Here is a 55,058-nt window from a genome sequence, read left to right as displayed (position 1 = left end):
GCTGAGGCCGCCGCACGGGCGCGGTCACCGCGCGGCGGTGCGGCTCGTCGCCGTGGACTCGAGCGCCACGCCGCCCGGGACGAACACGCTGAAGACCACCGGATGCCACGTGTCCGACACCGTCACGCGTGCCGACACGCCGTCCGGCGTCCACGCCCGCACGAGCCGCGCCGCGCGTCCGTGCGCGTCGACGATCGACGCCGCCTGCGCACGCACTCCCCCGTCGTGCAGCACCGCCCGGGGCACACCGTCCCGGAGCACGAGGTCGAACCCGTCCGCCGCCGCGAGGGCCGCGGCGTCCGCGATCGAGTCCACCCGCTTCTGGGCGAGGTAGAGGCTCGTGGCGTTCAGGCACACGAGCACGACGGCGATCGTGATGAGGGCGTACCCGAGTGTCAGCAGCATGACCGAGCCCCCTTCGTCCCGCCTGCACGCGCGGACGCGCCCCGGTCGGTCTGCGCGACCCGTCACGAGGCACCCCAGAACCGAGAGACCTTCTGCATCGCCGTGGCCTCCACGGGCAGCGAGACGATGCGCTCCAGCCCGAAGACCGGAGGCACGAGTGGCAGCGCGACCCGCGTTCGTACGTTCACACGCACCGTCGCCCCCGCGGCGGGGCAGGGCGCGGCGGGCTCGCAGGAGGTCGAGAGGACGACGGCGGAGGCATCCATTCCGTACTCCCTCGCGGTCGTCGCGAGCACCGCTCCCGCGCGGGCGTCGGCGGAGCGAATGCCGTCGGCCTGCGCGATCGCCCGGGCGACGTGCCGGGCGGCGGATTCGGCTCCGAGCGCATGCGCCTGCAGGGTTGCGGCGGCGAGCACCAGGTACACCAGCGGCACGAGCACGAGAAGGCCCACGGCGATGAACTCCAGCGGCGCAGACCCCGCGTCCGAGGAATCAGTCGAAGCTCTCGAGCGGCGCATGCGCCTGCACCTCCATGCCGGCAGCCGGGCCCAGCAGCCCCACGAGCGGCAGGCGCGCCCGGACGGTCACCCGCACGGTCGGGTACCCGAGCTCGCCGCTGCGCTGCGCGCTCACCTCCTGCGCGAACGACTCGCCGACCGCCCGCCCGATCAGCTCGCGCGTGCGCTGCGCGCCCTCGGCGGGTGACGCATCCGCGAGCGCGCCGCGGTGCGCGCCCTCGGCCGCCGCGTCGTGAACGACGTTGCGGACGTACACGGCCACGCCCAGCTGGATCACCCCGAGCGTCAGGAAGGTCAGCAGCAGCCCTACCAGGACGAACTCGACGGCCGCGGCCCCGGCATCCTCTGACGTGCGCACGGAAGGCGGGGCGATGGCCATGAGGGCGGTCAAAACCCCGCCACGCGGGAGATGGCCTGTTCGAACAGGGCGCCCAGGGCCGGCCCCGCGAGCGCCCAGATCACGACGACGAGCCCGGCGGTCATCAGCGTGATCAGCACCCAGCCGGGCACGTCGCCGCGCTCTTCGGATGCCGCGGCGCGCACCCGCGCCTCGAGCAGCCGCAGGGTGCGCGTCAGCCGCGACGGGTGGACGCGGGGAGCGGGTTCGGTCATGAGGGTTCCTTTCTGAACGGGGCGACCCGACCGGCGGGCATCAGCCGACGCCGAGCCTGAGCAGCACCACACCCGGGAAGACGGCGTAGATGACGGACAGGGGAAGGATGAGGAAGACGAGAGGGAAGAGCATGGCGATCTCCGCGCGGCCCGCCCGCTCGATCAGCGCACGCCGGAAGTCCTCGCGCGCATCGTGCGCCTGCGCATGGAGCACCTCCGCCACCGGCGCGCCGCGCTCCAGCGCCGCCACGAGCTGGTCGGTAGCACGCGTCAGCGGGGGCAGCGACGCCCGTTCGGTCAGGGCCCGCAGCGCGGTGGTGAGCGAGGAGCCGGTGTCGACATCGAACACGACACGCCGAAGTTCGGCGCTGAGCTCACCGGAGCCGGATGCCGCGACGCGGCGCAGCGCATCGCGGAGACCCTCGCCCGCCGACAGCGACAGGCTCAGCAGCTCCAGCACCGTCGGCAGCTCCTCCCTCATGCGCTGACCGCGACGCCGCGCGGCGCGCTGCAGCTCGGCATCGCACAGGACGACGGCGATCATCGCGGTCACGGCGGGGAGCACGGCGAGCCCGGGGAATCCGCGTCCCATCAGCGCAAGCGCCACCCAGGCAGCGGCTCCCACGAGCAGCCCTGCCAGCCCCCATGCGAGGCGCCGCGCACGGAACTCCGACACGCTCCGCTCCCTGCCCGCCTGCCCGAGGCGCCGGGCGAGCACGGCGGGATCCCCCAACGCGGCGCCCCCGCGGTCGGAGAGTGCCCGAAGCAGGCCGCGGAGCGTGGGAGGCGCGTCGCCGGGCCACCCGCCGGCGCTCTCCCACGGCGTCGTCCCGAGCGGATCGCCGACGTCCCGGATGTAGCGCGCGACTCGTATCTGCAACGCGGGCGCACGCCAGCGCGGCACCGCCGCGACGATGCACCACAGGCCTGCGCCGAGCGCCGCTCCGAGCGGCAGCGCCCAGACCGCGGAAGTCTGGATGCCGAGGGTCACGCGAACCACCTCGCCTGCTCGGGCAGGCGGCCCAGCCGCAGCATGAGCCGGTACGCGACCACCGACACCGCCGCGCCGCCCAGCACGAGCAGGATCCCCTCGGGGCTCGAGTACGCGCGGGCCCCCTCGGGCCGGGAGGCCAGCAGGACGAGCACGACCCACGGTGCGATCACCCCCAGCGCGGCGGCGGCACGCACCCAGGACTGCCGGGCATCCACCTCGGCGCGCAGCGCGGCCTCCTCCCTCACCGACGACGCAAGGGCGCGCAACACCGTGCCGAGCTTCGTCCCGCCCACCTGTCGGGCCATCCGCAGCGTCTCGATGATCCGATCCGCGACCGGATCGGCGAGTGCCGTCTTGAGACGCACGAGGCTCGAGTCGCCGTTGCCCGAGGCCGCCATGTCGAGCGCGAAGCGGGCGAATGCGGGGCGGAGCACCTCCGGGCCTGTCGCCTGGAGCGCGGAGACGGCGTCGGTCACCGAAAGCCCGGCCCGCACGCCCGCGACGATGTGCTCGCAGACATCGGGCCACACGGCCCATCGCCGGCGCCGCCGCGCCGCGCGCCGGGCGCGCAGCCACGCGTACGGCGCGACCGCCCCCGCGCACCCCGCCGTGACCGCGACGATCGCCACCCCAAGCACGGCGGCGGCGAGGACTCCCGACAGCGCGCCGACCGCCAGTGACGCGGCCACCAGCACCCGCACGCGCACATGCGCGAACCCTGCCTCGTCCAGTAGGCGCCCGAGCCGCCCTCGACCGGCGCCGTGGCGATCCGACCGGCGGGGCCACAGCCACGGTGCTGTCACGAGGAGCGCACCGGCAGCGAGCAGGCCGCCCCACACGGCCGTCATACGACCACCTCGATCTCCGTCCGGCCGTCGCGGATCTCGCCCGTCGGGCGGACGATCTCGGTCACCCGCCGGGAGCCGCCCGGCAGCCGCGTGCAGTGCACGACCAGATCCAGTGCACGGGCGATCGCCGGCCGCGTGAAGGAGGCGTCGATGTTCCTGCCCGCCAGGAGCGGGAGCGCGGCGAGCTTGTCGATGGCGTCGGCCGCGGAGTTGGCATGGATCGAAGCGAGACAGGGCAGGCCCGTGTTCAGGGCGAGGACGAGGTCGAGGGCCTCGGCATCCCGCACCTCGCCGACGACGAGCCGGTCCGGTCGCATCCGCAGCGCCTCTTTGATGAGCCGACGGAGCGTCACCTCGCCCGTTCCTTCGAGGTTCGCCACCCGTCCCTGCAGCGCGACGAGGTCGGGCGCGTCGACGGCCAGCTCGAACGTGTCCTCGACGGTGACGATGCGCCGGTGCGGCGCGCAGGCGGCCAGCAGGGCGCCGAGCAGGGTCGTCTTGCCCGCGTGCGTCGGCCCGGAGACGAGGATGCTGGCGTCCGCCGCGACGGCGTCGTGAAGGATCTCGGCGTGCGCGGGGTCGAGCGATCCGAGAGCCACGAGCGCATCCAGGTCACGCGATGCCGCGGGGAACTTCCGGATGTTCACCGCCCAGTGGCGACGCGTGATGTCGGGGATCACGACGTGCAGGCGCGAGCCGTCCGGTAGCGACGCGTCCGCGAAGGGCTGGCTCAGGTCGACCCGTCGTCCGCTCGCGTGCAGCATCCGCTCGACGAGGTCGCGCACGCGCGCGTCGTCCAGTCGGATCGGCAGCCTCTCGGACACGCCGTCGCGCGCGGCGAAGACATCGCGCGGAGAGTTGATCCAGATCTCCTCGATACCCGGATCATCGAGGTAGCGCTGCAGCTCGCCGAATCCTCCGATACCCGCCAGCAGCTCCCGGACGAGCTCGTGCTCGTCCGCCACCGGCTCCCACCCCCGGGCATGCGCGATGTCGTTGTGACGACGCACCTCGGCCCGCGCGATCGCGGCGGCCGCTTCCGGCTCCTGTGCCGGATCGACCGACTCCCCCCGCAGCCGGTCCCGTGTGCGCTCCCGCAGCACGACCCCGGAGGGCGAGGCGAGCAGGGCACGAGCAGACACGAGGTCATCCTGCCCAAACCTCGGCCCGGGCCTCGCAAGTTATCCACAGCCGCCGAACCCGGACGGGGCGGGAGGCTCCCGTTAGAATGAGCGCACCCGCGGGAGTGGTGAAATTGGCAGACACGCAGGATTTAGGTTCCTGTGCCTCCGGGCGTGTGGGTTCAAGTCCCACCTTCCGCACGCGGCCGCCGACGACGGCACCCGCATCACATAGCCACCCGCCCAGCACCGACGGGAACACCACGTGCAGCCTGCAGCCCTCATCCCCTGGCTCGACCCCGCCGCCATCATCGAGTGGGCGGGGCCCTGGGCCCTCGTCGTGGTCTGCTTCATCGTCTTCGCCGAGACGGGGCTGCTGGTCGGTTTCCTGCTGCCGGGCGACACGCTCCTCATCATCGCCGGGCTGCTTTCGCACTCCACCTCCATCGCTCCCAACGGCGTCTTCGGGCTCAGCGCCTGGTGGGTCGCGCTCCTCATCGGCCTCTCCGCGTTCGTCGGCGGCGAAGTCGGATACCTCATCGGGCACAAGGCCGGCCCGGCGGTGTTCGAACGCAAGGAATCCGGCCTGTTCAGCGTCAAGAACGTCGAGCGCACCAACGCGTTCTTCGAGCGCTTCGGCGGGCTGACGATCATCCTCGCCCGGTTCGTGCCGATCGTGCGCACCTTCGCACCCGTCGCCGCCGGTGTCGGCCACATGCACAAGGGCAAGTACACCCTCTACAACCTCATCGGCGCCGTGCTCTGGGGCTTCGGCCTGACGATGTTCGGCTACCTCATCGGGTACATCCCCGGCGTACGAGACATCGTCACCGAGTACATCGACGTGATCCTGCTCGTCGCCGTCGGCGGCACCGCGGTCGTGACGCTGTGGCACTACCTCTCCGAGCGCCGCAAGGCGCGCCGCGCCGCCGAGGCCGGAGAGGACGTCGTGACCGACGACGCCGAGGCCCGCGAGCTCGTGCTCGACCCCGAGGTGTTCGACAAGGCCCCCGAGGTCGGCGACGAGGGCAAGGGTCCCACGACGACCGACCGCTGACCCCTCCCGCCGGTCACGGCGGGCGCGGGCTCACGACGCCTTCGACGCCTTCTTCTTGGGCTTGTCGGCCTTGGCCGACTTCCCGGACGACGAGTCGGATGCCGCGGCACCCTTACCCTCGCCCCGGGCCGCGCGGGAGCGCTCCACGCTCGCGCGCAGCGCCTCCATGAGGTCGATCACCTCGCCGCCCTTCTCGCCCTCCTCCTGCTCCCCGAAGGTCTCGGAGGTGTCGAGCGCATCGCCCCGCTCGAGCTTCGCCTCGATGAGCGTCCGCAGCTCGCGCTGGTACTCGTCGATGAACTGCCCGGGGTCGAAGTCGTCGGCGAAGCTGTCGACGAGGCTCGCCGAGAGCTCGAGCTCCTTCGCCGAGATCTTCACGGGCTCCTCGAGCGCCGAGAACGCGACCTCGCGCACCTCGTCGGCCCACAGCAGCGTCTGCAGCACGAGCACGTCGCCGCGCACGCGCAGCGCCGCGAGGCGCGTCTTCTGGCGGAGCGTGAAACGCACGATGGCGGTGCGGTCGGTCTGCTCGAGCGTCTTGCGCAGCAGCACGTAGGCCTTCGGCGACGCCGAATCGGGTTCGAGGTAGTACGAGCGGTCGAGGATGATGGGATCGACCTGCTCGGAGGGCACGAACTCCACGACCTCGATCTCGCGGCTGCGCTCGGAGGGCAGCGCGTCGAAGTCCTCCTTGCCGAGCACGACCGTGCGCTCGCCGTCGTCGTAGGCGCGGTCGATGTCGGCGTACGGAACCACCTCGCCGTCGATCTCGCAGATGCGCTGGTAGCGGATGCGTCCGCCGTCCTTGCTGTGCACCTGATGCAGCGAGACGTCGTGATCCTCGGTCGCGGCGTAGACCTTGACCGGCACGTTGACGAGTCCGAACGCGATGGCGCCCTTCCAGATGGCTCTCACTCCACCAGTCAACCGCTTCCTTCCCCGCAAATCGAGCCCGACGGCATCCACCCCGCCTCGACGCCGGGGTGCACGGGGGCCGCGCCGGCACGTCCGGCTGGGCTGCGGCCGGGTAGCGTGAGGGCGTGGCGGGCGAGCAGAGCGTGCGGATCAGCGGCCGCCGCCTGCGTGTGACGAACCTCGAGAAGGTGCTGTACCCCGAGACGGGGACGACCAAGGCCGAGGTCATCGGCTACTACTCGCGCATCGCCGGATGGATGATCCAGCACCTGACCGGGCGGCCGGTCACGCGGAAGCGCTGGCCCGACGGCGTGGGCACGGCGGCGGAGCCGCTCGAGGCCTTCTTCGCCAAGGACCTCGAGCCCGGCGCCCCCGACTGGCTCCCCCGGCAGAGCATCGCGCACTCGGGCGGCCCGAAGGACTACCCGCTCGTGACGGATGTCGCGGCGCTCGTCTATCTCGCGCAGGTGGCGAGCCTCGAGCTCCACGTGCCGCAGTGGCGCTTCCGCCCCGACGGCGCACGCGCGAACCCCGACCGGCTCGTGCTGGACCTCGACCCCGGCCCCGGCGTCGGGCTCGCGGAGTGCGCGGAAGTGGCGCGGGTGTGCCGCGACATCCTCGCGGGGATGGGCATGGCGGCGCATCCCGTCACGAGCGGCAGCAAGGGCATCCACCTCTACGCGGCCCTTCCCGGCGAGCAGACGAGCGACCAGATCACGGCGTTCGCGAAGGAGCTCGCCCGCGCGGTCGAGGCGGATCATCCCGACCTCGTCGTGAGCGCCATGAGCAAGGCCCTCCGACCCGGCCGGGTCTTCATCGACTGGAGCCAGAACAACGGCTCCAAGACGACCATCGCGCCGTACTCGCTGCGGGGACGGCCGGAGCCGACCGTGGCGGCGCCGCGCACGTGGGCGGAGCTGGAGGATGCGGACCTTCGCCACCTGCTCTTCTCCGAGGTGCTCGAGCGCGCCGAGGCCGACGGCGATCCGCTCGCGGCGCTCGGTGCACCCGGCCTCGGTACCTGTGGTCCCCTCGCCGCCTACATCGCCAAGCGCGACGCCGGCCGCACCCCCGAGCCCGTGCCCGCCGAGCCGACGGGCCGGCCCGCCCGGCCGGAGGAGCGGCCCCGCTTCGTCATCCAGGAGCACCACGCGTCGCGCCTGCACTGGGACCTGCGCCTCGAGCGGGATGGCGTGCTCGCCAGCTGGGCCGTCCCGCGGGGCGTGCCTCCCACGAGCGCCCGCAATAACCTCGCGGTGCAGACCGAGGACCACCCGATGGAGTACGCCTCATTCTCCGGCGTCATCCCCGCGGGGCAGTACGGCGCGGGCACGATGACGATCTGGGACGAGGGCCGGTACGACCTCGAGAAGTGGCGCGACGACGAGGTGATCGCCACGCTCGAGGGGCGCCCCGGTGGCCCGCTCGGCACCGTGCGCCTCGCCCTCATCCGCACCGACGGCGCCGGCGAGAAGTCGACGTGGCTGCTGCACCGCATGAAGACGGATGCCGCGGGCCGCGCCCAGCCCGACGGCGCTCCCGTCGAACCCGCCGACCACGCGGGACTCGGTGCGACCGCCGAGCCGTCCGTCCCGGGACCCGAGCCGCCGTCCGCTCCGGATCCCGAGTCGCCGCCCGGTCCTACCCCCGGCCCGCCTCCGCCGGACGCCGGCCGCCATGCGCCGATGCTCGCGACATCCGCGACTCCCGGCATCGCGAGGGCCACCGCGCGGCGCACCGCCGCGGCCGCCGGCACGGCACCCTGGGTCGAGTTCAAGTGGGACGGCATCCGCGCCATCGGCGTGTGGAACGGGTCGTCGCTGCGCCTGCTGACGCGCACCGGCACCGACGTCACCGCGCGCTATCCGGAGGTGACGGCCGCGGCACCCGCCGTGTTCGGGTCGGTGCCGTTCGTCGTCGACGGCGAGCTCGTGGCCCTGGACGAGGCCGGTCGCCCGAGCTTCCCCCTCCTGCAGAACCGCATGAACCTCGCGCGAGACGCCGACATCGCACGCGAGACGTCGCGAACCCCCGTCACCTACTACCTCTTCGACGTCATCGAGCGGGACGGCGCCGACACCGCGGCTCTTCCTCTTCACCGTCGACGCGAACTGCTCGAGGGATCGCTCAGCCCCGGCGAGACGGTGCGCATCCCGCCGGTCGTGGACGACGTCGATGCCGCTCTGCACACGGCGCGCGAGTTCGCGCTCGAGGGCATCGTGGTGAAGGATCCCGCCGCGCCGTATCGCCGCGGCATCCGCACCGAGGCCTGGCTGAAGGTCAAGCTGACCCGCACGCAGGACGTCGTCGTCGGCGGCATCCGTCCGGGGAAGGGCGGGCGGCGCGGCTCGATCGGCTCCCTGCTGGTCGGCGTGCAGGACGAGCGCGGGCTGCACTACGCCGGGCGGGTGGGCACCGGGTTCTCGGAGCGCGCCCTCGCGCAGCTGGCGGGCACGCTCGAGCCGCTGCGCACCGATCGGTGCCCCTTCGCCGACGTGCCCGCCGCCGACGCCTCCGATGCGCACTGGGTGCAGCCGGTCGTCGTCGGCGAGGTGGAGTTCGCCGAGTGGACACCGGGCGGCATCCTGCGCCACGCCCGGTGGAGGGGCGTGCGCGCCGACGTCCCCGCCGACGAGGTCGTGCGCGAGGACTGACCCGCGGCTCGCCGCCGACCCCCCGGGTCACCGGGGCAGCGCCTCCAGCAGCGGCGCGAGTGCGGCGAAGGCCCGGGCGCGATGCGACTGCGCGTTCTTCTCCGCCGCCGAGAGCTCGGCCGCCGTTCGTTCCGCGCCGCCCTCCTGCCCGTCGGGCACGAAGACCGGGTCGTAACCGAAACCACCGTCGCCGGAGGGAGCGAGCGCGACGCGCCCCGGCCACACTCCCTCGACGACGTGCTCGCTCGCCTCCTCGTCGCCGTCCGCCGACGGGACGACGAGCGCGATCGTGGAGACGAAGCGCGCCCCGCGGTACGGATCGGCAATGTCCGAGAGCTGGTCGAGCAGCAGGGCGAGGTTGGCCTCGGCATCCTTCCGGTGGCCCGCCCAGTACGCCGAGAACACGCCCGGCGATCCGCCCAGCACGTCGACGCAGATGCCGGAGTCGTCGGCCAGCGCCGGCAGTCCGGTGTGGGATGCCGCGGCGCGCGCCTTGATCAACGCGTTCGCGGCGAAGGTCGTGCCGTCCTCGACGGGCTCGGGCCCGTCGTAGCCGACGACCTCGAGGTCGGGACGGGTCGCCGCCACGATCGCGGCGAACTCCGCGACCTTGTGCGCATTGTGCGTGGCGAGCACGACGCGCCGCCGGGGGCCGGCGCCGGGATCGGCGTGCGTCATCGTCGTCACTCGCCCGCGTCGGGCTGGAGGGCCGCCAGCTGCGCCACCCGCAGGTCGGCGCACCCGGCCACGCCGAGATCCAGCAGGGCGTCGAGCTCGCGCTTGTCGAAGGGCGCGCCCTCCGCGGTTCCCTGCACCTCTACGAACAGGCCGCGCCCCGTCACGACGACGTTCATGTCGGTCTCGGCGCGCACGTCCTCGACGTAGGCGAGGTCGAGCATCGGCTCGCCGTCGATGATGCCGACGGAGACCGCCGCGACCGAGTCGACCAGCACCGACGAGCGCTGCGCGATGAACTTCTTCTCGCGGCCCCACTCGATCGCGTCCGCCAGCGCGACATAGGCGCCGGTGATGGCCGCCGTGCGGGTTCCCCCGTCAGCCTGCAGCACATCGCAGTCGATGACGATCGTGTTCTCACCGAGCGCCTTCGTGTCGACGACCGAGCGCAGGGCACGCCCGATCAGGCGCGAGATCTCGTGGGTTCGGCCGCCGATCCTGCCCTTGACGCTCTCGCGGTCGTTCCGGCTGTTCGTGGCGCGCGGCAGCATCGCATACTCCGCCGTCACCCAGCCCTTGCCCTTGCCGGTGAGCCAGCGCGGCACCCCGTTCGTGAACGACGCCGTGCACAGCACCTTCGTGCCGCCGAAGCTGATGAGGGCCGATCCCTCCGCGTGAGCGCTCCAGCCACGCTCGATCGTCACGGGCCGCAGCTGGTCGGGGGTGCGGCCGTCGGCGCGCGTGGTGTCGGTCATCTCGTGGGGATCCCTCTCGTGGTTCTCGGATGTCTCGTGGTCGTCGTGCCCGGACGTGCGGGTCACGCCGGGTGGGGCAGGTCGATCGCCCCGGTCTGCACGAGGCGCACGCTCTGCACCTCGCGGCCCAGCAGGCGATTCGCGAGGTCGATGAAGGCGCCCGCGGAATCCCCGGTCGCCTCGTAGACGTGCGATGGGGCGCCCGAGTCGTCGGTGAGGAGGTCTCGGGTGACGAGCTCGCGGTACACGTCGTTCGCCGTCTCCACGTCGCTCGAGACGAGCGAGACCGCCGGCCCCATCACGTAGCTGATGGCGCCCTTGAGGAAGGGGTAGTGGGTGCAGCCGAGCACGAGGGTGTCGATGTCGGCCTCCCGCAACGGGGCGAGATACTCCTCCGCGACCCTCAGCAGCTCGGGCGACCCGGTGACCCCCGCCTCGACGAACTCCACGAAGCGGGGGCACGCGCGGGCGAAGACCGTGAGCCGCTCGTCGACGCCGAGCATGTCCTGGTACACGCCCGACCCGATCGTCCCCTGCGTGCCGATGACGCCGATGCGCCCGTTGCGGGTCGTCGATATCGCGGTGCGCACGGCGGGGCCGATGACCTCCACCACGGGCACGTCGTAGCGCTCGCGCGCGTCGCGCAGTACGGCGGCCGATGCCGTGTTGCACGCGATCACGAGCATCTTCACGCCCTGCGCGACGAGCGTGTCGAGCACCTCGAGCGAGTAGCGCCGCACATCGGCGATCGGCTTCGGGCCATACGGCGAGTGCAGCGTGTCGCCGATGTACACGAGCGATTCGCGGGGCAGCTGATCGCCGATCGCCCGGGCGACGGTGAGTCCGCCGACCCCCGAGTCGAAGATCCCGATCGGCGCGCCGTTCATGGTCATCAACCCTACCCGCGGTCGCATCGGCATCCCGGCCTCGCGAGCGCCGTAGAGTGACCGACATGACGGCCGCCACCGCCCTGCTCACGGACCGCTACGAGCTCACGATGCTCGACGCCGCGCTGAAGGACGGCACCGCGCAGCGACGCTGCGTCTTCGAGCTCTTCGCCCGGCGCCTGCCCGGTGGCCGCCGGTACGGGGTCGTGGCGGGCACCGGCCGCCTGCTCTCCCTCCTGCGGGACTTCCGATTCGGCGACGACGAGCTCCGCTTCCTCCGCGACGAGAGGATCGTGGATGCCGCGACCCTGTCCTTCCTCGCCGGCTACCGCTTCCGCGGCGACATCAGCGGGTACCGCGAGGGCGAGCTGTACTTCCCCGGCTCCCCCGTCCTCACGGTCGAGGGCACCTTCGCCGATGCCGTCGTGCTGGAGACCCTCGCCCTCAGCGTGCTCAACCACGATTCCGCCGTCGCGACGGCGGCCGCCCGCATGAGCGTCGCCGCGGGCGAGCGCCCCCTCGCCGAGATGGGGTCCCGGCGAGCCGGCGAGCGATCCGCCGTCGCAGCCGCGCGGGCGGCGTACATCGCGGGGTTCGGCGCGACGAGCAACCTCGAGGCGGGACGCACATGGGGCATCCCCACGATGGGCACCGCGGCGCACGCGTGGACGCTCCTGCACGACGACGAGGAGTCGGCGTTCCGGTCGCAGGTCGCGGCGCTCGGCGCGGGCACGACCCTCCTCGTCGACACGTATGACATCGCGCGCGGCGTGGAGACCGCGGTCCGGGTCGCGGGCCCGGGCCTCGGCGGCGTCCGCATCGACTCCGGCGACCTGCCCGCCATGGCCGCCGCGGTGCGCGCACAGCTCGACGCGCTCGGCGCCAGCGGCACGCGCATCACCGTCACGAGCGACCTCGACGAGTACGCGATCGCCGCACTCGCGGCGTCCCCCGTCGACGCCTACGGTGTCGGCACCTCCGTCGTGACGGGTTCGGGACACCCCACGGCGGGCATGGTCTACAAGCTCGTAGCGAGGGAGGACGCGAGCGGCGGCTGGGTCGCCGTGTCCAAGGCATCCGCCGCCAAGGCGTCCGCGGGCGGACGCAAGGCGGCGTTCCGGGTGCGGGAGGGCGCCCACGCCGTGCAGGAGCTCGTCACCGTGTCGGACGGCACCCGGTCGCGTGACGACGCCTCACGGCATCCGGATGCGCGTGCGCTGCAGGTGCCCCTCGTCGTGGCAGGCGAGGCCGACTCCGCCCATCTCGGGGCCGAGGGAACGCGGTCCGCGCGCGCCCATCACGCCACCGCTCGCGCCGAGCTTCCCGTGCAGGCGCTCGCGCTGAGCAAGTCCGACCCGGCCCTGCCGACGGTCTTCCTGGAGCGCTGAGCCCGGCGGTCAGGTCAGCAGCGACTCGTAGATCTCTTTGCAGGTCGGGCAGACCGGGAACTTCTCCGGGTCGCGTCCGGGGGTCCACTTTTTCCCGCAGAGGGCGCGCACCGGCTTGCCCGTCATGGCCGACTCGAGGATCTTGTCCTTCTTGACGTAGTGAGAGAAGCGCTCGTGGTCGCCGGGCTCGACGCTCTCCTCGCGGATGAGCTCTTCGAGCTCACGGTCGAGGGTCGCGATGCCCCCTTCGTCGGGGGTTCCGGTGGGCGTGCTCATGAATCGAGAGTCTAGCGGCGGGCCCGCGGGACGGGGGCGGATCAGACCATCTCGGCGTGCTCGAGCAGGCGCGTGCCCCTCCGCGCGAAGATCGCTCCGCCCGCGAAGATGCCGGCCACGAGCAGCACGAGCCCGGCCCCGAGGCCGAGCGCCAGCGCCGCGTCTGCCGCGCCGGCGTCGCCCGACAGCGCGCGAACGCCCCACCACAGCGACGGTGCCGCGGCGGCAAGGGCGCCCAGCAGGACGAGCGCCTGCGACCACACCCCGGAGGACCCGGCGCGCTGCGGCTGCCGGAAGGGGCTGTCGCCCGGCCGGGTGACGGCATACGGCGCGAGCGCCGACGCGATGCTCGACAGACCGAGCCCGCCGAGGAAGAGGGCGGCGGACACCCCGAGCAGGGCGGGAAGCAGGTCGGCCTGGCCCGACAGCGTCGACGCGAGCACCGTCCCGACCACGAGGACGGGTGTGCCGAAGAGGAGGATCGGCACGAGCCGGCCCGCACGATCCGCCGCGCCGCGCACGCCCGCCGCGACGTGCATCCATATCGCCGTGTGGTCGTAGGCGACGTCGTCGTGCGGCAGCCATCCGAGGAAGAGCGCGGCGAGCGGAACGGGGATGAGCGCGACCAGTTCGGCCGGAACCCCCGCGACCAGCGGAGGCAGCGTCACGAGCAGCGCCGCCACGGGGACGATCGCGATGTTCGTGAGATAGCGCCGGTCGTGGAGCCAATAGATCATGCTGCGCGCGCCGATCGCGCCCGCGGGGTTTCCCGGCATCACGCCGAACCAGCCGAGGCCGGCCCGGCGCGGCACGGGGCGCTTCGCGGGAGCCCGCAGCAGGCCGATGGTCACCGCGGCCCACGCCGCGAGGATGACGACGAGGGTGATCACCGCGACCGCCCAGGCGTCGCCGCCGCCGGAGAGGAGCGCCCACGGTGCGGCGAGCGGGGACACGACGAGGGCGGATGCCGCGGCATCCACTGCGCCCGTGGGCGGCACGCCGGTGAGGGCGCCGACCGCCGCCGCAGCGGGGGCGGCGGCGAGCAGCACGGCGACCACGACGACGAGGCTGGGCCGCCGCCGTCGCGGGAGCTGGGCGGCGAGGGCGAAGCCGAGCCTCGCTGCACCCACCGCCGTCGCGAGAGCGATGAGAACGGCGAGGACCGCCGTCACGACCCCGAGGCCCGCGGATGCCGCGATGCCCGCCGCCGCGATCGCCGTCGCGACCACGGGGACACTCAGGAACGACGCCCCGAAGACGGCCGCCGCGAGTGGCAACGGCGCGACTCCGATGACGGCGAAGCGGCGGGGGTCGAGGGGGTCTTCCGCTCTCGTGAGAACGGGCATGAGGAAGAAGGACGCCGTCACCGCCGTCCCGAGGAGCACCGCGAAGGTCGCCAGTGCGCCGCTCTCGCGGGAGAGCGCGACCGCGAGCGGCCAGATCAGGACGGCGCCGAGGCCGAGAAGCACGCCGCCGAGGACCGAGCGCACGGCCGCCCGCCGATCGCCGCGCGCCGACGCCAGCAGCAGGGAGATCCTCAGTCGGAGAAGTTGTGCAGCCACTCCAGGCCCTCCGCGTCGTCGAGCCCGCCGGTGAGTTCGATGAAACGCTGCTCCATCGTGAGGTCGCCGCGCACGTCATCGACGGTGCCCTTCGCGAGGACCCTGCCATCGACGATCACCGCGACACGCGTGCAGACCCGTTCCACCAGACCCATGCCGTGACTGGAGAGCACGACCGTTCCGCCGTGCTCGACGTAGCTGCGAAGGATGTCCAGGATGATCTCGGACGACTCGGGGTCGACGGCCTCGAACGGCTCGTCGAGGATCAGCACGCGCGGCGAGTGGATCATCGCGCCGGCCAGCATGATCTTCTTGACCATCCCCGCCGAATAATCCGACACCGAGCGCGCCAGCGCATCGCGAAGGTCGAAGACGCGCGCGAGGTCGGCGATCCGGTCGTTCACGACCGCGGGACGCAGCCCCCGGAGCACACCGTAGTAGTACAGCAGCTGACGGCCGCTGAGGCGGTCGAAGGTTCGCAGCCGGTCGGGCAGCACCCCGAGCTTCGCCTTCGCGGCGCGGGGGTCGGCCGCGGCATCCACGCCCGCGATCTCGACGGTGCCCTCGTCCGCTCGCAGCAGGCCCGCCATGATCGACAAGGACGTGGTCTTGCCCGCCCCGTTCGGGCCGACGAGCCCGAAGAAGCTGCCCGCGGGAACGGTGAGATCGATGGCGTCGAGCACGGTGTGCCCGCCGAATCGCTTGGTCACCGCCGTCATCGCGATGGCGGGGCTGTCGGAGTCCGCATCCGCGGTCGCCACCCCATCTGCGGCTGCCTCCGCCGCCACATCCGCGTCCGTCGCGGCGGTGGCGTCTACGGCTGAGACGTCCGCGACCGGCGCCTCGTCGGAACCCTCGGCTTTCGTCTCGGGCTCAGGCCCGGTGGCCGCATCCTCGCGCCCCGCGCGGGGCTGCCGCGCAATCGCCACCGTGTCCGGGACGGGCTCGGCAGCTGTTTCGGCCTCGACATCCTCGCCTTCGCCCTCCGCCACCACCGCGGTGTCCGGCCCGATGACCGGCGCAGCCGTCCCCGACGGCTCTTCATCGGCGTCGGCTCGACCCGCGTCGTCCTTCTCGCCCGCGCCCGCCGTGATGCCTTCGGCCGCGAGCGCCTCGCCCCGGACCGCGGCCGACATCAGCCGGGCCGCCTCCGCGGCACTCAACGGCGGAAGCGGCGGAATCGCCGACACCACGCCCGTGCTCTCGTCGTCAGGCCGGGAGGGCGCGGACTCACTCGCTTCGGGCGCGGCAAGCTCCGTCTTCTTCGGCACCGCCGCCGCACGCGGCTTCCTGGGCGCCGCGCCGGACCCGGACTTCCCGGGCGCGGCACCGGACCCGGGCGTGCGGGACGCCGCCGCGGCACGCGGCTTCCTCGGCGCCGCCGCGGCACCCGGCTTCTCCGGGCTCGCCCCGGCACCCGACTTCTCCGGCGTCGCCCGGCCGCTCGCGGTCGTCGCACGGGGCGCACGGGGCGCCCGGGGCGCACGCGGCGCGGCGGGCTTCTTCTCGCCCGTCGTCGTTCGCGTGGGGCGCTTGCGGGGCGGCGTCGACTTCTCTGCGCTCGATCCGGCATCGTCTACGGACGCGTCCGGTGCGGGTGCCGACGCGTCGGGCTCGTCGGACGGATCACGCGGGTCTGAGCTCGAGGCGGTCACCGTCCCAACGTATCAACCCCGTCGGGTTCGCACCGGCGCGGCGGGCACCCTCGGCACTCCGCGCCTGGCGACCGCAGCGCATGATGACGCAGTTGTCACGATGGCGCAACGGAGGCGGCATATTCTGCCCCTTCCCAGGGGGCTTCGATACCATGCAGGAGGCACAACGGGGTGTCGCGTCGATGAATCGACGTTGAACACACGAACCGACACGGTTCATGAGCGGTCACACCACACACAGCGCACACTCCCAGGAGCACCATGACTCACCAGATCGTGATCCTCGCCGCGGGCATGGGCTCGCGGCTGGGTCGGAGCCTGCCCAAGCCCCTCACCGCGCTCAGCGACGGCCGCAGCATCATGCGTCAGCAGCACGACAACATCCGCGCCGCCTTCGGCGACGATGCGCGCATCACGACCGTCGTGGGATATCGCGCCGAGACCATCGTCGAAGCGTTCCCCGACGTCGACTACGTCTACAACGACCGCTACGACCAGACGAACACGTCGAAGTCGCTGCTGCGAGCCCTCAAGGCGACGGGTCGGGGCGGCGTGCTCTGGATGAACGGCGACGTCGTCTTCGACCCCCGTGTGCTCGGCCGCGCCGTCGACCTCATCGAGCGCGAGCAGTCGTTCGTCACCGTCAACACCGCGAAGGTGAGCGACGAAGAGGTCAAGTACACGGTCGATGACCGCGGTCTGATCAGCGCGCTGTCGAAGACCGTTCGCGGCGGGATCGGTGAAGCCGTCGGCATCAACTACATCGCCTCGGCCGACAAGAAGACCCTCATCCAGCAGCTGGGCCGCGTCGACGACCAGGACTACTTCGAGCGCGGTCTCGAGTTCGCCATCATCGAGAACGGTCTGCGCCTGCAGCCCCTCGACATCTCCGATCTGTACGCGGTCGAGGTCGACTTCGCGGAAGACCTGGAGCGGGCGAACCAGTACGTCTGATGAATGCCGCCGAGATCCGTCGACACCCATGAGTGACGAGATCCACCGCATCCACTCGCTGCCCCACGGAGCGGCGTGGGAGGGCGGTATGCCCCCGGTCGGCTCCGCCGAGCATCCGCTCATGATCCGTGCGCTGGATCGGGTGCTCGCGATACAGCGACCCGTCGTCGTGGCGCACATCCGCAGCATCCGGCTCCGGCACCCCGGCGCCGGCCCGGCTCAGATCATCACGATGCTGGAGCGTCGCTATCTCGCCGCCGTCACGACGGGCGGCGCGGCGGTCGGCGCGACCGCCGTCGTGCCCGGCATCGGAACGGGCATCACGTTGGCGCTGTCCGGTGTCGAGACGGTCGGCTTCCTCGAGTCGACGACCCTCTTCGCGCAGTCCGTCGCCGAGGTGCACGGCATCGCCGTCTCGGACCCCGACCGGGCGCGCGCGCTCGTGCTCACCCTCATGCTCGGCAAGGAGGGCGTGGACCTCGTCGCGCAGCTCGCCGGACAGGCGTCTGGCCGTGGCGCGAGCCGCTCGGCGTACTGGGGCGAGATGGTCACGAAGACCCTGCCGCGTGCGGCCATGGGGCCCCTCGTCGATCGCCTCAAGGGGGCGTTCATCCGCCAGTTCGCGGCGCGCGGCGGCGCGTCGTGGCTCGGCAAGGCCCTTCCCTTCGGCGTGGGTGCCGCGGTCGGAGCGGCGGGAAACCACATCCTGGGCCGGCGCGTGCTCACGGGTTCACGCCGGGCGTTCGGTGCTCCGCCGATCGCCCTGCCCGAAGACCTCGAGCCGCGCCCGGGGGCCCAGCGCGCAGAGCGCGCCGCCCTGTCGTCCCTCCGCCGCGCCGGCGGCGCGATGTCGGGGGGCGCAACGGCGGCGGCGCGCGGCATCGGGCGGGCGGGACGCCGGGTGGGCGGCGTCGCGGAAACGCTGCGTCGGAGCCCACGCGCGATCGCACCACCCGACGACGAGGACTGACCAGCCCGCGGCGACTCGCCGCCCCTGCTAGGAGATCGTCGTCTCGTCGAGGTCGGCTTCCTCGGGCTCCTCATCGTCGCCGCGACGCACGGCGCCCTCGTGCCACGAATCCCACTCCCGCATGAGGGATTCGATCGCCGCATGGAACTTCGCCGTGGCCGCCCCGGGAGCAGGGTCACCGAAGTAGCGCCGCACCCACTCCGCGAGTCGACGTGTGCTCTCGGGATCCGCGACGACCCGCTCGAGCTCGTCGGTCACGCGCCCCGCGGCCTCCGCGGTAAGCCACTCGCAGTCCGAGAGGTAGCCGTGCGTGTCGATCAGGGCCTCCTCGTCGACAGGCCGCGTGATCAGCAGGGGCCTGCCGGCGGCGAGCCGGTCGTAGACCATCGCCGAGATGTCGACGATCGCGACGTCGGCCACGGAGAGCTGCCATCCGAGCTCGGGTCCGTCGTCGAACACGTGCTGAGCGCGCGGGTCGGCCGCATTCGCGGCCCGGAGCGCGGCGATGATGCGACGATTCGCTTCGCCGTACTCGCTGTCGACGACGCCGCTGCGCGGGTGCGGGCGGTAGATCACACGGTGCCTGCCCGACGCGAGAAGGGGCGCGACGAGCGCCTCGCCGTGGCTGCGGATGGAGCCGTAGTGGGCCGAGGGCCGATCACCCTCCCAGGTGGGCGCGTAGAGCACCACCGTTCGGTCATCGGGCGTGTAGGGGGGCGTACCCGAGTAATGGTCGGCCTGGGGCCGTCCGATCTCGATCGCGCGGCGGTCGAAGTCGTAGTCCCAGAGCACGCGCTCGAGCCGTTCGCGGGCCGCCTGCCCCGCGATGAAGGCGAAGTCGTAGGCCTTGTACTGATTCGTGGTCATGTACATCTTGTCGGACTCGCCATGGTTGATGAACACGTGCCACCGGCGTCCGTAGCGGAACATCTGGAAGTTACGCGTGTTCTGGTTGACGTAGAACACCACGCGGATGTCCTGGCTCTGGATGGCCCGCTCGAGGTCTCGCACCGTCGGCACGAACGCGACCGGCAGGGCATCGTCGGCCAGCAGGGCCCGCGCACCCGTCGCGGAGCGCGCCAGGACGACGACGGGCCAGCGCGCGGCCAGCTCCTGGAGCGGCTTGTACCACTGCCGCATCTGGTACATGTTCACCTCGCCGTCGGCGAAGTACACGGCGATCCGATAGCGGTTCGACGGATGCGGAGGCGTGTGCGCGAGGGTCTGACGGACGCTGCGCACGGCCGACCGCGCCGCCACCGCCTTCCTCAGCAGCGCAGCCGCCTTGCGTGCGTCCGACACGATTCCCATCCCTCCACCCTACCGACGGCCATCTCCGCTCCCGTGGGATGATCGATCGATGCATGAGCCCGGGACGACACGGCGGCCGCCGCGACGACGCGACGCACCCGTCGTGCCTCCGGGCGCGGGCGTGTCGTACGTCATGCCCGTTCTGAACGAGCGGAACTACCTCGAAGCCGCCGTGCGCACCGTGCTGACGCAACAGCTCGACGGCCCCGCCGAGGCGATCCTGGCGCTCGGGCCATCGACGGACGGCACCACCGAGCTGGCGAGGACGCTCGCGGCCGCAGACCCCCGGATCACCCTCGTGGACAACCCGGAAGCGGACATTCCGCGCGGCCTGAACCTCGCGATCGCCGCCAGCCGTTACCCGACGATCGTCCGCGTCGACGCCCACTCCGAGCTGGCCCCGGACTACACCCGCCGTGCCCTGCGCACGCTGGAGCGCACGCGAGCCGCCAACGTCGGCGGAGTCATGCGTGCGGACGGCCGTACGCCCTTCCAACGGGCTGTCGCCCGCGCCTACAACTCGCCCATCGGTCTCGGCGGAGGCGCCTATCACGGCGGTACGCGAGAGGGCGAGGCCGAATCTGCCTACCTCGGAGTGATGCGCAGAGCGGTGCTCGACGAGGTCGGCCTGTTCGACGAGTCGATCCGGCGCGGCGAGGACTGGGAGCTGAACCTCCGCATCCGGGCGGCCGGCTACACGGTGTGGTTCGACCCGACGCTCGCCGTGACGTATTGGCCTCGCGAGAGCTGGGCGCGCCTGGCCCGTCAGTTCCGTGCCACCGGATCGTGGCGCGGCGAGCTGGTACGGCGGTACGGCCGGCGCAACTCGCTCCGTTTCTTCGCTCCCCCCGCGCTGGTCGTCACGATCGCGCTCTCGCTGGTCGTCGCGACTCTTCAGGCAACACGTGTCCTGTCGGGATGGCTCGCGCTGGCCGCGAGCATCGCGTACCTGCCACTCGCCGCGTACGCCGCCCTGGTGACCGTCGTGGCGGTCGGTCCCGGCGGGGGGCGGGGCCTGCGCGACAAGCTCTGGACCCTCGCGGTGCTGCCCACGATGCACATCGCGTGGGGCGCCGGCTTCCTGCTCGGGCTCGCCCGGGGGGCTCACGACACGATCGACACGTCGCGCATCGGCGACCGGAACACTCCGCTCCCCTGACCCGCCGCCGCTTCCGTGTCGACGGCACGCAGCAGGAACCGTCAGCCGCGGAGGAGACCCTGATCGCGGAGACGCGCGACGACCCGCTCGGCGGCGCGTCCGTCGTCGCGGGAGTTGAACACCGCACGCCACGCGTCGTATCGCGCGGCGAAGACCTCGGTGACAGCGGGATCCGTCAGAGCGTCGACGAGTTCGCCGTGCGTGCTGACGACCGGTCCCGGTGCGCGCTCGGCGAGATCGAAGTAGAAGCCCCTCAGCCGCCCGCGGTAGTGGTCCAGATCGGGAGCGAAGAAGTAGATCGGCTTGCCGGTGACCGAGTAGTCGAACATCACGGACGAGTAGTCCGTGATGAGCGCATCGGACGCGAGGACGAGGCGTGAGACATCGGGATACCCGGTGACGTCGATGACGCGAGGACCCGCCACGTCGCTGCCGGGCAGGAGCGTGCGGGAATGCCCGCGCACGAGGACGACGGCATCGGCATCCTCTGCCAGCCGCTGCGGGTCCAGGAAGTCGACGATCAGCTCGCGGTCGTCGCGCCACGTCGGGGCGTAGAGAAGTACGCGCTCCCCGTCGCCGATCCCGAGCCCGCGCCTGACCGCGGCGGCCGGCCCCCTCGCGCCGGAACCGCCCGGCCCGTGGGTCGTCAGGACGTCGTTGCGCGGGTAGCCCTCCACCCAGATGGGACGCCGGAGGAACGCGTAGGCCTTCCGCAGGATCCGCGCCGCATAGGGATTCTGCGCGAGCAGGATGCTCCACCGCCGGGATTCCCTCACCACGGCGGCCATCCGCCGGGGATCGAACCCGGGGCGGTGCAACGCGAGTCGCTTGAGCGGCGTCCCGTGCCACGTCTGCAGCACGTGCTGCCCGGGACGGGCCCGGAAGCCGTGCCGCAACCAGTCGTTGACCACCAGCAGCCGGGACGTCGCCCGCGCCCGCCACCACGACGCGGAGCCTTCCACCAGCGCCGTGGCGCCCTCGGGGACGGCCACGGAGAGGTCGACCACGCTCCAGTAGCGCGGTACGTGCGGCGCCACGCGCGCGATCTCCCGGTCCAGCGCGAGGGGGTTGCACGACGCATTGCGACCGTAGAAGCTCTCGAAGAACACGGCATCCTCGAGCGGTTCCCCCTCGGCCGCGCGGCGCGCCGCGACGGCCGCCGGGCCCTGGGGGGCGAGCTCGTCCGGATCCTGGGGCGGACCCACCTCCACCACCCCGCTGCCGCCGTCGAAGGACGCGCGCAGCATCTCGAAGCCCTGGGTCTCCAGCGAGTCGCGGGGCGCCTCCGCACCGTCCACCACGAGGCGGTACCGTCCCGAGGGCACGGGAAGCGACGGGTTGCCCCACCGGCGCGTGTGCAGCACCAGACGCGCCCGCCACGTCTTGCCGCCTCCGGTCAGCACCGCGTCGATGCGCGCGCGTGCGCCCTCGAGGGTCACGGCGGAGGGTCGCTCCCCCGCACCCGTCAGCTCCAGCGAGGGGACACCGTCCCGAGTGGTGAACGAGACGGTCGTCATGGTGTCCTCTCCGCAGCGGCGGGACGCGTCGTGGCGAGCGGTTCCCGTCTCAGGATGGCACGGTGGACGCGCTCGGCGTTCCGACCGTCTCGGTAGGCGTGCACCTTTTCGCTGAGCTCCGCCGACCGGCGCGCGCGACGCTCCCATTCGGCGCTGTCGACGAGCAGCGCGCGCAACTGGTCGGCGGTCTCGTCCCAATCGCGTGCGTAGTCCGTGCCCGCGACATCCTCGTACCTGCCGTAGAAGCCGCGGTCGCGTGCGTATTCGCGGACGTCGGGCGCCAGGTACACGACGGGGAGCCCGAGCAGCCCCGCGTCGAACGCGAGAGAGGAGTAGTCGGTCACCAGCGCGTCGAATGCCGGCAGCACCGGCGTCACATCCCTCACCACGTCGGCACCGAGCGCCCGGATCCGCGGCGAGGGGACGGCGGGGCGGTACTCCCCCGCCCCCAGCGGGTGGGAGCGGATGCAGAGCACCGCGTCCCGCTCGTCGAGAAGGCGGGAAAGGCGCGACCATTGGTCCGGCGAGGGTATCGCGGGGTCCGGCGCGCCGTCGCGCCAGGTGGGCGCGTACAGCACGAGACGTGTCGCCGGGGTCGGGAGGTCGCCGATCGCGGCCCGGAGCGTCGCCGCCGCGGCGCGACGGCGCTCGGAGACGTCGCCCCGTGAGAGCACGTCCGTGCGCGGCTCCCCGGTCACCGGAACCTGCGCATCCGTGAGGGTGAACGCCGACTCGAGGCGACCGCGCACGAGGTGGGATGCCGCGGGAAGGAGGTCTATCTGGGACGTCGTGGCGCGGTAGAGCGCGCCGATCAGGCGGCGGAGGGCCCGGGAGTCGGGCAGCAGGGAGCTTCGCACCGTGGCGGGCGAATCGGCGCCGATGCGCTTGAGGGGAATGCCGTGCCACAGCTGCACGACGAACGCTCCTCCCACCGCATACCGGTTGACGTCACCGAAGCCGTGGGTGACGACGATGACGCGCGCCCGCGCGGTCGCCCAGAACCCGCGCAGGGAGACCGCGGGAACGTGCGGGATGCCGAGGGCGTCCGCCTCCGCCGCGTCGCGCGCGGAGCCGGTCAGCCAGATCGAGCTCCGCGTCTGCGGGGCGGCGACGCGCCAGAGAGCGAGCGCCCCATCCGCGACGCCGACGCCGCAGCCGAAGACCCAGCGCCCACGCGCACGCGGGATGACGAGGGTTGCGAGATGGCCCAACACGTAGAGCGGGATGCGGACGAGCTTGGCGACGTTTCCCGCGCCGAACGAGAATGGCGCCACGATCCCTCCTCTCCGGGCGAGCCTATCGCGCGATGGCGTCTCCTCGCGGAGCACGACGAAGCGCCCCGCGAGGTGTGCGGGGCGCTTCGTCGTGCGTCGTCGTGTCAGTCGAGCGCGCCGAGTGTCGCCTCGACGGTCTTCTCGGCGCCATCCCGGACGAAGGTGACGGTCACCTCGGCACCGGCCGCCTCGGCCCGGACGAGCGCCGTCAGATCGATCGAATCGGCCACCGGGACGCCGTTGAGCGCCGTCACGATGTCGCCGGCCCGCAGACCCGCCTGCTCGGCCGCGCCGCCTTCGGTCACGGAGTCGACGTAGGCCCCGGAGATCTCGGCGTCCTCCACCGCCGCGGCGGACAGGACGGTCGCCCCGAGGAGGCCGTGCGTGGCCTCGCCGTCCTCGATGATCTCGTCGGTGACACGCTGGACGATGTTCGACGGGATCGAGAAGCCGACGCCGATCGATCCCGAGCCGGACGACGAACCCGCCGTGGCGATGGCGACGTTGATCCCGATCAGAGCGCCGTCGCTGTCGACGAGGGCGCCCCCGGAGTTGCCGGGATTGATCGCCGCGTCGGTCTGGATGACCGAGATCTTGATCGTTTCGCCCGCTCCGGAGCGCTGCTGCTGGCCGGGGATGTCGAACTGGAACGGGCTCTGCGACTGCCCGTCCTCCTCGTCCTCCTCGGCATCGCCGCGGGACTCGGGCACGGCGGCGGAGGCGATTTCGATGCTGCGGTTCAGGGCGCTCACGATGCCCGTCGTGACGGTGTTCGACAGGCCCAGGGGTGCGCCGACGGCCACCGTCTGATCGCCCACGTTCAGCTCGCTGGAATCGGCGAACTCGATCGGCTGCAGGCCCTCGGCATCCACGAGCTTGATCACCGCGAGGTCGTACATCGGGTCGATCCCCACGACCTCCGCGTCGAAGATGCGACCGTCCGAGGTCGTGACGCGAATCGTCGGGTCGCCCGCAGCACCGTCGAGGGTGATGACGTGCGTGTTGGTGACGACGTAGCCGTCCTCGCTGAGGATGGCACCGGAGCCGCTTCCGCCCGAGCTGCCGTTGGACACCTCGATCGTCACGACGCTCGGAAGGACCTTGGCGGCGATCGCCGTCGCCTCCGTCACGTCTTCCGTGTTGTTGATCGTGACGGCACCTCCCCCGGTGGCCACGGTCGTCGCGGGCTGGTTCCACAGCTGCGATCCGGCATACGCGCCGCCGAGCCCGGCGGCGCCGCCGACGAGCGCGGCGGCCACGATGAGTCCCGCGACCTTCGCTGCGCCCGAGGCGCGTCGCGGCGGCGCGGCGGCGGGGCCGAACGAACCGGAGAGGGGAACGGTGGGCTGGGTGGGGTTCGTCGCGGCCTGAGGCGGCAGCGGCGGACGCTCGGGGTAGGCGGTGCCGGAGTAGGGCGCAGCCGGAGCGGTCGGGGCCGCGTTCGCGTGCGCCGAGGCAGGCACTCGCTCCGCGTCTGTGGCGCCGGCGCCCTGCTCCTCGTGCGCGGCGGGCTGTGTCGTGTCGTGGTGATTGTCGTCGTCGGGGCGGACGCCCAAGTTCTCGCTCATCGATGCTCCTTCGTCCAAAGCCCTCTCACCATCCCGCGCGATCCTGTGGGATTCTTATGACGCCGCCCCATTTCGGCTATGCGTACGCGTTGGCCTGGCCTTGAGCGCGGCCCGACGGACCGGAAAGGCGGGCGATGTGACCACGCTACCGGGGGCCTGGCGCCGTGCGGCCGGCGGGGCGGGATTGCTCTCCTCCGACGGTGTCGTGGCGCCCACGATCTTCGCCGAGATGAGCGCGCTCGCGGCGAGCACGGGTGCGATCAACCTCGGACAGGGGTACCCGGACGAGGACGGGCCGGCCGAGGTCCTCGAGGCCGCGCGCCAGGCGATCGCAGACGGGGCGAACCAGTATCCGCCGGGCCGCGGCATCCCCCGGCTGCGTGAGGCAGTGGCCGACCACCAGCGCCGGTTCTACGGCGTCCACCTCGACCCCGAGCGCGAGGTGATCATCACCGCCGGCGCGACGGAGGCCCTCGCGGCGACGGTGCTGGCGCTCGTGGACTCCCCGGACGACGAGGTCGTCGTCTTCGAGCCGTACTACGACGCCTATGCGGCGCTCGTCGCTCTCGCGGGGGCCCGCCTGGTTCCCGTCCCCCTCGAGTGGCCGCTGTTCCAGCCCGACCTCGATCGGCTCGAGTCGGCAGTCACGGATCGCACGCGTCTCATCATCGTCAACGACCCGCACAACCCCACGGGGGCGGTCTTCGACGCCGAAGTGCGCGAGCGCATCGTCGCGCTGGCCGAGCGCCATGACGCCATCGTGGTCACCGACGAGGTCTACGAACACCTCCGGTTCGGCACCCCCCACGTGCCGATCGCGACGCTGCCCGGAGCGCGGGAGCGCACCCTCGCGATCTCTTCGGCCGGCAAGACCTTCTCGGTGACCGGCTGGAAGATCGGGTGGCTGTCGGGCCCGGAGCCGCTCGTGACCGCCGTCCTCGCCGTGAAGCAGTTCCTGACCTACGTGAACGGCTCTCCCTTCCAGCCCGCCGTCGCCGCGGGCCTCCGGCTGCCAGACGCGTTCTTCACGGGGATCGCCGACGAGATGCGTCGAAAGCGCGACCTGCTCGGCTCGGGCCTCCGGCTGGCCGGGTTCGACGTCGGCGTGCCCTCGGGCTCGTATTTCACCGTCGCCGACGCGGCGCCGCTCGGTGTCACCGACGCCGTCGCGTTCTGCCGGGCGCTCCCCGAGCGGACAGGGGTCGTCGCCATCCCCCTGACGGCGTTCGTGTCGCCGGAGCACCGGGGCCGTTACGCCACGATGGTGCGCTTCGCCGCGTGCAAGCGCCCCGGGGTCCTCCGGCGCGCGGGCGCAGCCCTCGCCGGCCTGCGGCCCTGAGCGGGCACGCTCAGCGAGGCACGACGCGGTAGCGGCGCAGCTGCAGCGCCGGATTCACCCGCCGCACGTCCTCGAGCGCCTCGAGCGAGACGACGGCGACCGCGACATCCGACGCCGTGCCCACGGCCGCCAGGGTCACCCCCTGGGGATCGACGACGCCGCTGTGCCCCACCCCGAGGGGCGGAGGATGATCGGCCGCGGCGACGAAGAGGGTGTTCTCGATCGCCCGGGCCGCCAGGAGGGTGCGCCAGTGGTGCTCCTTCAACGGCCCCCGGACCCACTCGGCCGGCACGAGCACGACGTGCGCCCCGGCATCCGCGCACGTCCGCGTCACCTCCGGGAACCGGAGGTCGTAACACGTCTGCAGAGCGAAGCGGATGCCGCGGCACTCGAACGTCTGCGGATCGCTGATCGCACCGGGCTCCACCCAGTCGGACTCGCGCTGCCCGAAGGCGTCGTAGAGGTGCGTCTTGCGGTACGTCGCACGGACACCCGTCGCATCCACCGCGACGACGGTGTTCCGCACCCGTGCGCCGTCGGTCGCCGTCTCGAGGAGCCCCGCGACGATCACGGCACCCGTCGCGGCGGCCGTCTCGCGCAGTGCCGAGACGAAGGGACCGTCCAGCGTCTCGGCGTTCTCGCGCAACGAGCTGTCGAACGGGTGGATGAAGTAGCTCGAGTACTCGGGAAAGAGCACGACGTGCGCTCCTCGCGCGACCGCGCGTTCGGACAGCTCCCGCACCGTGGCGATGTTCTCCGGCCGGGAGTCGGTCGGTGCGAACTGCGCGACGGCGAGGCCGAGCGTGCCGTCGTGTGTCGGAGAGTTCACGCCGAAGACCCCCCGCCGCGCACGCGCCAGACGACCGGAACGACGATCCAGAGCACGACGATCGTCGCACCGAGCCCGGCCGCGGCGACGAGAGCTGCCGCCTCACCGACGACGACGTCGAACACGAAGGCGACCACCCCCACGACCAGCACCGACACCGTGATCAGCGCCGTGAGCAGCGCGGCATGTCCGTATGCGACGATGCGCTTCTTCTCGTGCTGGCGGAACAGGACGCGGTGAAGGGCGACGGGTGCGAGGGCGATGATCGTGCTGACCGCCGCGGCGACGATGAGGAAGAGGTAGAACGCGCGCTGTCCGCCCGTCAGATCTCCGAAGGCCGGCTGGAAGGCCAGTGCGAGCAGGAATCCGGTGAGGATCTGGGTTCCCGTCTGCAGCACGCGCAGCTCTTGGAGCAGCTCGATCCAGTTGCGGTCGTACCGCTCGGTCTCGGTCTCGTCCCGTCCGTCGGCGATGTCGTCGGTGCGCGCACGATCGCGGCGTCTCCGGCCGAACGACCCCGTCCCGGCATCCTGCGCGGCACTCATACGCCCATCCTCGCGGTGCGGCGCGGCGCGGACAACTCGGGCGGGGACGCGGCCCTGACCGACGCGGACGGAACGACCCAGCCGCGAGACGGGGACAATGAGAAAAGGTCCCTTCATCAGCTATTTCTGGTGAAGGGACCTTCTCTTCTCGTTGCGGGGACAGGATTTGAACCTGCGACCTCTGGGTTATGAGCCCAGCGAGCTACCGAACTGCTCCACCCCGCGGCACAAGAAGTAAGCCTAGCACGGGGCTGGAGAGCCGTCCAATCGGCCCGCTCAGCGGGATTCGGGCTCGAGGCGTCCGACACCGTACCTGCGGTTCTCCGGCACGTCAGCCGCGGAGCACAGGGCCAGCCACACGTCGCGCGGCGGCACGCCGTCGCGGAGGGCCTGGTCCGCGGTCCGCCCGCCGATGTCGGCGAGCTGCAGGTCCGCCCTCAGGACGGCGCCGTAGGCGTCGCCGAACTCATCGTCGACCGCCCGGCCGAATTCGCTGCGCCGCACCGGGTCAGCTGAGCGTGAGCTCTTTGTCCACCGAGGCCACGAGGTCGTCGGGGACGACGTCGGGGAACGTCGAGACACCCTCGAGCACGGAGATCCGGTCTCCGACCTCGCGCATGATCGTGGAAATGGGGACATCCAACGCTTCGGCCACGGATGCGAGGATCTCGCTCGAGGCCTCTTTCTGACCGCGCTCGACCTCGCTGAGGTAGCCGAGGGCGACCGACGCCTTGCCCGCCACCTGACGGAGGGTCTGCCCCCTCTGCAGACGGAAATCACGCAGAACATCGCCGATCTCTTGACGAACCAGGATCATGATGGCCCCCTCCTCACTGTGCTCGTCGTGTCGCCCGAGTGTTAGAGAGTACAACACCGGGTTGAGCCAATCTAATGCCCTCGACTGAGGGATGGCTCGGAATCACCGAATGTAACGGAGACGAAACACTCGCTATTCCCTCACGCGGCGGCGTCGACGAGCACCCAGAGGGCGTGGCGCACGGTCGCCTCTCGGATCTCGTCGCGGTCGCCATCGAGGCGCAGAGACACGACACGCGACCCCCCGGGGGTGCAGATCGCCAGGTGCACCGTGCCGACGGGCTGGCCGTCGGGCGAGTCGGGACCCGCGATTCCCGTCGTCGCGATCCCCACATCGGCGGCGCGCCCGCCCTCGGCGGTGACACGACGGACCCCCTCCGCCATCTGGAGGGCGACGTCCGGGTGGACGGCACCGTGAGCCGCGAGCAGGCCGGCGTCGACGCCCAGCAGCGAGTGCTTCAGCGACACGGCGTAGGCGACTATCGCGCCGCGCACGGTGTCCGAGGCACCCGGCACGCCGATGAGCGCGGCGGCCAGAAGACCGCCCGTGAGAGACTCCGCGACTCCGAGCGACCAGCCTCGGGCGCGCAGGCGGCTCAGTGCGAGTGCCGCCTCCCCGTGCACGTCCGCCTCCCCCGCGCAGGGGGGCCATTCGCCGCCCACCGCGGTGGACCGGTCGCTCATGGCCGGGCGGGGCGCGCCCGACGCGAGCCGCGGATCTCGGCGACGACGTAGTCGATACCGCTTGCGACCGTCAGGATCACCGCGATCCACATGGTCACGACGTTGACCCAGAGCACCCCGTCCCCCACGATCGTCCAGAGCGGCATCAGGGCGAGGGAGAGCGCGACCGCCTGCGCGACGGTCTTGAGCTTGCCCATCCACGCCGCGGCGACGACATGGTCGCTCGCGACCAGCAGCCGGTGCACCGTGATGCCGATCTCACGCACGAGCACGAGGATCGTGACCCACCACGGCAGCTCGCCGAGGATCGACAGCCCGACGAAGGCGAAACCCGTCAGCACCTTGTCCGCGATCGGATCCAGCAGCTTGCCGAGGTCGGTGACGATCTCGTACCGCCGGGCGATGTAGCCGTCGATCCCGTCCGTCGCGATCGCGACGACGAAGAGCGCTCCCGCCCACCACCGCAGCGCACTGTCCCCGCCTGCGTCGGCGAGCAGCATCCAGAGGAACACGGGAGCGCAGAGGATGCGCGCGATCGTGATCGCGTTGGGAAGCTGCCGCGGCACTGCCATCAGTCGCGACCCGTCAATCCCCAGGCATCCTCGTCGGTCTCGGCCTCCACGACGGGAAGGCCGGCGTACTGCGACTCGACGGCGTCGGACCCGTAGGGATCGGAGTTCGACGACGACCCCGCGTCAGCGGGCGGGTCCTCGCCCCTCAGGCGCGCGAGCACACCCGGCAGCTGCTCGGCGGTGACGAGCACGTCCCGCGCCTTCGAGCCTTCCGAAGGTCCCACGATCTCTCGGGACTCGAGCAGATCCATCAGGCGCCCGGCCTTCGCGAAGCCCACGCGCAGCTTCCGCTGCAGCATCGACGTCGACCCGAACTGCGTCGAGACGACCTGCTCGGCGGCGGCGAGCAGCAGCTCCAGGTCGTCGCCGATGTCGGCGTCGACCTGCTTCTTCTCCGCGGCCGCCTGCACGTCGGCGCGGTACTCGGGCCGGGCCTGCGCCGTGACGTGCTTGACCACGGCCTCGATCTCGGGCTCGCTGACCCAGGCGCCCTGCACGCGCAGCGGCTTGGACGTGCCCATCGGCAGGAAGAGGGCGTCGCCCTGGCCGATCAGGCGGTCGGCGCCCGGCTGGTCGAGGATGACCCGCGAGTCTGTGACGCTCGTCACCGCGAACGCCAGGCGCGATGGCACGTTCGCCTTGATGAGCCCGGTCACGACGTCGACGCTCGGCCGCTGCGTCGCGAGGACCAGGTGGATGCCGGAGGCGCGCGCAAGCTGGGTGATGCGCACGATCGAGTCCTCGACGTCGCGGGGCGCGACCATCATGAGGTCGGCGAGCTCGTCGACGACCACGAGGAGGTAGGGGTACGGCTTGAGGATGCGCTCGCTGCCGACGGGAACCTCGACCTCGCCCGCGATCACGGCGCGGTTGAAGTCGTCGATGTGGCGGAAGCCGAACGACGCGAGGTCGTCGTACCGCATGTCCATCTCCTTCACGACCCACTGCAGCGCCTCCGCCGCCTTCTTCGGGTTCGTGATGATCGGCGTGATGAGGTGCGGGACCCCCGCGTAGGACGTGAGCTCGACACGCTTGGGGTCGATGAGCACCATGCGCACCTCGGACGGCTTGGCGCGCATGAGAAGGCTCGTGATCATGGAGTTCACGAAGCTGGACTTGCCCGATCCCGTCGAGCCGGCCACCAGGAGGTGCGGCATCTTCGCGAGGTTCGCCACGACGAAGCCGCCGCCGACATCCTTGCCCACACCGATCGTCATGGGATGGGTCGACTTCGCGGCCGCCGTCGAGGTGAGCACGTCGCCGAGCGTGACGATCTCGCGGTCGGTGTTGGGGATCTCGACGCCGATCGCGCTCTTGCCGGGGATGGGAGCGAGGATGCGCACCTCGTTGGATGCGACGGCGTAGGCGATGTTGTTGGTGAGGGCCGTGATCCGCTCCACCTTCACGCCGGGCCCGAGCTCGATCTCGTACTGAGTCACCGTCGGGCCGCGCGAGAAGCCGGTCACGCGCGCGTTGACCTGGAACTGGTCGAGCACCTCGGTGATGGCGCGGACGACGTGGTCGTTCGCCTCCGAGCGCTCCTTGTGGGGGGTGCCGGGCGCGAGGTTCGACACCGAGGGGAGCCGGTAAGGGGTGGTCGCACCCGAACCCGCACGCGAGCCGTCGGTGCCGAGCCCCGACAGGCCGGGAAGCGCCTCGCCCGTGTCGCCGTCGTCGCCGTCGTCGTGGATCGATGTGTCGGCGCGGGGCGCGGATGCCGCGGCACGCTCGGCGTCGGACAGCAGCGACGGGTCGAGCACCTCCGTGAGCGCATCGGGAGCGAACGTGGGCGCCGGCGGCGTGCGGGGCGCGGCCGGCGGCGCGGTCGCGACGGGGGTGTCGAACCCGCCACGCGACGCACCCGGCGTCAGCAGTTCCGTGAGGTCCTGGGAGCCGAGGCCGCCGTCGGCGTCCTCCTCGCGGCCGCTGCGGTTGCGCCGCCACCACGGGATCCCGGCATCCTCGGCCGGCGCGTCATCCGTCGCCGCGGAGCTGCGCTCGGGCTTCTCGACGCGCTCCGCGCCGAACATCCACGCGTACAGGTCGCCGAGCCGCCGTCCGATGCGGTTCGGCGGCGTCTTGGTGATGATCAGGACGCTGAGAACCGCGAGCAGCACCAGCACGATCCATGCGCCGATCGGCGTCAGGGCGATCGCGAGGGGCTCGGCGACCATCCACCCGAAGAGACCGCCCGAGCGGCTCAGAACCGGCAGGCCGTCGCTGGGAACGGGGCGTTCGCCGCCGAGGTGGCAGAAGCCCGCGCCCACGAGGGCGAGCAGGCCGAAGCCGATTCCGATGCGCCCGTTGTCGTGGACGGTCGCGGGATGGCGGAAGAGCCAGCCCGCGAGGATGAGAAGCATGACGGGCACGATGAACGCCAGCCGGCCGACCATCCCCCCGACGGAATAGTCGGAGATCGCGAGGGCCACATCGCTGCCGATGAAGAACCACTCGATGATCGCGCCCACGACGGCGAGCAGGACGAGCAGGAAGGGGAACCCGTCGCGGCGCTGGTCCTTCTCGAGGGTCTCCGGGCCGAAGGCGCGGAACAGCCCTCCCACGCCGTGGGCGAGACCCATCCACGCGCGGACGACGACGGGCGGCTTGTCGTCCTCCCCCACGTAACGCTTGGGCGCGGGCTCGGGCTTGCGGGCGCGCGAGGACGGTGCCTTCGCCGGCGCGCGGGAACCCTTGGTCGGGCTGGTGCTCCTGGCCATGCCACCACGCTACGTCCGACGGGCGACATTTGCCCGCAGCGACGCGGCGGGCACTGTCTCAGGCGCTTGACCATGACGTCGCGCCCGTGACCCGCCTGCGTGACGACGAAGCCCTCGCTCCGGTACAGCACGGCGGCGAAGTTGCCGCGCTGCACGCTCAGGCTGATTCGGCGGGCGCCCGCCGTGTCAGGCCTCGATGACCAGCGGAACGATCATCGGACGACGCCGCAGCGACTGGTTGACCCAGCGACCGATCGTGCGACGCACGATCTGCGAGAGGGCGTGCGGGTCGCGCACGCCCGACTGCGCGGCATCCGCGAGGGCCGCGGCGATCTTCGGCTTGACGCCCTCGAACACCGCGTCGTCCTCGGCGAAGCCGCGGGCGTGGATCTCGGGCCCGGTGACGACGCGTCCGGTGGACGCGTCGACGACGACGATGACCGAGATGAAGCCCTCCTCGCCGAGGATGCGGCGGTCCTTGAGGTCGGCGTCGGTGATCTCGCCCACCGTCGAGCCGTCGACGTACACGAAGCCGATGTCGAGCTGACCGACGACCGACGCGATGCCGTCGCGGAGGTCGACCACCGTGCCGTTCTCACCGAGGATCGTGCGCTCGGGCGGGATGCCGGTGTCCTGGGCGAGCTTTGCGTTGGCCATCAGGTGCCGGTATTCGCCGTGGATCGGCAGGACGTTCAGCGGCTCGACGATGTTGTAGCAGTACAGCAACTCGCCCGCCGCGGCGTGGCCCGACACGTGCACCTTCGCGTTGCCCTTGTGCACGACGTTGGCGCCGAGCTTCGTCAGGCCGTCGATCACGCGGTAGACGGCGTTCTCGTTGCCGGGGATGAGGCTCGACGCGAGGATGACGGTGTCGCCGGGACCGGGCTCGATCTCGTGGTCGAGGTTGGCCATGCGCGAGAGCACGGCCATCGGCTCGCCCTGCGACCCCGTGGACATGTAGACGATCTTGTCCTCGGGGAGGTTCCGGGCCTTCTTGTAGTCGATGAGCACGCCCTTGGGAACGTGCAGGTAGCCGAGGTCCTCGGCGATCGTCATGTTGCGCACCATGCTGCGCCCCAGCAGCGCGACCCGGCGGCCGTGCGCGGCTGCGGCATCCAGCACCTGCTGCACGCGGTGGACGTGGCTCGAGAAGCTCGCCACGATGACGCGGCGCGGCGCGCGGCCGATCACCTGGTCGAGCACGGGCCCGATCTCGCGTTCGAGGGGGGTGAAGCCCGGCACGTCGGCGTTGGTCGAGTCGACGAGGAAGAGGTCTACGCCCTCCTCCCCCAGCCGGGCGAACGCGCGGAGGTCGGTGAGGCGGCCATCCAGCGGCAGCTGGTCCATCTTGAAGTCGCCGGTCGCGAGGGCGAGGCCGGCGGGGGTGCGGATCGCGACGGCGAGAGCGTCGGGGATCGAGTGGTTGACCGCGACGAACTCGAGCTCGAACGGACCTACCTTCTCCTCCTGCCCTTCGGCGACGGTCAGCGTGTACGCCTTGATCCGGTGCTCCTTGAGCTTGGCCTCCACGAGCGCCAGCGTGAGGCCCGAGCCGATGAGCGGGATGTCGCGCTTGAGCCTCAGCAGGTAGGGCACGGCGCCGATGTGATCCTCGTGCCCGTGCGTGAGCACGACACCGACGATGTCGTCGAGCCGGTGCTTGATCGGTTCGAAGTCCGGCAGGATCAGGTCGACCCCGGGCTGATGCTCCTCGGGGAAGAGCACGCCGCAGTCGACGATGAGCAGCTTGCCCTCGTACTCGAAGACGGTCATGTTTCTTCCGACCTCGCCGAGCCCGCCCAGCGGGATGACGCGGAGGGTTCCGGGCGCGAGAGCGGGCGGGTCGATGACGCTCGTGGGCATGCATGCCTCCTCGGGATGACGCGGTCCGCGTCACCCTCTGTGTTGTTGTGTTGTGGTGCGATCCGTCTGCGGAACGCGTGAGGTTTCGGGGCCGACAGGTCGAGTCAGCGGGTGGTGCCGTGCACCTTGGGCAGCGCGCCGCCGGCGGCCGCGTTGCGGTCGGGGCGGAAGTTCCGGAAGTCGGCACCGGCGACGTCCTTGACAAGGGCGAGCTCGTCCTCGATCATCGCGGCCTCCCACTCCTCCGGCCCCACGAGGGGAAGGCGGACGCGGGGGCTGCCGATTCGGCCGAGCCCGTGAAGGATGTACTTCGCCGCCACGGTTCCCGGCACGTGCGTCATGACCGCCCGCACGAGCGGCTCGAGCTTCATGTGCGCCGCCGTCGCCGAGGCGAGATCGCCCGTGTTGACGGCGTCGACGATCGTGCGGTACGGGCCCGCGGCGATGTTGGCGGTCACTCCGATCAATCCCGACGCGCCGATCGAGAGGTGCGGGAGCACGTTCGCGTCGTCGCCGGAGAAGTAGATCAGGTCGGTTTGGTTGAGCACGCGGCTGACCTCGCTGAAATCACCCTTGGCATCCTTGATCGCGAGGATGTTCGGGTGCTTGGCGAGGCGGAGGATCGTCTCGTACTTGATCGGCACGCCCGTGCGGCCGGGGATGTCGTAGAGGATCACGGGCAGGTCCGTCGCGTCCGCGACGAGGCGGAAGTGCGTGAGGATGCCGGCTTGGGTCGGCTTGTTGTAGTACGGCGTGACGATCATGATGCCGTCGGCGCCGGCCTTCTCGCTCGCCTTGTACAGCTCGATCGCGTGCGCGGTCTCGTTCGAGCCGCCGCCCGTGATGATCTTCGCGCGCCCGGCGGCGACGTCCTTGCCCACCTCGACGAGGCGCAGCTTCTCGGGGTCGGTGAGGGTACTCGTCTCCCCCGTCGTGCCGGTGACCACGATGCCGTCGGCGCCCGCGCTGATGCACGAGTCGATGTGCTTCTCCGTGGCGGGCCAGTCGACCTCGCCGTCGGCCGTCATGGGGGTGACGAGCGCGACCAGCACCTGACCGAACGGATTGGCGGTGTGCGTCATGGTTCTAGGCTATCGGGCCGCTCCGGTCGGCGCTTCCCGTCCCTCCGAGGGAGGACTGCACGATCGCCGCGCGTCAGGGGGCGACGCGGCCGTTCGCGTTGAACGACGCGTGGGTGAGCGGCATCAGCTCGGTCCAGGCCCGCTCCATCTTCTCCGCGACCATCTCGATCTCGCGCTGCGGGAAGGACGGGAAATGCGTGCCCTCCCGCTTGGTGCGCAGGGAGAGGAAGTTCATCAGCGACCGCGCGTTCATCGTGACGTACATGGACGAATAGATGTTCAGCGGCAGCACGATGCGCGCGACCTCGCGCGCGACGCCCGCGTCGAGCATGCGCTGGTACGCCTCGAACGCCTGCACGGATGCCGCGCGGGTCGCCTCGTCGACGAGGGCGGTCTGCTCCGGGGTCCCGTCGAGGAACTCGTACGCCCCGGGCTTGCCGACCTGGATCAGCTTGCGCTCGGGCGCGGGCACGTAGAACACGGGACGCAGCTCGCGGTAGCGGCCCGACTCCTCGTTGTACGAGGCGATGCGGTGGCGCATGAACTCCCGGAAGACGAAGATCGGCGCCTGCACGTAGAACGTCATCGAGTTGTGCTCGAACGGGGAGCCGTGGCGATCGCGCATGAGGTAGTTGATGAGGCCGCGGTCACGGGCGGATGCCTCGGCGCCGGAGGCGGCGTCATCCAGCGTCTGCTCGCCCATCGTCGAGACACGGGCGGCGAAGAGCACATCGGCATCCGATGCGCTAGAGCGGACGAGCTCGACGGCGACGTCGGAGCGGAACTCGATCGGGGGCACAGGCGATGCAGCGTCGGTCACGCCGCCAGACTACCCTCGGCGGGGCAGCAGCCCCGCGCGAGAACGACGGCAACTCCTTTGTTACGGCGCTGCGTCATACTCGAGCGATCCGGCGCCTGTCGCCCCCCGCGGGTTTACGCTGGGATGTTGTGAATCCGCTTGATGCACTCCTCATCCTGGCAGCCCTGCTGGCGGTCGCCGCGGGGCTCGGCGTGCTGCTGCGCCGGCGCCAGGGCCGCGCCCGCCACGATGTGTCGCACGAGGTCATCGACCCGCTCCGTCTCGGCGCCGACGCCCTGGGCGAGAACGCGACGCTGCTGCAGTTCAGCACGGAGATGTGCGCCAAATGCCCCGGTGTGCACCGCATGCTCGCGGCCGTCGCCGATCGCCACGACGGCGTACGTCACCTCGATGTGGATCTCACCCACCGGCCCGACATCGCCAAGCACTTCCACGTCCTGCAGACCCCGACGACGCTCATCCTCGACGAGAGAGGCGTCGTGCAGACGCGTTTCGGCGGCGTCCCCCGGCGCGACGTCGTCGAGCTCGAGGTCCTCCGCGTCGCGGGAGCCGTGGAGGCCGAGCGTGTCTGAGCTCCGTTCGCCGGCGGGCATCGACCCCCGCGGGCCCCGCTTCGCGGCGGGCATCACCTCCGTGCTTCTCCTCATCGCCGTCGCGCTCGGCCTCACCGGTCTCTCCACGGCGCGGACGCAGACCCTCGGCTGGGCGGAGTACGTCGGCGAGACGGATGCCGCGTGGGCCGTGACCGCGGCATCCCTCGCGCAGCGCGCGCTCGACCCGGGCTTCCTCCTGCTGCTCGCGATCGCCCTCCTCTTCCTCTGGGGCGTCCTCTCGCCCCGCTCGGCGCCGTGGGGCGTGCTGTTCCGCCGCGTGGTCCGCCCGCTGCTGAGCCCTCCGACCGAGTGGGAGGACCCGCGCCCGCCCCGGTTCGCCCAGGGGGTGGGGCTGTTCGTCACGGGCCTGGGACTCCTCCTGCACCTGGCGGGCGTACCGTGGGCGCTCCCCGCCGCAGCGGCCGCCGCGTTCGTCGCGGCGTTCCTCAACGCGTTCTTCGGCTACTGCCTCGGCTGCCAGATGTATCTGCTGCTCCAGCGCGCGGGAATCGTCGGCCGCGAGCGACCCGCAGCGGCCTAGCGGCCGTTCGTCGCGCGCGCAACCGGTGGCCCGCTCCGGTTCGCCGTGGATAGGCTGACGACGCACATCCCCGAGCGAAGGAGCACCCCATGAGCGTGACCAGCGAAGCCACCACCGCCTGGAAGGGCGGACTCGCCGACGGCGCCGGCACCGTCGCATTCGACAGTTCGCACCTCGGCACCTTCGACGTCAACTGGAAGGCCCGCTCGGAGGGCTCCGACTCGACGACGACCCCCGAAGAGCTGATCGCAGCGGCGCATTCCGCGTGCTTCTCGATGGCGCTCTCGCACGCGCTGGGCGAGAACGGGACGCCGCCGCAGAGCGTCGACACCACGGCATCCGTCACGTTCGTGCCCGGCAAGGGCATCACGGGCAGCCACCTCAACGTCAACGCGGTCGTGCCGGGCCTGTCGGCCGACGACTTCGCCCGCATCGCGGAGGAGGCGAAGACGGGCTGCCCCGTCTCGCAGGCGCTCGCGGGCATCGACATCACCCTCGAGGCGACTCTGGCCTGAGGAGGCGCTGCGGATGCCTGAGCGCATCGTCATCGCGGGCGCGTCGGGCCTCATCGGCCGGGCCCTCGTCGAGAGTCTGCGGGCCGACGGGGTCAGGGTCGACACCCTCGTGCGCCGTGCCCCGCGCGCGGACGGCGAGATCGAGTGGCTGACGGATTCGCGGCCGCTCGATCCCGACGTCCTCGCGGGGGCCGACGCCGTCGTCGGGCTCAACGGTGCGAGCATCGGCCACATCCCCTGGACGCAGCGGTACAAGAGCCGGCTGATGTGGTCGCGGCTGACCCCTACCCGCACCCTGGCGCGCGCGGTGCGGGAGTTGGGAGCGGATGCTCCCGCCTTCGTCTCCTCCAGTGCGGTCGGCTTCTACGGCTCGGTCCCCGGCGCCCGCCTCGATGAATCGGCGTCGGCGGGCGACCTCTTTCTCTCGAGCATCTGCGTCGAGTGGGAGTCCGCCGCCCGCGAGGCGGGCGATCGGGCTCGCGTGGCTCTGCTTCGCACGGCTCCCGTCGTGCACGAGAGGGGCGTGCTGCGTCCGCTGCTGCTGCTCACGCGCGCCGGTGCTGCGGGCCCGATCGGCCGAGGCACCCAGGTGTGGCCGTGGATCTCGCTGGCCGACGAGGTCCGGGCCATCCGGCACACGATCGACGCCGGCCTCACCGGTCCCGTGAACCTCGCGGGCCCCACCCGCGCGACCGCCAACGACCTGGGCTTCGCGCTCGCGCGGCGCATGAACAAGCCGTTCCTCCTGCGCGCACCGGCATGGGCCCTCCGCGCGGCTCTCGGGCGGGACATGGCGGAGTCGGTGCTACTCAGCGACACCCATGTCGTGCCCGATGCCCTGGAGGCGAGCGGCTTCGTCTTCCGCCACCCCACCGCGGAGGATGCGATCGCCGCGGCGGTTCCCGCTCCCTGAGCGTGCCCGAGCGCGCCCTCAGCGGGCGGCGCGCTCGAAGCGGATCGCCTGGCGGACGGCGTGTCGAGCACGACGTCGATCGCCGGCCGCGTCGTACGCGAGCGCGAGCCGGTACCACGCGCGCCAGTCCTCCGGGGCGGCCGCCACGGCATCCCGGTAGCGCGGGAAGACGGCTTCGCCCTCCGAGCGGTCGATGCGTCCCGAGGGATGCGTGGCGACGACCTCGTCGGGCAGCGCCCCCTCCGCCTCGAGGCGGCGCCCCAGGCGCTCCGCGCCGACGCCGAACCAGAGTTCGCGCCCGATCGCCCACGCCGCGATGACGGGCAGCACGAGCAGCGACACGCCCATCGCGACCCCGACCGCCTCGCCCGTGCCGATCAGCACCACGGCTCGCTGACCCACCAGGACGAGGTAGAGGACCAGGAGCGCCGCCATGACGACGACGCCGATGCGCGCCCTCACTGTGCGGTCGTGCGCGCGACCTGGCCCGGCACGCCGTCATCGGCCACGGGTGCATCATCGGTCGGGGCAGGGCTGCGCACGCCGATGTCGATGAAGGAGTCGAGCCCGACGACGACACCCGACGCGGAACGGGCGTGTTCGAGGGCGATCCGGATGCCGGGGGCGTAGGCCGCGGCGGGATCGACCGTGTCGTGCACGATCTGGAGCGTCTCCCCCGGGCCCGACAGCAGCACCTCCTGACGGGCGATCACCCCGGGCCGGCGCAGACTGTGCACCGGCACGCTCGCGACCCTCTGCCCGCGGGCGCGCTGGTCGGTGTGCGGCGCCTCCACGGGCCCCTCGTCGTCGCGCGCGGCGGCGATGAGTTCTGCCGTCCGCACGGCGGTGCCGCTCGGCGAGTCGACCTTGCGCTCGTGGTGCGCCTCGACGATCTCGATGAACGGGAAGAACGGCGCAGCGGCTGCCGCCAGCGCCGACCCGATCACCGATCCGAGCGAGAAATTCGGGATGAACACGATCCCGGTGCCGGATGCCTGCACGAGCGGCCGGACGAGCCCGATCCGCTCCTCGGACCATCCGGATGTGCCGACGAGGACGTTGATCCCGCGCTCGATCGCCGCGCGCACGACGTCGACCGACACGGCGGGAGTGGAGACGTCGACCACCAGGTCGGCGCCCGCCATCTCGTCGAGGTCGCTCCGCGACGACAGCGTCGCGGAGATCTCGTACCCCTCGGTCCGCTCGACGACATCGCAGACGACCTTCCCCAGTCGTCCCGTCGCACCCACGATGGCCACTCGCGTCGTCATGCTCCCATCCTAGTTTCGGCGGGCGGCCTACACTCGACGCGTGGTTCTGCTTCGCGAGTCCTCGACCGACGCCCCCGACGCTCGTACCCTCCTCACCGAGTACTTCGGCGAGCGGGCCGACATCTTCCCCGGGCGCGCGTACCGGACCGTGTTCCCGGATCCCGCAGCGTTCGTCCCGCCAGGCGGTGTCTTCCTCATCGCCGACCCGGATGCGCACGAGGACGGCGCCGACGGGCCGGTGGGATGCGGCGGCATCCGCCGCATCCCGGACGGACCCCTCGGTGTTCGATACGAGGTCAAGCACCTGTACGTGCGTCCCCTCGGACGAGGCCGCGGGTGGGGACGGGTGCTGCTCGACGCCCTCGAAGAGCGGGCGCGGGGGTGGGGCGCCGCCGAGCTCGTGCTCGACACGCACCACACGCTCGAGGCCGCGGGATCGCTCTACGCGCGCTCGGGGTTCGTCCCTGTAGCGCCCTACAACGACAACTCCAACGCGACCCGCTGGTACGCGAAGGCGCTCCGACGCTCCGACGCGGCGGGCTAGACGGGCGGGGTCTCGGGCAGGCCCGTACGCAGCTCGAACGGCAGGTGAGCCAGGTCGTTGTGCGTCACGAGGGACCACGGCCGGCCCTGCTTCTGCGCGATGACGGTCAGACCGCAGTGCGCTTGGTTGAGCGTCATCCAGCGCCACTCGGGCGCGCCGAGCACCTCGCGCACGAACCATGCGATGACGAAGTTGTGCGTGATGATCAGCTCGTGCACGTCGCCGGTGCGGCGACGCAGGAACTCCGCCGTGGCATCCGACATCTGCGCCCGCCCCGCATCGATCTCCGCCTCGGTGACCGCGCCGAAGAACGGTTCGAACGCGGAGGGGACATCGGGCGTGGGTCCTGACGGAACACAGTCGAACAGCAACGCGGACGCCTGCGGCTCGACCGACGGCATCCGCTCGGACACGATCTTCGCCGTCTCGGCCGCGCGTACGAGGGGCGAATGCCAGACGGCGCCCAGCGGGACGCCCGATAGACGATCGGCGATGAGGGACGCTTGACGCTGACCCCGAGGAGAGAGCGGACCATCCACGAGTCCGTGTTCGGCGTCCTGATGCTCACCGTGTCGGACGAGGTAGATGTAGTGCGTCACGCGAATCGTCCCTATCCGGCGGGCCCCGACGTCCGCCTCACCCAGCCTATGTCATCCCGGCGACGAGGCGAGGGTCACTGCGCGGCGCGTGAGAGTTCTGCGAGCTGGGCACGGCCGAGATGAACGCCCACGCCCTGGACGAGCTCTTCGACGTGCTCGGGCGCGTAGGCGTTGACGATCGGCGCGGCGACGGTGCGCTGCGCGATCAGCCACGCGACGGCCACCGCGGCATCGGGCACGTCGAGCTCCAGCGCCACATGGTCGAGCGCCTTCAGCACCCGTTGGCCGCGACGGTTGAGATAGGCCGCCAGCTGCACACCGCGCGCGGACATCCCGACGCGGTCGCGGCTGCGGTGACGGCCGGAGAGGAAGCCGTGGGCGAGCGGGTGCGACGGCGTGACGGCGATGCCCTGGGCGCCCGCGACGAGCCGGAGGTCGCCCTCGAAGGGCGTGCGGTTGACGACGTTGTAGTGCGCGTCGAGCACCGTGATGCGCGGGTATCCCGCGGATGCCAGGATGCGGGCCTCCACGAGGCGCTCGGGGGTGAAATCCGCCGCGGCCAGGTGGAGGACCTTGCCCGAGCCGATCAGCCACTCGGCCGTCGCCAGCGTCTCCTCGAGCGGGACCGACGCATCGCTGCCGTCGAGGTAGAGCACATCGATACGGTCGGTCGCGAGGCGCGTCAGCGACGCCTCGACCGCGCGCACGAGGTTGACCGGGCCGAGGCCCGGGTTGTCGGGATGACCCCCCACCCGCACCATGACGGCGATGTCGTCGCGCAGCCCGCGCGAGTTCATCCACTGGCCGATGATGTGTTCGCTGCGCCCGCCGGCGAACGAGTCGGCCGTATGCAGGGCGTTGCCGCCGAGCTCCACGTAGCGGTCGATGATGCGGTGGCTCGCGGTGATGTCGACGTTCCAGCCGAACTCCGCGCCGCCCAGGATCAAGGGGAAGACCGACAGGCCGGTCTCGCCGAGTCGCGTGCGCACCGCGTCTCCGACGGCGGGCCCCTGCACGGGGATCGGCGCGGACGGGTGCGCGGGCGCTGATCGCAGCCCCGCGGCATCCGTCGAAGCCACCGCCGAATCGACGCCGGATACGCCCATCATCCACCCCCTCGCGACGTCGAATCGACGCGATCTGTTCTCTTGCACGCCCCCCGGCGCCTACCTCCGAGGGTAGGCCAGCCACCGCGGCACGACGGCCGATCGGGTCGCCGCGCCGGGAATTGCATATAACGCTTTGATCACGAACGTGACAGATGCCCCGGTATCCCGCCGGGGCGGGACACCGGGGCATCCGGTCTACGCTCTATCAGCCTTCGGCGGGCGCCTCCGGGCCCTCGCTCGCGGCGTCGCGCCCCTCCTGGTCGGCGGCCTCCTCGAGGACGGGCTCGAGCGACAGCTTGCCGCGGTCGTCCACCTTGGTGATGCGGACGAGCAGCTTCTGGCCGACGGAGACGACGTCCTCGACGTTCTCGACCCGCTTGCCGCCGGCGAGCTTGCGCACCTCGCTGATGTGCAGCAGGCCGTCCTTGCCGGGAAGCAGAGAGACGAACGCGCCGAAGGTCGCGATCTTCACGACCGTGCCGAGGAACTGGTCTCCCACCTCGGGGTTGGTCGGGTTGGCGATCGCGTTGACCTGCGCACGGGCGGCCTCGGCGGAGGGACCGTCGACGGCGCCGATGTAGACCGTGCCGTCCTCCTCGATCGAGATCTGCGCGCCGGTCTCGTCCTGGATGGCGTTGATCGTCTTGCCCTTGGGGCCGATGAGCTCGCCGATCTTGTCGACCGGGATCTGCACGCTGATGACGCGAGGCGCCGTGGGGGCCATCTCGTCGGGCGCGTCGATCGTCGCGTTGATCAGGTCGAGGATCTGCAGACGCGCGTCCTTCGCCTGCTGCAGCGCGCCGGCGAGCACCGACGACGGGATGCCGTCGAGCTTCGTGTCGAGCTGGATAGCCGTGACGAACTCGCTCGTGCCGGCGACCTTGAAGTCCATGTCGCCCAGGGCGTCCTCGGCGCCGAGGATGTCGGTCAGCGCGGCGTAGCGCGTCTGGCCGTCGACCTCGTCGGAGACGAGACCCATCGCGATGCCCGCGACGGGCGCCTTCAGCGGCACGCCCGCGTTGAGCAGGGAGAGCGTCGAGGCGCACACCGAGCCCATCGAGGTGGAGCCGTTCGAGGACAGCGCCTCGGAGACCTGACGGATCGCGTACGGGAACTCCTCGCGGCCCGGAAGCACCGGGACCAGGGCGCGCTCGGCGAGGAAGCCGTGCCCGATCTCGCGACGCTTGGGGCTGCCGACCCGGCCGGTCTCACCGGTCGAGTAGGGCGGGAAGTTGTAGTGGTGCATGTACCGCTTGCTCGTCGTGGGCGAGAGCGAGTCGATCTGCTGCTCCATCTTGAGCATGTTCAGCGTGGTGACGCCCAGGATCTGGGTCTCACCGCGCTGGAAGATCGCCGAACCGTGCACGCGCGGGATGACCTCGACCTCGGCCTCGAGCGCGCGGATGTCGGCGAGACCACGGCCGTCGATGCGCACGCCCTCGGCGAGGATGCGCCCGCGGACGATCTTCTTGGTGACCGACTTGTACGCGGCGGAGAACTCCAGGTTCGCGACGGCCGGCAGCTCGCCGGATTCGACGGCCGCGAGGAGTTCACCCTTGACGCGCTCCTTGACGGCGTCGTCGGCATCCTGTCGCTGCTGCTTGTCGGCGATCTGGTAGACGCCCACCAGCTCGTCGTACGCGCGGCCGGCGACGAAGTCGTAGGTCTCCTGGCTGTAGGGCAGGAAGACCGGGTAGTCGCGGATCTCCTTCGCGGCGCCGTCGGCGATGACCTGCTGCGCCTCGACGAGCTGCTTGATGAACGGCTTGGATGCTTCGAGGCCCGCCGCCACGACGTCCTCGCTCGGCTTGGTGGCGCCGCCCTTGATGAGGTTCCAGCTGTGCTCGGTGGCCTCGGCCTCGACCATCATGATGGCCACTTCGCCGTCGGGCAGCACGCGGCCGGCCACGATCAGGTCGAAGACGGCGTCCTCGAGCTGCGCAGCGGTGGGGAACGCGACCCACTGGTCGGCGTGCTCCCCGTGACCCGGGATGAGCGCGAGGCGGACACCGGCGATCGGGCCGGAGAAGGGCAGGCCCGAGATCTGGGTGGACGCCGAGGCCGCGTTGATCGCGAGCGCGTCGTAGAACTCGCCGGGAGCGATGGAGAGCACCGTCACGACGATCTGGACCTCGTTGCGGAGTCCGTCGACGAACGACGGGCGCAGGGGCCGGTCGATGAGCCGGCAGACGAGGATCGCCTCGGTCGAGGGGCGGCCCTCGCGGCGGAAGAACGAGCCCGGGATCTTGCCCGCGGCGTACGAGCGCTCTTCGACGTCGACGGTCAGCGGGAAGAAGTCGAAGCCCTCGCGGGGGTGCTTGCCGGCGCTGGTGGCCGAGAGCAGCATCGTCTCGTTGTCGAGGTATGCGGCGACGGCGCCCTGCGCCTGCTGCGCGAGACGGCCCGTCTCGAAGCGGATGGTACGGGTTCCGAAGCGGCCGTTGTCGAGAACGGCCTCGGCGGATGTGATTTCAGGACCTTCCAAGAGGTCACTCCTTCTTTGTTTAGACTCGCACGCCCTGGTGGCGCGCGAGGTCGCACGAAGGAGCAGGAACAGGCAGTTATGGGCGCGGCGCGAATGCGGTTCGCCTGCGCTGGCCACCAGTGAAAATCCACTCGGCGCGCGACGCGACGAGGAGACCACCACAGGGGACCAGCTTCCTGCCAGCCTGCTCCAGTGTGCCGGGAGACCCCGGCGTATTCGGTTGTCGCCGTCCGAATTCTGCTCGGACAGACCCGATCAGCCTACCAGCGCCCCGCGTGCCACGTGCGTAGGCTGGGCCGCATGGACGAACAGCGCAGTTCCGAGCCGGTGCCCGACGACGAGCGCGAGGTCGCCGTCGACGACGAGACGGAGTTCGAGACCCCTCCCCCGACGATGGACCCCGAGGAGGAGATCGAGTATCGCGAGGGCGTGGACTTCGAGCTCGAGGAGTTCGAGCAGGGCATCGAGTAGACCGGGCCGGATGGCTCAGGCGGAGTCGGTCGCCCGCGTGTCGGGGCGGCGCAGGCTCCTTGAGTCGGATCCGCCGCGCCCCGGAAGCACCACGAGCGCCTCGTGCTTGGGACCGAGCCCGTCCCCCGCCGTGCGACCGCGCACCCGCCGCCACAACCACGGCAGCGCGTGAACCCGCAGCCACGGCCCTGCAGGGGGCTCGTCCTCGGCCAGGTGCAGCGCGTCGTCGAGACCCCCCAGCGCCGCCGCGTCGGGCACACCCAGGACGGCGGCAGCGCGGTAGGAGAGCAGACGATGCCCCCGCGCCGAGAGGTGCACGCGGTCGTGAGCCCACATCACGGGGTCCGCGAGCTCGGGGAGGGCCTCGGCATCCAGCAGCAGCGCGCCGGTCTCGCGAGCGACGCGGCGCAGCTCCGAGGCGTAGAGCGCGAACCGCCGGGCGAAGAGCGCCGACGCCCGGCGCCTCGGCAGGACGGGCGTGACCAGGAGCACCCGGCTGCCCGCGTCCTGCAGAGCCGACACGGCGTCGGCGACCCGGCGCGCCAGGGCCACGGGGTCCGACCAGGGCGCCACGAGATCGTTCGCTCCGATGAAGACGGAGACGAGGTCGGGGCGCAGCTCGGTCGCCCGCGGCAGCTGATCCGCGACGAGGTCGCGCACCCGCCGACTGCGCACCGCGAGGTTCGCGTAGGCGAACGGCGCATCGCCTCCGCCCGTCTGCGCCAGAAGCTGCGCGAGGCGGTCGGCCCAGCCGCGGTACTGCCCGGCCGGCATGCGTGACGAATCGCACAGACCCTCGGTGAGGGAGTCGCCGAGCGCGACGAAGCTGCGCAGCGCGGGCGCGGCGGATGCGGCGTTCCCGGGCGCAGACGGTCGCTCGCCCGACCCGGCCGGTCGCGCATCGTCGAGCGGGCGCAGCCGGATCGCCTCCTCGTAGTGGCCGACGAGCTGGGCTCCCAGCGCCTCCCACGTCCGGTTCCGCACGCCCTCGCGCGCGGCGAGACCGAAGGCGGCTCGCTTCGCCTGATCGCCGACCAGGTCGCTCACGCGCAGACGGAGGTCCCCGAGGTCGCCCGGGCGGTAGAGCCAGCCATCGATGCTGCTCCGCACGAGATCGAGCGGTCCGCCGCGGCCCGTGGCGACGACCGGCACGCCGCTCGCGAGCGCTTCCTGCACGCCCTGGCAGAACGTCTCGTGCTCGCCGGGGTGGACGAAGACGTCGAGGGATGCCACGGCCTCCGCCAGCGCGTCCCCCCCGAGGAACCCCGTGAAGTGCGCATCGGGGAGCAGCGCCTCGAGACGAGCCCGTGCGGGCCCCTCCCCCACGACGACGAGCTTGACACCGGGGATATCGGCGAGCGCCGCGAGATCCTCGATCTGCTTCTCCGCCGCCAGACGGCCGGCGTACCCCACGAGGATCCGCCCGGCGCCCACGAGGCGCCGCCACGCCTCGTCGCGGCGTGACGGCGCGAACCGCGCGGCATCCACACCCCGTGCCCACGTGCGGATGCGGTCGACAGCTATCCCCTCCAGCTGGGCGCGCGCGGCGGTCGAGGGCGCCAGGGTGAGGGTCGCCCGACGATGCAGGCGCGCGATGTGCCCCGCGACGAGCGGGGCGGCCCCGGCGACGCCGTACTTGTGCGCGTATGCGGTGACGTCGGTCTGGTACACGGCGACCGAGGGGACACTGAGCGCGTCGGCGGCCTGAACGCCCTGCCATCCGAGCACGAAAGGCGAAGCCAGATGGATGACGTCGGGTCTGAACTCTCGAAGGATCCGCGTGAGCGTCGCGGTGCGGGCGAAGACGATCCGCACCTCGGGGTACGCCGGCAGGGGCACCGACCGCAGGAGCGCCGGGCGGGCGCCGTGCAGGTCGGCCTCGATCTCACCCGCCCGCGGCGCGATCACGAGCGTCTCGTGGCCGGCGGCCCGCAGGTATCGGAGGACGTGGAGGACCGAACCCGTCACCCCGTTCATGTGAGGGAGGAAGGACTCTGCCAGCAGCGCGACTTTCACACGTCCACGGTGCCCCCTTCGCCCGGGCTCGCGCGCGTGATCCGCGCTCGGGCGGCAAGAGTTCACCGAACGCACCCTCGCGCGTCACCGGCCGTCTGCCGCGCGGTGTCGGCTCTGCGGTGCGCCCCCTGGAGCGGAGGCCGGCGCGTCCTACTCCCCCGAGAGGCCGCCCAGAAGGTGACCGAACGACCGCCCCTCGCCGAGGTAGGTCGCCGGGTCGAACGTGTCGGTCCCTCCCGCGGGATCGCGCCGGACGATCGCGTCGGCGAGCTCACGGGCGCCGCGGGCGATCCGATCGCCGAGCGGTGCCACCCCATCGGCCGACGCCCCCCAGTCCGCGGACGCCGCGAAGACCCCGGTCGGCACGGGGTCGGCGTGCAGATAGGTGAACAGGGGGCGGATGGCGTAGTCGATCGCCAGCGAGTGGCGCGCCGTGCCCGCGTTCGCCCCGATCAGCACCGGCGTCCCCTTCAGCGCGTCCGGGTCCAGCACGTCGATGAACGACTTGAAGAGCCCCGAGTAGCTGGTCGAGAAGATCGGCGTCACCGCGATGATCGCGTCGGAGGACACGACGGCGTTGATCGCCGACTCGAGCGCGGGGGGCGCGAAGCCCGTCAGCAGGTTGTTGGTGATGTCGTGCGCATGGTCGCGGAGCTCGAACACGTCGACGGATGCCTCGACGTCGCGCGCTGCGAGCTCGGTGAGCACCGCCTGCGTCATCCGATCGGCGAGCAGTCGGGTGGTCGAGGGGTTGGACAGGCCGGCGGAGACGACCGCGATGCGTCGGGCGCCCATCTCAGGCTCCCTTCCGCGTCGCGGCGGCACCGAACGCCGATCCCGCCAGCACGGGCGCCGCGGGCTGGTCCTGGTAGGGCGACGGGCCGGAGAGGTTGTCACCGCGGTTGGCCCGCGGGCGTGCCTCGCGCGTGGGGCCCTCGCCGTAGACCGCGCGCACCCGAGCGGCGTGCGTGGGTCCGTCGGGGACCTCGGCGGGCCGATCCTTGGCAAGCTCGCGCCGCAGCACGGGGACGACCTCGCCGCCGAGGATGTCGAGCTGCTCGAGCACCGTCTTCAGCGGGAGACCGGCGTGATCGATGAGGAAGAGCTGGCGCTGGTAGTCGCCGAACGTGTCGCGCATCGCCGCGTACCGGTCGATGACCTGCTGGGGCGAGCCCACCGTCAGGGGCGTCATCTCGGCGAAGTCCTCGAGGGCGGGGCCGTGTCCGTAGACCGGAGCGTTGTCGAAGTACGGCCGGAACCGGGCCACGGCATCCTGCGACTTGGCGGCCATGAAGACTTGGCCGCCGAGCCCCACGATCGCCTGCTCGGGAGTGCCGTGCCCGTAGTGCGCGAAGCGCTGCCGGTAGAGGGTGATGAGCCGCTGGTAGTGCTCCTTGGGCCAGAAGATGTTGTTGGCGAAGAAGCCGTCCCCGTAGTAGGCCGCCTGCTCGGCGATTTCGGGTGTGCGGATCGAGCCGTGCCAGACGAAGGGCGCGACGCCGTCGAGGGGTCGCGGGGTCGACGTGAAGCCCTGGAGGGGCGTGCGGAACTTGCCCTCCCAGTCGACGACGTCCTCCCGCCACAGCTTGTGCAGCAGCGCGTAGTTCTCGATCGCGAGAGGGAGCCCCTGGCGGATGTCCTGCCCGAACCACGGATAGACGGGACCGGTGTTGCCCCGCCCGAGCGTGAGGTCGACGCGTCCGCCCGAGAGGTGCTGCAGCATCGCGTAGTCCTCGGCGATCTTCACCGGGTCGTTCGTCGTGATGAGGGTCGTCGCCGTCGAGAGGATGAGGCGCTCGGTCTGCGCGGCGATGTACGCCAGCGTCGTGGTGGGCGAGGACGACCAGAACGGCGGGTTGTGGTGCTCGCCGAGGGCGAAGACATCCAGCCCCACCTCCTCGGCGTGCTTGGCGATCGTCACCGCGTTGCGGATCTTCTCGGCCTCGCTCGGGGTCTGACCCGTCGTCGGGTCCTCGGTGATGTCGCTCACCGAGAAGATGCCGAACTGCACGGCCCGTGGCGTGGTGTCGTTCACGATCTGCTCCGTCTCCGCCCGCGTCGGGATCGCCGCCGAGGCTTGTCTATGCAAGTGAATGTACCTGATGGAACGCGTGTGCGCCCAGGTTATTCCCCGCGGCGCAAGCCCGGACCCCGGCGACGCGGCGGGCGATAGTGTGGCCTCGCCATGAGCGCATCCCCGCCCGCCGACGACCCGGTCACACCCGCGGACGCAGCCGCGACCGGGTCGTTCCCGCGCCCGGACCGCCGCGTGCCCTTCTGGGACAACGCCCGCTTCGCGTGCATCGTGCTCGTCGTGCTGGGCCACGCCATCCAGCGCCTCACGTACGACTCCGACATCGCGCTCGCCGTCTACCTCAGCGTCTACGCGTTCCACATGCCCGCGTTCGCGATCATCGCGGGGTACTTCTCCAAGTCGGGTGCCCCGACCAGACGGCAGATGGGGCGCGTGATCACCGACATCCTGCTCCCCTACGTCATCTTCGAGGGGCTCTGGACCCTCACGAAATGGCTCGTCGAGGGAGACGGCTCGCCAAACCTCACCCAACCGTCGTGGACGCTGTGGTTCCTCCTCGCGCTCGGGATCTTCCGGCTCGTGCTGCCGTACCTCGCCCTGCTGCGGTGGCCGTTGCTGTGGACCGTGGCGATCTCGATCGGCGCCGGGTACCTGCCGAACATCGACTCCACGTTCTCCCTCTCCCGAACCCTCGGCCTGCTGCCGTTCTTCACGCTCGGCTGGTGGCTGAGCGAGAAGGATGTCGTGGCGCGCTTCCGGCTGCTGGAGCGCCGCCCCTGGTGGGTGCCGGTGGCGGCCCTCGCCGCGTTGGGCGTGACGGGCTGGGCGGCCTGGGCCTACGTGGACGTGTGGGAGCGGATGAACCTCCGCACGTGGCTGTTCTACGACGACTCCTACCCGGACCTGGGCGGCGACCAGTGGTGGGCGGGAGGCGTGCGTCTGGCCCTCATGGCGATCGCCCTCGTCCTCAGCGCCGCGTTCTTCGCACTCGTGCCGCTGCGGCACACCTGGTGGACGCACTTCGGCCAGTACACGATGTACGTGTACCTGCTGCACTCGTTCGTGCTCTACCCGTTCCGCGAATCGGGCGTGTTGCGCGGGCTCGACCCCACCTGGCTCTGGCTGCCCCTCGTCATCGTGCTCGCAGTGGGCGTGGCGCTGGGACTGGCCACGAGGCCCGTGCGGCGCATCTTCCGGCCCCTCGTCGAACCGCGTCCGCGGTGGCTGTTCTCCGATCCCGAGCTCTCCGGTCGGGAGGGGCGTCGATCCGACCCCACGGGTTCACAGCGCCCCCGCTCGGGATCCTGAGGAGCCCGGGCGGCTGCGTCGGCGGTCGGTCCGCCCGGCTCGCGCCGCTCTCATGGGGGGGCAGCGCGGCGCAACGCGGAAGGGCCGCCCCACACCTGGGACGGCCCTTCAAGAACGTTTTGCGCGATTGAACGCTGGTAGCGGTGGCGACCCCCGGATTATCGGCGCAGACCGAGACGCTCGATGAGCGAGCGGTAACGGCTGATGTCGATGTCCTGGAGGTAGCCGAGCAGCCGACGGCGCTGACCGACGAGCAGGAACAGCCCACGACGCGAGTGGTGGTCGTGCTTGTGCTCCTTGAGGTGCTCGGTGAGGTCCTTGATGCGCTGCGACAGCATTGCGACCTGCACCTCGGGGGATCCGGTGTCACCGGGGTGCGTCGCGTACTCTTCGATGATCGCCTTCTTGACTTCTGCTTCGAGTGCCATAGATTCGATCCCCTTCCTCTTCACTGCGCGGCGCCCGACGCCTGATGCGTGAGCTCTCTTTATCCGCGGCCGATCGAACGGCAACCAAGTAAGTCTACCAGCGCCCGGCAGCTCCGGCGACCGGGGCCGGCGGCATCCGCTAGCCTCGACGGGTGCGTATCGGGGCGGGTGGGTGAGGGCGCGGCTGCGCCGTGACCACTTCATCGATCTGCGGCCCCTGACGAGCAGTCCCGCCTTCGCGCGCCTGTGGTTCGGAGCCACGCTCGCCGGGCTCGGCGGCCAGCTGACCATTGTCGCCGTCATGCTCCACGTGTTCGATCTGACGGGCTCGACGCTGGCCGTGTCGATGATCGCCGTGGCGGGCCTCGCCCCCATGGTGATCGCAGGACTCTACGGCGGCATGCTCGCCGACTACTTCGACCGCCGCTCGGTCGCGCTCGTCGCCGCGACCGTGACGTGGGCGTCGACCGCCCTGCTCGCGGCGCTCGCGTGGAGCGGGACCGAGAGCGTCGCGTCACTGTTCGTGCTGTCGATCGTCAATTCCTCCGCCAACTCGATCGTGTCGGCGACGAAGTCGGCGATCACGCCGCGTCTCGTCGCTCGGGAGCTGCTCCCCGCGGCGGCCGCACTCAACGGGATCACCGTCGGCATCATGGTGATGGCGGGTCCGGCTCTCGCCGGCGTGCTGGTCGCCCTCGTGGGATATCCCTGGACCTACACCGTCGACGTCGTCCTGATGCTGGCCCTCTTCCTCGGGCTGGGTACGCTTCCCCGCATCCGCCCCGAGGGCGCGACCGTCCGGCCGGGGCTGCGCTCCCTCGCGGACGGGTGGGCGTTCCTGCGGCGCGCGCCCAACATCCGCCTCCAGTACCTGCTCGACGTGATCGCGATGACCTTCGGGCACCCGCTCGCGCTCTTCCCCGCCGTCGGGGCGGTGCTGCTCGGGGGCGGGGCCATCACGACGGGCGTGCTCACCGCGTCGATCGCCGCGGGGGCCTTCCTCTCGAGCCTGTTCTCGGGGCCGATCGGACGGGTGCATCGCCACGGGCTCGGCATCGAGCGCTCCATTCTCGTCTTCGGCGCGGCGACCGCCGCGTTCGGTGCGGTGCTGCTCGCGGCATCCTTCGGAGTGCTCGCTCCCGAAGGGGTGGGCGAGGACGTTCCGAACCTGCCCCTCATCGCGGTCGCGATGCTGCTGCTGGCGGTCACGGGCGCGGCCGACAACGTCAGCGCGATCTACCGCCAGACGATGATGCAGTCTGCCGTCCCCGACGCGATCCGCGGCCGGCTCCAGGGCGTGTTCATGGTCGTCGTCGCGGGCGGCCCACGAGTGGGCGCCCTGTACGCCGGCGTCCTGGCCACCGTCACGACCCTCTGGTTCCCGCCCCTCATCGGCGGCGTGATCATCCTCGTCCTCGTGGCCGCCCTCGTGCGGCGCAGTCCGCGGTTCCGCTCCTACGACGCGCGCGACCCCCGGCCGTGAACGGTCGGAGCGACCGCGAAGCGCCGTCAATCGGCGGATTCCGGACACCGTATCCGCCGAGGCGTATGCGCGTCCGGGCCGCCGCTAGAGTCACCGGGTGACACGCACCCCACCGCCCGCCGAGACCGCCCGGCGAAGCGCCGCCCCCTCCCCCGGCGCGGGCCCGACCGCCTGGGTCGGGCTCCAGTTCGCTCTCACGGGACTCGTCTGGGGCTCGAGCTTCCTCTTCATGAAGGTCGCGCTCGAGGGGATCTCCCCCGGGCAGGTCGTGTGGTCGCGGCTCGTCCTCGGGGCGCTCACGCTCGGCATCTTCGTCGCCCTGCGGCGGGACCGGCTCCCCCGCGTCCCGCGCGTGTGGCTTCACATGGCGGTGCTCGCGGTGTCGTTCTGCGTCGCGCCGTTCCTGCTGTTCTCCTGGGCGCAGCAGCACGTCACGTCGGGGCTTGCCAGCATCTACAACGCCACGACGCCCATCATGACCGCGATCATGGCGAGTCTGCTGTTCCGGGTGGAGCGACCGACTCGCGCCCAGATCGCGGGCATCATCGTCGGGATCCTCGGCGTCATGGTGCTGGTCGCGCCGTGGCGGGGCCTGAGCCCCGACGAGAGCCTCCTCGCGCAGGCCGCCATCCTCGGCGCCACGGCGTGCTACGGCTTCAGCCTGGCGTACATGCGGCGCTTCGTCGCCCACTCCGGGATGAGCGCACCGATGTTCTCGTTCCTCAACATCGGCATCGCGGCCCTCGTGATGCTGGTGCTGACGCCCCTCGTCGCGGCCGGCCCCGTCGCTCTCGATCCGTGGATCGGCGCAAGCATCCTGCTGCTCGGGTGTCTCGGAACGGGAGTCGCATACATCTGGAACCAGAATGCCGTTCGCGCCTGGGGCCCCACGCGCGCCTCGACCGTGACCTACCTCACCCCGGTCGTGGGCGTCGCGCTCGGCATCGCCGTGCTGGCCGAACCCCTCTCATGGAACGAGCCCGCCGGCGCCCTCGTCGTCTTCCTCGGGATCCTGCTCGCCCAGAACCGGCTCCGGTTCGGGCGCGGTGCGCGCTCAGCCCCATGACACGACGAAGGGCCGGATGCCTCGGCATCCGGCCCTTCGTGAGAGGTCACGCCTGCAGCGAGCCCTGCAGCTCGAGCGTGATGGTGACGTCCTTGCCGACGAGGACGCCGCCGGTCTCGAGCGCGGCGTTCCACGTCAGGCCGAAGTCCTCGCGGTTGATGACCGTCTTGGCGGTCGCACCGGCCTTGTAGTTGCCCCACGGGTCGGTGCCGAAGCCGCCGAACTCGAACTCGAACGTGACGGGCTTGGTGGTGCCGCGGATCGTGAGCTCGCCGTCGACCAGGAAGTCGCCGCCCTCTACGCGGACACCCGTCGAGCGGAAGTCGATGGTCGGGTAGGTCTCGACGTCGAAGAAGTCGCCGGAGCGCAGGTGCTGGTCGCGACCCTCGTCCTTCGTGTCGATCGACGCGGCGTCGACGGAGGCGGTCACTTGGGCTTCGAGCGGGTTCTCGGGAGCGATCAGCGTGGCGCTCTTGACGCCGAAGGTGCCGCGCACCTTCGAGATCATCATGTGACGGACGCTGAAGGTGACCTCGCTGTGCGAGGGGTCGAGCACCCAGGTGCCGGCCTTGTAACCGGGAATGTCGAGGGCGGTGGTCGTCATGTTCTCTCCTTGGGAAGTTCGGTGCCGCATTCACGGCGACGCAGGTTCGTAACCAGTATGCAGGTGAATGTATTCCCCGCACACCGATCCGGCGTGTCGGGCGTGTGGACGACGAGATCGAACGCCGGGGGCGCCGGCCGTCGTGCGGTCCGGCGCCCCGCGGCGCGAAGAAGTGCTGTCTGCGATCCGCGCTCAGCCGACAGCGAGCAGATCGATAACGAAGATCAGCGTCTTCCCTCCCAGGAAGTGACCGCCCGCGGGACCGTACGCGAGGTGGGGCGGGATGACCAGCTCGCGGCGGCCGCCGACCTTCATACCGGGAATGCCGTCCTGCCACCCCTGAATGAGACCGCGCAGGGGGAACTGGATGCTCTCGCCCCGGTTCCACGACGAGTCGAACTCCTCGCCCGCGTCGTACTCGACACCGAGATAGTGCACCGTGACGGTGTCGCCGGGGTTGGCCTCGGCGCCGTCCCCGACGATGATGTCGCGGATGACGAGCTCTTCCGGGGCGGGCCCCTCGGGGGCGTCGATTTCGGGCTTGGTGCGGTCTGCAGTCATGTGACCATCCAACCGGAGCCGAGGGCGCGGGTCAAAGCTTGCGGCCGCCCGCGCGATCCGCAGGGGATGCCGTGAGGGGCCCGGAGTGCCTCAAGTCAAGGTGCCCGCGAAAGTTGTTCGGTGCCTCATCTGAGAATGCCCGCGAAACGGGTTAGCTGGCGCGGCGGAGTTTGA

The 55,058-nt window shown here is 71.4% G+C and carries 56 protein-coding genes and 2 tRNA genes (1 of these 58 running past the window's edge); 18 read left to right on the top strand and 40 right to left on the bottom strand.

Features of this window, described 5'->3' with window-relative positions; all coding sequences use genetic code 11:
• On the top strand, window positions 1-5 hold the 3' portion of the coding sequence (locus tag ACIGCK_RS06635; RefSeq protein WP_396665303.1) for an MFS transporter. Its footprint begins 1,246 nt before the window's first position; only the last 5 of its 1,251 coding nucleotides appear in the window; the start codon falls outside the window, past its left edge; it ends in the stop codon at window positions 3-5.
• Window positions 6-24: 19 nt separating this feature from the next.
• Here the strand turns inward: ACIGCK_RS06635 and ACIGCK_RS06630 are convergent, their stop codons facing one another.
• The 7 genes from ACIGCK_RS06630 to ACIGCK_RS06600 all read right to left on the bottom strand — a co-directional run bounded on the left by ACIGCK_RS06630 (window position 25) and on the right by ACIGCK_RS06600 (window position 4,519).
• The gene (locus tag ACIGCK_RS06630; protein WP_396664814.1) at window positions 25-405 is read right to left on the bottom strand and encodes a pilus assembly protein TadG-related protein; all 381 of its coding nucleotides are present in this window, start codon (window positions 403-405) and stop codon (window positions 25-27) included.
• A gap of 62 nt (window positions 406-467) precedes the next feature.
• Window positions 468-923: a TadE family protein gene (locus ACIGCK_RS06625; RefSeq protein ID WP_396664813.1), complete on the bottom strand. Its 456-nt coding sequence runs from the start codon at window positions 921-923 to the stop codon at window positions 468-470.
• Window positions 898-1,302 (bottom strand): TadE/TadG family type IV pilus assembly protein, encoded by a 405-nt coding sequence (locus ACIGCK_RS06620; RefSeq protein ID WP_396664812.1) that lies wholly within the window; start codon window positions 1,300-1,302, stop codon window positions 898-900. The genes ACIGCK_RS06625 and ACIGCK_RS06620 overlap by 26 nt, the downstream gene beginning before the upstream one ends.
• Window positions 1,303-1,310: 8 nt before the next feature.
• Complete coding sequence (locus ACIGCK_RS06615; RefSeq protein ID WP_396664810.1) at window positions 1,311-1,535, bottom strand: hypothetical protein; 225 nt, start codon at window positions 1,533-1,535, stop codon at window positions 1,311-1,313.
• 40 nt (window positions 1,536-1,575) lie between these two features.
• Window positions 1,576-2,526, bottom strand: coding sequence for a type II secretion system F family protein (locus tag ACIGCK_RS06610; protein WP_396664808.1), 951 nt, complete (start codon window positions 2,524-2,526; stop codon window positions 1,576-1,578).
• A complete protein-coding gene (locus ACIGCK_RS06605) occupies window positions 2,523-3,377 on the bottom strand; it encodes a type II secretion system F family protein (protein ID WP_396664806.1) in 855 nt (284 codons plus the stop codon). The genes ACIGCK_RS06610 and ACIGCK_RS06605 overlap by 4 nt, the downstream gene beginning before the upstream one ends.
• Window positions 3,374-4,519: a CpaF family protein gene (locus ACIGCK_RS06600; RefSeq protein ID WP_396664804.1), complete on the bottom strand. Its 1,146-nt coding sequence runs from the start codon at window positions 4,517-4,519 to the stop codon at window positions 3,374-3,376. Before ACIGCK_RS06600 ends, ACIGCK_RS06605 begins: the two co-directional genes overlap by 4 nt.
• Before the next feature lie 98 nt (window positions 4,520-4,617).
• Between ACIGCK_RS06600 and ACIGCK_RS06595 the strand changes: the two genes are divergently transcribed.
• Both ACIGCK_RS06595 and ACIGCK_RS06590 read left to right on the top strand, forming a co-directional pair.
• Window positions 4,618-4,699, top strand: a tRNA-Leu gene (locus tag ACIGCK_RS06595).
• A gap of 64 nt (window positions 4,700-4,763) precedes the next feature.
• Window positions 4,764-5,555 carry a DedA family protein gene (locus ACIGCK_RS06590; RefSeq protein WP_396664803.1) on the top strand — a complete coding sequence of 264 codons (792 nt, stop codon included), beginning with the start codon at window positions 4,764-4,766 and terminating at the stop codon, window positions 5,553-5,555.
• Window positions 5,556-5,585: 30 nt separating this feature from the next.
• Here the strand turns inward: ACIGCK_RS06590 and ACIGCK_RS06585 are convergent, their stop codons facing one another.
• Window positions 5,586-6,470, bottom strand: coding sequence for a Ku protein (locus tag ACIGCK_RS06585; protein WP_396664801.1), 885 nt, complete (start codon window positions 6,468-6,470; stop codon window positions 5,586-5,588).
• A gap of 125 nt (window positions 6,471-6,595) precedes the next feature.
• Between ACIGCK_RS06585 and ACIGCK_RS06580 the strand changes: the two genes are divergently transcribed.
• Window positions 6,596-9,124: an ATP-dependent DNA ligase gene (locus ACIGCK_RS06580; protein ID WP_396664799.1), complete on the top strand. Its 2,529-nt coding sequence runs from the start codon at window positions 6,596-6,598 to the stop codon at window positions 9,122-9,124.
• A 27-nt stretch (window positions 9,125-9,151) separates the two neighbouring features.
• Here the strand turns inward: ACIGCK_RS06580 and rdgB are convergent, their stop codons facing one another.
• The 3 genes from rdgB to murI form a co-directional block, all read right to left on the bottom strand.
• Window positions 9,152-9,802 carry an RdgB/HAM1 family non-canonical purine NTP pyrophosphatase gene (gene rdgB / locus ACIGCK_RS06575; protein WP_396664798.1) on the bottom strand — a complete coding sequence of 217 codons (651 nt, stop codon included), beginning with the start codon at window positions 9,800-9,802 and terminating at the stop codon, window positions 9,152-9,154.
• 5 nt (window positions 9,803-9,807) lie between these two features.
• Window positions 9,808-10,554, bottom strand: a complete 747-nt coding sequence (gene rph, locus ACIGCK_RS06570) for a ribonuclease PH (RefSeq protein WP_396665302.1) — start codon at window positions 10,552-10,554, stop codon at window positions 9,808-9,810.
• A gap of 62 nt (window positions 10,555-10,616) precedes the next feature.
• A complete protein-coding gene (gene murI, locus ACIGCK_RS06565; protein WP_396664796.1) occupies window positions 10,617-11,441 on the bottom strand; it encodes a glutamate racemase in 825 nt (274 codons plus the stop codon).
• A 65-nt stretch (window positions 11,442-11,506) separates the two neighbouring features.
• Between murI and ACIGCK_RS06560 the strand changes: the two genes are divergently transcribed.
• Window positions 11,507-12,829 (top strand): nicotinate phosphoribosyltransferase, encoded by a 1,323-nt coding sequence (locus tag ACIGCK_RS06560; protein WP_330169736.1) that lies wholly within the window; start codon window positions 11,507-11,509, stop codon window positions 12,827-12,829.
• Window positions 12,830-12,838: 9 nt separating this feature from the next.
• Here ACIGCK_RS06560 and ACIGCK_RS06555 read toward each other — a convergent pair whose 3' ends face one another.
• The 3 genes from ACIGCK_RS06555 to ACIGCK_RS06545 are packed head-to-tail and all read right to left on the bottom strand — an operon-like array spanning window position 12,839 to window position 16,322.
• Window positions 12,839-13,105, bottom strand: coding sequence for a DUF3039 domain-containing protein (locus ACIGCK_RS06555; protein WP_330169737.1), 267 nt, complete (start codon window positions 13,103-13,105; stop codon window positions 12,839-12,841).
• A gap of 41 nt (window positions 13,106-13,146) precedes the next feature.
• Window positions 13,147-14,667 carry a hypothetical protein gene (locus tag ACIGCK_RS06550; protein WP_396664794.1) on the bottom strand — a complete coding sequence of 507 codons (1,521 nt, stop codon included), beginning with the start codon at window positions 14,665-14,667 and terminating at the stop codon, window positions 13,147-13,149.
• A complete protein-coding gene (locus ACIGCK_RS06545; RefSeq protein WP_396664792.1) occupies window positions 14,643-16,322 on the bottom strand; it encodes an ATP-binding cassette domain-containing protein in 1,680 nt (559 codons plus the stop codon). Before ACIGCK_RS06545 ends, ACIGCK_RS06550 begins: the two co-directional genes overlap by 25 nt.
• A gap of 261 nt (window positions 16,323-16,583) precedes the next feature.
• On the opposite strand from ACIGCK_RS06545, the gene ACIGCK_RS06540 reads away from it, so the two are divergent.
• Both ACIGCK_RS06540 and ACIGCK_RS06535 read left to right on the top strand, forming a co-directional pair.
• Complete coding sequence (locus ACIGCK_RS06540) at window positions 16,584-17,276, top strand: NTP transferase domain-containing protein (protein WP_396664790.1); 693 nt, start codon at window positions 16,584-16,586, stop codon at window positions 17,274-17,276.
• A gap of 28 nt (window positions 17,277-17,304) precedes the next feature.
• Window positions 17,305-18,246, top strand: coding sequence for a hypothetical protein (locus ACIGCK_RS06535; RefSeq protein WP_396664788.1), 942 nt, complete (start codon window positions 17,305-17,307; stop codon window positions 18,244-18,246).
• A gap of 27 nt (window positions 18,247-18,273) precedes the next feature.
• Here the strand turns inward: ACIGCK_RS06535 and ACIGCK_RS06530 are convergent, their stop codons facing one another.
• Window positions 18,274-19,557 (bottom strand): CDP-glycerol glycerophosphotransferase family protein, encoded by a 1,284-nt coding sequence (locus tag ACIGCK_RS06530; protein ID WP_396664786.1) that lies wholly within the window; start codon window positions 19,555-19,557, stop codon window positions 18,274-18,276.
• A 49-nt stretch (window positions 19,558-19,606) separates the two neighbouring features.
• Between ACIGCK_RS06530 and ACIGCK_RS06525 the strand changes: the two genes are divergently transcribed.
• Complete coding sequence (locus ACIGCK_RS06525; RefSeq protein ID WP_396664784.1) at window positions 19,607-20,716, top strand: glycosyltransferase family 2 protein; 1,110 nt, start codon at window positions 19,607-19,609, stop codon at window positions 20,714-20,716.
• A gap of 41 nt (window positions 20,717-20,757) precedes the next feature.
• On the opposite strand, the gene ACIGCK_RS06520 is transcribed toward ACIGCK_RS06525, so the two are convergent.
• The 3 genes from ACIGCK_RS06520 to ACIGCK_RS06510 all read right to left on the bottom strand — a co-directional run bounded on the left by ACIGCK_RS06520 (window position 20,758) and on the right by ACIGCK_RS06510 (window position 25,075).
• Window positions 20,758-22,233 (bottom strand): CDP-glycerol glycerophosphotransferase family protein, encoded by a 1,476-nt coding sequence (locus ACIGCK_RS06520; protein ID WP_396664782.1) that lies wholly within the window; start codon window positions 22,231-22,233, stop codon window positions 20,758-20,760.
• A complete protein-coding gene (locus tag ACIGCK_RS06515) occupies window positions 22,230-23,507 on the bottom strand; it encodes a CDP-glycerol glycerophosphotransferase family protein (RefSeq protein ID WP_396664780.1) in 1,278 nt (425 codons plus the stop codon). The genes ACIGCK_RS06520 and ACIGCK_RS06515 overlap by 4 nt, the downstream gene beginning before the upstream one ends.
• Window positions 23,508-23,611: 104 nt before the next feature.
• A complete protein-coding gene (locus ACIGCK_RS06510) occupies window positions 23,612-25,075 on the bottom strand; it encodes a S1C family serine protease (RefSeq protein ID WP_396664778.1) in 1,464 nt (487 codons plus the stop codon).
• 136 nt (window positions 25,076-25,211) lie between these two features.
• On the opposite strand from ACIGCK_RS06510, the gene ACIGCK_RS06505 reads away from it, so the two are divergent.
• A complete protein-coding gene (locus ACIGCK_RS06505) occupies window positions 25,212-26,414 on the top strand; it encodes an aminotransferase class I/II-fold pyridoxal phosphate-dependent enzyme (protein WP_396664776.1) in 1,203 nt (400 codons plus the stop codon).
• Window positions 26,415-26,424: 10 nt separating this feature from the next.
• Here ACIGCK_RS06505 and ACIGCK_RS06500 read toward each other — a convergent pair whose 3' ends face one another.
• The 11 genes from ACIGCK_RS06500 to thyX all read right to left on the bottom strand — a co-directional run bounded on the left by ACIGCK_RS06500 (window position 26,425) and on the right by thyX (window position 36,342).
• Window positions 26,425-27,243 (bottom strand): carbon-nitrogen hydrolase family protein, encoded by an 819-nt coding sequence (locus ACIGCK_RS06500; RefSeq protein ID WP_396664774.1) that lies wholly within the window; start codon window positions 27,241-27,243, stop codon window positions 26,425-26,427.
• Window positions 27,240-27,788, bottom strand: a complete 549-nt coding sequence (locus ACIGCK_RS06495; RefSeq protein WP_396664772.1) for a DUF6328 family protein — start codon at window positions 27,786-27,788, stop codon at window positions 27,240-27,242. Before ACIGCK_RS06495 ends, ACIGCK_RS06500 begins: the two co-directional genes overlap by 4 nt.
• Before the next feature lie 151 nt (window positions 27,789-27,939).
• Window positions 27,940-28,013: transfer RNA gene (locus tag ACIGCK_RS06490), tRNA-Met, on the bottom strand.
• Window positions 28,014-28,064: 51 nt separating this feature from the next.
• Window positions 28,065-28,292, bottom strand: coding sequence for a DUF3046 domain-containing protein (locus ACIGCK_RS06485; protein WP_330169767.1), 228 nt, complete (start codon window positions 28,290-28,292; stop codon window positions 28,065-28,067).
• A gap of 4 nt (window positions 28,293-28,296) precedes the next feature.
• On the bottom strand, window positions 28,297-28,605 hold the full coding sequence (locus tag ACIGCK_RS06480; RefSeq protein WP_330169768.1) for a helix-turn-helix transcriptional regulator: 309 nt from the start codon (window positions 28,603-28,605) through the stop codon (window positions 28,297-28,299).
• Window positions 28,606-28,745: 140 nt separating this feature from the next.
• Window positions 28,746-29,288: a CinA family protein gene (locus tag ACIGCK_RS06475; RefSeq protein ID WP_396664769.1), complete on the bottom strand. Its 543-nt coding sequence runs from the start codon at window positions 29,286-29,288 to the stop codon at window positions 28,746-28,748.
• Complete coding sequence (gene pgsA / locus ACIGCK_RS06470; RefSeq protein WP_396664767.1) at window positions 29,285-29,860, bottom strand: CDP-diacylglycerol--glycerol-3-phosphate 3-phosphatidyltransferase; 576 nt, start codon at window positions 29,858-29,860, stop codon at window positions 29,285-29,287. Before pgsA ends, ACIGCK_RS06475 begins: the two co-directional genes overlap by 4 nt.
• Window positions 29,860-32,577: a DNA translocase FtsK 4TM domain-containing protein gene (locus tag ACIGCK_RS06465; protein ID WP_396664765.1), complete on the bottom strand. Its 2,718-nt coding sequence runs from the start codon at window positions 32,575-32,577 to the stop codon at window positions 29,860-29,862. The genes pgsA and ACIGCK_RS06465 overlap by 1 nt, the downstream gene beginning before the upstream one ends.
• Before the next feature lie 186 nt (window positions 32,578-32,763).
• Complete coding sequence (locus ACIGCK_RS06460) at window positions 32,764-34,440, bottom strand: ribonuclease J (RefSeq protein WP_330169772.1); 1,677 nt, start codon at window positions 34,438-34,440, stop codon at window positions 32,764-32,766.
• A 104-nt stretch (window positions 34,441-34,544) separates the two neighbouring features.
• The gene (dapA, locus tag ACIGCK_RS06455) at window positions 34,545-35,522 is read right to left on the bottom strand and encodes a 4-hydroxy-tetrahydrodipicolinate synthase (protein ID WP_330169773.1); all 978 of its coding nucleotides are present in this window, start codon (window positions 35,520-35,522) and stop codon (window positions 34,545-34,547) included.
• 73 nt (window positions 35,523-35,595) lie between these two features.
• Window positions 35,596-36,342: an FAD-dependent thymidylate synthase gene (gene thyX, locus ACIGCK_RS06450; RefSeq protein ID WP_330169774.1), complete on the bottom strand. Its 747-nt coding sequence runs from the start codon at window positions 36,340-36,342 to the stop codon at window positions 35,596-35,598.
• Between the two features lie 128 nt (window positions 36,343-36,470).
• Between thyX and ACIGCK_RS06445 the strand changes: the two genes are divergently transcribed.
• The 4 genes from ACIGCK_RS06445 to ACIGCK_RS06430 all read left to right on the top strand — a co-directional run bounded on the left by ACIGCK_RS06445 (window position 36,471) and on the right by ACIGCK_RS06430 (window position 38,904).
• Window positions 36,471-36,914, top strand: coding sequence for a TlpA family protein disulfide reductase (locus ACIGCK_RS06445; protein ID WP_396664762.1), 444 nt, complete (start codon window positions 36,471-36,473; stop codon window positions 36,912-36,914).
• The gene (locus ACIGCK_RS06440; protein ID WP_396664760.1) at window positions 36,907-37,476 is read left to right on the top strand and encodes a DUF4395 domain-containing protein; all 570 of its coding nucleotides are present in this window, start codon (window positions 36,907-36,909) and stop codon (window positions 37,474-37,476) included. Before ACIGCK_RS06445 ends, ACIGCK_RS06440 begins: the two co-directional genes overlap by 8 nt.
• 89 nt (window positions 37,477-37,565) lie before the next feature.
• Entirely contained in the window at window positions 37,566-37,991 is a 426-nt protein-coding gene (locus tag ACIGCK_RS06435) for an OsmC family peroxiredoxin (protein ID WP_396664758.1), read from the top strand.
• A gap of 13 nt (window positions 37,992-38,004) precedes the next feature.
• On the top strand, window positions 38,005-38,904 hold the full coding sequence (locus tag ACIGCK_RS06430; RefSeq protein WP_396664756.1) for a TIGR01777 family oxidoreductase: 900 nt from the start codon (window positions 38,005-38,007) through the stop codon (window positions 38,902-38,904).
• 18 nt (window positions 38,905-38,922) lie between these two features.
• Here the strand turns inward: ACIGCK_RS06430 and ACIGCK_RS06425 are convergent, their stop codons facing one another.
• Both ACIGCK_RS06425 and dapB read right to left on the bottom strand, forming a co-directional pair.
• Complete coding sequence (locus ACIGCK_RS06425) at window positions 38,923-39,366, bottom strand: tetratricopeptide repeat protein (protein ID WP_396664754.1); 444 nt, start codon at window positions 39,364-39,366, stop codon at window positions 38,923-38,925.
• Window positions 39,363-40,175 carry a 4-hydroxy-tetrahydrodipicolinate reductase gene (dapB, locus tag ACIGCK_RS06420; RefSeq protein WP_330169780.1) on the bottom strand — a complete coding sequence of 271 codons (813 nt, stop codon included), beginning with the start codon at window positions 40,173-40,175 and terminating at the stop codon, window positions 39,363-39,365. The genes ACIGCK_RS06425 and dapB overlap by 4 nt, the downstream gene beginning before the upstream one ends.
• Window positions 40,176-40,215: 40 nt before the next feature.
• Between dapB and ACIGCK_RS06415 the strand changes: the two genes are divergently transcribed.
• The gene (locus ACIGCK_RS06415; protein ID WP_396664751.1) at window positions 40,216-40,719 is read left to right on the top strand and encodes a GNAT family N-acetyltransferase; all 504 of its coding nucleotides are present in this window, start codon (window positions 40,216-40,218) and stop codon (window positions 40,717-40,719) included.
• Here ACIGCK_RS06415 and ACIGCK_RS06410 read toward each other — a convergent pair.
• The 3 genes from ACIGCK_RS06410 to ACIGCK_RS06400 form a co-directional block, all read right to left on the bottom strand.
• Window positions 40,716-41,318, bottom strand: coding sequence for a histidine phosphatase family protein (locus tag ACIGCK_RS06410; RefSeq protein WP_396664749.1), 603 nt, complete (start codon window positions 41,316-41,318; stop codon window positions 40,716-40,718). The two genes, ACIGCK_RS06415 and ACIGCK_RS06410, sit on opposite strands and share 4 nt — an antisense overlap.
• 74 nt (window positions 41,319-41,392) lie before the next feature.
• Complete coding sequence (locus ACIGCK_RS06405) at window positions 41,393-42,424, bottom strand: aldo/keto reductase (RefSeq protein WP_396665300.1); 1,032 nt, start codon at window positions 42,422-42,424, stop codon at window positions 41,393-41,395.
• A 208-nt stretch (window positions 42,425-42,632) separates the two neighbouring features.
• Window positions 42,633-44,912: a polyribonucleotide nucleotidyltransferase gene (locus ACIGCK_RS06400; protein ID WP_396664747.1), complete on the bottom strand. Its 2,280-nt coding sequence runs from the start codon at window positions 44,910-44,912 to the stop codon at window positions 42,633-42,635.
• A 300-nt stretch (window positions 44,913-45,212) separates the two neighbouring features.
• Between ACIGCK_RS06400 and ACIGCK_RS06395 the strand changes: the two genes are divergently transcribed.
• Window positions 45,213-45,383: a hypothetical protein gene (locus tag ACIGCK_RS06395; RefSeq protein WP_396664745.1), complete on the top strand. Its 171-nt coding sequence runs from the start codon at window positions 45,213-45,215 to the stop codon at window positions 45,381-45,383.
• A gap of 15 nt (window positions 45,384-45,398) precedes the next feature.
• Here the strand turns inward: ACIGCK_RS06395 and ACIGCK_RS06390 are convergent, their stop codons facing one another.
• The 3 genes from ACIGCK_RS06390 to ACIGCK_RS06380 all read right to left on the bottom strand — a co-directional run bounded on the left by ACIGCK_RS06390 (window position 45,399) and on the right by ACIGCK_RS06380 (window position 49,410).
• Complete coding sequence (locus tag ACIGCK_RS06390; protein WP_396664743.1) at window positions 45,399-47,399, bottom strand: GDSL-type esterase/lipase family protein; 2,001 nt, start codon at window positions 47,397-47,399, stop codon at window positions 45,399-45,401.
• A 150-nt stretch (window positions 47,400-47,549) separates the two neighbouring features.
• Window positions 47,550-48,194 (bottom strand): FMN reductase, encoded by a 645-nt coding sequence (locus tag ACIGCK_RS06385; protein WP_396664741.1) that lies wholly within the window; start codon window positions 48,192-48,194, stop codon window positions 47,550-47,552.
• Window position 48,195: 1 nt separating this feature from the next.
• Window positions 48,196-49,410 carry an LLM class flavin-dependent oxidoreductase gene (locus ACIGCK_RS06380; RefSeq protein WP_396665299.1) on the bottom strand — a complete coding sequence of 405 codons (1,215 nt, stop codon included), beginning with the start codon at window positions 49,408-49,410 and terminating at the stop codon, window positions 48,196-48,198.
• A 174-nt stretch (window positions 49,411-49,584) separates the two neighbouring features.
• Between ACIGCK_RS06380 and ACIGCK_RS06375 the strand changes: the two genes are divergently transcribed.
• Window positions 49,585-50,742 (top strand): acyltransferase family protein, encoded by a 1,158-nt coding sequence (locus tag ACIGCK_RS06375; protein WP_396664739.1) that lies wholly within the window; start codon window positions 49,585-49,587, stop codon window positions 50,740-50,742.
• A 158-nt stretch (window positions 50,743-50,900) separates the two neighbouring features.
• On the opposite strand, the gene rpsO is transcribed toward ACIGCK_RS06375, so the two are convergent.
• Window positions 50,901-51,170, bottom strand: coding sequence for a 30S ribosomal protein S15 (gene rpsO, locus ACIGCK_RS06370; RefSeq protein ID WP_330169789.1), 270 nt, complete (start codon window positions 51,168-51,170; stop codon window positions 50,901-50,903).
• Window positions 51,171-51,342: 172 nt separating this feature from the next.
• Here rpsO and ACIGCK_RS06365 point away from each other — a divergent pair, with 172 nt between their 5' ends.
• Window positions 51,343-52,653 carry an MFS transporter gene (locus tag ACIGCK_RS06365; RefSeq protein WP_396664737.1) on the top strand — a complete coding sequence of 437 codons (1,311 nt, stop codon included), beginning with the start codon at window positions 51,343-51,345 and terminating at the stop codon, window positions 52,651-52,653.
• Between the two features lie 97 nt (window positions 52,654-52,750).
• Entirely contained in the window at window positions 52,751-53,719 is a 969-nt protein-coding gene (locus ACIGCK_RS06360) for a DMT family transporter (RefSeq protein WP_396664735.1), read from the top strand.
• A 46-nt stretch (window positions 53,720-53,765) separates the two neighbouring features.
• Here the strand turns inward: ACIGCK_RS06360 and ACIGCK_RS06355 are convergent, their stop codons facing one another.
• Window positions 53,766-54,323: a YceI family protein gene (locus tag ACIGCK_RS06355; protein ID WP_396664733.1), complete on the bottom strand. Its 558-nt coding sequence runs from the start codon at window positions 54,321-54,323 to the stop codon at window positions 53,766-53,768.
• Window positions 54,324-54,515: 192 nt separating this feature from the next.
• Window positions 54,516-54,884, bottom strand: a complete 369-nt coding sequence (locus ACIGCK_RS06350; RefSeq protein WP_330169792.1) for an FKBP-type peptidyl-prolyl cis-trans isomerase — start codon at window positions 54,882-54,884, stop codon at window positions 54,516-54,518.
• Between the last annotated feature and the right edge of the window lie 174 nt (window positions 54,885-55,058).

It is taken from the genome of Microbacterium sp. NPDC078428 (assembly GCF_044542535.1).
GTDB lineage: Bacteria > Actinomycetota > Actinomycetes > Actinomycetales > Microbacteriaceae > Microbacterium > Microbacterium limosum.
This window is presented reverse-complemented; position numbering and strand designations above follow the sequence as displayed.

What these genes read in the sequence shown, in the direction of transcription:
- ACIGCK_RS06475 (WP_396664769.1), bottom strand. Translation starts at nt 29,288, where the DNA reads ATGAGCGACCGGTCCACCGCGGTGGGCGGCGAATGGCCCCCCTGCGCG.
- ACIGCK_RS06375 (WP_396664739.1), top strand. Translation starts at nt 49,585, where the DNA reads ATGAGCGCATCCCCGCCCGCCGACGACCCGGTCACACCCGCGGACGCA.
- pgsA (WP_396664767.1), bottom strand. Translation starts at nt 29,860, where the DNA reads ATGGCAGTGCCGCGGCAGCTTCCCAACGCGATCACGATCGCGCGCATC.
- ACIGCK_RS06555 (WP_330169737.1), bottom strand. Translation starts at nt 13,105, where the DNA reads ATGAGCACGCCCACCGGAACCCCCGACGAAGGGGGCATCGCGACCCTC.
- dapA (WP_330169773.1), bottom strand. Translation starts at nt 35,522, where the DNA reads ATGACGCACACCGCCAATCCGTTCGGTCAGGTGCTGGTCGCGCTCGTC.
- ACIGCK_RS06405 (WP_396665300.1), bottom strand. Translation starts at nt 42,424, where the DNA reads ATGGGCGTATCCGGCGTCGATTCGGCGGTGGCTTCGACGGATGCCGCG.
- ACIGCK_RS06615 (WP_396664810.1), bottom strand. Translation starts at nt 1,535, where the DNA reads ATGACCGAACCCGCTCCCCGCGTCCACCCGTCGCGGCTGACGCGCACC.
- ACIGCK_RS06535 (WP_396664788.1), top strand. Translation starts at nt 17,305, where the DNA reads ATGAGTGACGAGATCCACCGCATCCACTCGCTGCCCCACGGAGCGGCG.
- ACIGCK_RS06460 (WP_330169772.1), bottom strand. Translation starts at nt 34,440, where the DNA reads ATGCCCACGAGCGTCATCGACCCGCCCGCTCTCGCGCCCGGAACCCTC.
- ACIGCK_RS06540 (WP_396664790.1), top strand. Translation starts at nt 16,584, where the DNA reads ATGACTCACCAGATCGTGATCCTCGCCGCGGGCATGGGCTCGCGGCTG.
- ACIGCK_RS06525 (WP_396664784.1), top strand. Translation starts at nt 19,607, where the DNA reads ATGCATGAGCCCGGGACGACACGGCGGCCGCCGCGACGACGCGACGCA.
- ACIGCK_RS06465 (WP_396664765.1), bottom strand. Translation starts at nt 32,577, where the DNA reads ATGGCCAGGAGCACCAGCCCGACCAAGGGTTCCCGCGCGCCGGCGAAG.
- ACIGCK_RS06560 (WP_330169736.1), top strand. Translation starts at nt 11,507, where the DNA reads ATGACGGCCGCCACCGCCCTGCTCACGGACCGCTACGAGCTCACGATG.
- ACIGCK_RS06395 (WP_396664745.1), top strand. Translation starts at nt 45,213, where the DNA reads ATGGACGAACAGCGCAGTTCCGAGCCGGTGCCCGACGACGAGCGCGAG.
- dapB (WP_330169780.1), bottom strand. Translation starts at nt 40,175, where the DNA reads ATGACGACGCGAGTGGCCATCGTGGGTGCGACGGGACGACTGGGGAAG.
- ACIGCK_RS06625 (WP_396664813.1), bottom strand. Translation starts at nt 923, where the DNA reads ATGCGCCGCTCGAGAGCTTCGACTGATTCCTCGGACGCGGGGTCTGCG.
- ACIGCK_RS06480 (WP_330169768.1), bottom strand. Translation starts at nt 28,605, where the DNA reads ATGATCCTGGTTCGTCAAGAGATCGGCGATGTTCTGCGTGATTTCCGT.
- ACIGCK_RS06385 (WP_396664741.1), bottom strand. Translation starts at nt 48,194, where the DNA reads ATGGGCGCCCGACGCATCGCGGTCGTCTCCGCCGGCCTGTCCAACCCC.
- ACIGCK_RS06630 (WP_396664814.1), bottom strand. Translation starts at nt 405, where the DNA reads ATGCTGCTGACACTCGGGTACGCCCTCATCACGATCGCCGTCGTGCTC.
- ACIGCK_RS06435 (WP_396664758.1), top strand. Translation starts at nt 37,566, where the DNA reads ATGAGCGTGACCAGCGAAGCCACCACCGCCTGGAAGGGCGGACTCGCC.
- ACIGCK_RS06510 (WP_396664778.1), bottom strand. Translation starts at nt 25,075, where the DNA reads ATGAGCGAGAACTTGGGCGTCCGCCCCGACGACGACAATCACCACGAC.
- ACIGCK_RS06530 (WP_396664786.1), bottom strand. Translation starts at nt 19,557, where the DNA reads ATGGGAATCGTGTCGGACGCACGCAAGGCGGCTGCGCTGCTGAGGAAG.
- ACIGCK_RS06620 (WP_396664812.1), bottom strand. Translation starts at nt 1,302, where the DNA reads ATGGCCATCGCCCCGCCTTCCGTGCGCACGTCAGAGGATGCCGGGGCC.
- ACIGCK_RS06355 (WP_396664733.1), bottom strand. Translation starts at nt 54,323, where the DNA reads ATGACGACCACCGCCCTCGACATTCCCGGTTACAAGGCCGGCACCTGG.
- ACIGCK_RS06495 (WP_396664772.1), bottom strand. Translation starts at nt 27,788, where the DNA reads ATGAGTGCCGCGCAGGATGCCGGGACGGGGTCGTTCGGCCGGAGACGC.
- ACIGCK_RS06430 (WP_396664756.1), top strand. Translation starts at nt 38,005, where the DNA reads ATGCCTGAGCGCATCGTCATCGCGGGCGCGTCGGGCCTCATCGGCCGG.
- ACIGCK_RS06605 (WP_396664806.1), bottom strand. Translation starts at nt 3,377, where the DNA reads ATGACGGCCGTGTGGGGCGGCCTGCTCGCTGCCGGTGCGCTCCTCGTG.
- ACIGCK_RS06350 (WP_330169792.1), bottom strand. Translation starts at nt 54,884, where the DNA reads ATGACTGCAGACCGCACCAAGCCCGAAATCGACGCCCCCGAGGGGCCC.
- ACIGCK_RS06520 (WP_396664782.1), bottom strand. Translation starts at nt 22,233, where the DNA reads ATGACGACCGTCTCGTTCACCACTCGGGACGGTGTCCCCTCGCTGGAG.
- rph (WP_396665302.1), bottom strand. Translation starts at nt 10,554, where the DNA reads ATGACCGACACCACGCGCGCCGACGGCCGCACCCCCGACCAGCTGCGG.
- murI (WP_396664796.1), bottom strand. Translation starts at nt 11,441, where the DNA reads ATGAACGGCGCGCCGATCGGGATCTTCGACTCGGGGGTCGGCGGACTC.
- rdgB (WP_396664798.1), bottom strand. Translation starts at nt 9,802, where the DNA reads ATGACGCACGCCGATCCCGGCGCCGGCCCCCGGCGGCGCGTCGTGCTC.
- rpsO (WP_330169789.1), bottom strand. Translation starts at nt 51,170, where the DNA reads ATGGCACTCGAAGCAGAAGTCAAGAAGGCGATCATCGAAGAGTACGCG.